The 56,333-nt window shown below is 70.9% G+C and carries 54 protein-coding genes, 1 tRNA gene and 1 pseudogene (1 of these 56 running past the window's edge); 24 read left to right on the top strand and 32 right to left on the bottom strand.

Going from position 1 to position 56,333, the window contains the following annotated elements:
- The 4 genes from DEJ12_RS08760 to DEJ12_RS08745 all read right to left on the bottom strand — a co-directional run.
- A protein-coding gene (locus tag DEJ12_RS08760; RefSeq protein WP_111022713.1) for an ABC transporter permease crosses the window boundary here: on the bottom strand, nt 1-774 show its 5' portion. 177 nt of this gene lie to the left of the window's left edge; 774 of the gene's 951 nt are visible here — the first part of the coding sequence; it begins with the start codon at nt 772-774; its stop codon lies off the left edge, out of view.
- Nucleotides 771-1,751 carry an ABC transporter permease gene (locus DEJ12_RS08755; protein ID WP_017886395.1) on the bottom strand — a complete coding sequence of 327 codons (981 nt, stop codon included), beginning with the start codon at nt 1,749-1,751 and terminating at the stop codon, nt 771-773. Before DEJ12_RS08755 ends, DEJ12_RS08760 begins: the two co-directional genes overlap by 4 nt.
- On the bottom strand, nt 1,748-3,490 hold the full coding sequence (locus tag DEJ12_RS08750; protein ID WP_258370612.1) for an ABC transporter substrate-binding protein: 1,743 nt from the start codon (nt 3,488-3,490) through the stop codon (nt 1,748-1,750). The genes DEJ12_RS08755 and DEJ12_RS08750 overlap by 4 nt, the downstream gene beginning before the upstream one ends.
- A gap of 275 nt (nt 3,491-3,765) precedes the next feature.
- Entirely contained in the window at nt 3,766-4,866 is a 1,101-nt protein-coding gene (locus DEJ12_RS08745; protein ID WP_111029702.1) for a LacI family DNA-binding transcriptional regulator, read from the bottom strand.
- 228 nt (nt 4,867-5,094) lie between these two features.
- On the opposite strand from DEJ12_RS08745, the gene DEJ12_RS17990 reads away from it, so the two are divergent.
- Nucleotides 5,095-5,244, top strand: a complete 150-nt coding sequence (locus DEJ12_RS17990) for a hypothetical protein (protein ID WP_155896754.1) — start codon at nt 5,095-5,097, stop codon at nt 5,242-5,244.
- Between the two features lie 79 nt (nt 5,245-5,323).
- On the opposite strand, the gene DEJ12_RS08740 is transcribed toward DEJ12_RS17990, so the two are convergent.
- Nucleotides 5,324-6,025 carry a GntR family transcriptional regulator gene (locus tag DEJ12_RS08740; RefSeq protein ID WP_239001395.1) on the bottom strand — a complete coding sequence of 234 codons (702 nt, stop codon included), beginning with the start codon at nt 6,023-6,025 and terminating at the stop codon, nt 5,324-5,326.
- A 95-nt stretch (nt 6,026-6,120) separates the two neighbouring features.
- Between DEJ12_RS08740 and DEJ12_RS08735 the strand changes: the two genes are divergently transcribed.
- Entirely contained in the window at nt 6,121-7,332 is a 1,212-nt protein-coding gene (locus DEJ12_RS08735) for an MFS transporter (RefSeq protein WP_111029701.1), read from the top strand.
- 57 nt (nt 7,333-7,389) lie between these two features.
- Here the strand turns inward: DEJ12_RS08735 and DEJ12_RS08730 are convergent, their stop codons facing one another.
- The 3 genes from DEJ12_RS08730 to DEJ12_RS08720 form a co-directional block, all read right to left on the bottom strand.
- On the bottom strand, nt 7,390-8,232 hold the full coding sequence (locus tag DEJ12_RS08730) for a formate/nitrite transporter family protein (RefSeq protein WP_111029700.1): 843 nt from the start codon (nt 8,230-8,232) through the stop codon (nt 7,390-7,392).
- Between the two features lie 111 nt (nt 8,233-8,343).
- Nucleotides 8,344-9,510 (bottom strand): Vms1/Ankzf1 family peptidyl-tRNA hydrolase, encoded by a 1,167-nt coding sequence (locus DEJ12_RS08725; RefSeq protein WP_111029699.1) that lies wholly within the window; start codon nt 9,508-9,510, stop codon nt 8,344-8,346.
- Nucleotides 9,491-9,832 (bottom strand): hypothetical protein, encoded by a 342-nt coding sequence (locus DEJ12_RS08720; protein ID WP_111029698.1) that lies wholly within the window; start codon nt 9,830-9,832, stop codon nt 9,491-9,493. The genes DEJ12_RS08725 and DEJ12_RS08720 overlap by 20 nt, the downstream gene beginning before the upstream one ends.
- A gap of 208 nt (nt 9,833-10,040) precedes the next feature.
- Between DEJ12_RS08720 and DEJ12_RS08715 the strand changes: the two genes are divergently transcribed.
- The 4 genes and pseudogenes from DEJ12_RS08715 (at nt 10,041) to DEJ12_RS08700 (ending at nt 16,499) form a co-directional block, all read left to right on the top strand.
- Nucleotides 10,041-11,399, top strand: coding sequence for an extracellular solute-binding protein (locus tag DEJ12_RS08715; protein WP_111029697.1), 1,359 nt, complete (start codon nt 10,041-10,043; stop codon nt 11,397-11,399).
- Nucleotides 11,396-12,346, top strand: a pseudogene (locus DEJ12_RS08710) (carbohydrate ABC transporter permease); the annotation flags it as partial. The gene DEJ12_RS08715 and the pseudogene DEJ12_RS08710, both read left to right, overlap by 4 nt.
- 167 nt (nt 12,347-12,513) lie before the next feature.
- A complete protein-coding gene (locus DEJ12_RS08705; RefSeq protein ID WP_027464914.1) occupies nt 12,514-13,449 on the top strand; it encodes a carbohydrate ABC transporter permease in 936 nt (311 codons plus the stop codon).
- Nucleotides 13,446-16,499, top strand: coding sequence for a glycoside hydrolase family 2 TIM barrel-domain containing protein (locus DEJ12_RS08700; RefSeq protein ID WP_111029695.1), 3,054 nt, complete (start codon nt 13,446-13,448; stop codon nt 16,497-16,499). Before DEJ12_RS08705 ends, DEJ12_RS08700 begins: the two co-directional genes overlap by 4 nt.
- Nucleotides 16,500-16,595: 96 nt before the next feature.
- Here the strand turns inward: DEJ12_RS08700 and DEJ12_RS08695 are convergent, their stop codons facing one another.
- Nucleotides 16,596-17,021: a DUF3151 domain-containing protein gene (locus tag DEJ12_RS08695; protein WP_111029694.1), complete on the bottom strand. Its 426-nt coding sequence runs from the start codon at nt 17,019-17,021 to the stop codon at nt 16,596-16,598.
- Nucleotides 17,022-17,295: 274 nt separating this feature from the next.
- On the opposite strand from DEJ12_RS08695, the gene DEJ12_RS08690 reads away from it, so the two are divergent.
- Complete coding sequence (locus tag DEJ12_RS08690; protein ID WP_111029693.1) at nt 17,296-18,927, top strand: ABC-F family ATP-binding cassette domain-containing protein; 1,632 nt, start codon at nt 17,296-17,298, stop codon at nt 18,925-18,927.
- Between the two features lie 41 nt (nt 18,928-18,968).
- On the opposite strand, the gene DEJ12_RS08685 is transcribed toward DEJ12_RS08690, so the two are convergent.
- From DEJ12_RS08685 to DEJ12_RS08670, 4 genes are all read right to left on the bottom strand, one after another.
- Nucleotides 18,969-19,664, bottom strand: coding sequence for an SDR family oxidoreductase (locus DEJ12_RS08685; RefSeq protein ID WP_111029692.1), 696 nt, complete (start codon nt 19,662-19,664; stop codon nt 18,969-18,971).
- Nucleotides 19,665-19,674: 10 nt separating this feature from the next.
- A complete protein-coding gene (locus tag DEJ12_RS08680; RefSeq protein ID WP_027464919.1) occupies nt 19,675-20,166 on the bottom strand; it encodes a VTT domain-containing protein in 492 nt (163 codons plus the stop codon).
- A gap of 61 nt (nt 20,167-20,227) precedes the next feature.
- Nucleotides 20,228-21,259 (bottom strand): YihY/virulence factor BrkB family protein, encoded by a 1,032-nt coding sequence (locus tag DEJ12_RS08675; protein WP_111029691.1) that lies wholly within the window; start codon nt 21,257-21,259, stop codon nt 20,228-20,230.
- A gap of 4 nt (nt 21,260-21,263) precedes the next feature.
- Nucleotides 21,264-21,779, bottom strand: coding sequence for a hypothetical protein (locus tag DEJ12_RS08670; RefSeq protein ID WP_110864933.1), 516 nt, complete (start codon nt 21,777-21,779; stop codon nt 21,264-21,266).
- A gap of 63 nt (nt 21,780-21,842) precedes the next feature.
- Between DEJ12_RS08670 and DEJ12_RS08665 the strand changes: the two genes are divergently transcribed.
- Nucleotides 21,843-22,583: an MBL fold metallo-hydrolase gene (locus tag DEJ12_RS08665; protein ID WP_111029690.1), complete on the top strand. Its 741-nt coding sequence runs from the start codon at nt 21,843-21,845 to the stop codon at nt 22,581-22,583.
- A gap of 170 nt (nt 22,584-22,753) precedes the next feature.
- Here the strand turns inward: DEJ12_RS08665 and DEJ12_RS08660 are convergent, their stop codons facing one another.
- From DEJ12_RS08660 to DEJ12_RS08630, 7 genes are all read right to left on the bottom strand, one after another.
- Nucleotides 22,754-23,797, bottom strand: coding sequence for a Gfo/Idh/MocA family protein (locus DEJ12_RS08660; protein ID WP_111029689.1), 1,044 nt, complete (start codon nt 23,795-23,797; stop codon nt 22,754-22,756).
- Nucleotides 23,798-23,870: 73 nt separating this feature from the next.
- Complete coding sequence (locus tag DEJ12_RS08655; protein ID WP_071404934.1) at nt 23,871-24,797, bottom strand: prenyltransferase; 927 nt, start codon at nt 24,795-24,797, stop codon at nt 23,871-23,873.
- Nucleotides 24,794-25,228 (bottom strand): lycopene cyclase domain-containing protein, encoded by a 435-nt coding sequence (locus DEJ12_RS08650; RefSeq protein WP_181433156.1) that lies wholly within the window; start codon nt 25,226-25,228, stop codon nt 24,794-24,796. The genes DEJ12_RS08655 and DEJ12_RS08650 overlap by 4 nt, the downstream gene beginning before the upstream one ends.
- Nucleotides 25,225-25,557, bottom strand: a complete 333-nt coding sequence (locus DEJ12_RS08645; protein ID WP_027464925.1) for a lycopene cyclase domain-containing protein — start codon at nt 25,555-25,557, stop codon at nt 25,225-25,227. The genes DEJ12_RS08650 and DEJ12_RS08645 overlap by 4 nt, the downstream gene beginning before the upstream one ends.
- Nucleotides 25,557-27,197, bottom strand: coding sequence for a phytoene desaturase family protein (gene crtI, locus DEJ12_RS08640; RefSeq protein WP_111029687.1), 1,641 nt, complete (start codon nt 27,195-27,197; stop codon nt 25,557-25,559). Before crtI ends, DEJ12_RS08645 begins: the two co-directional genes overlap by 1 nt.
- Nucleotides 27,194-28,132 (bottom strand): squalene/phytoene synthase family protein, encoded by a 939-nt coding sequence (locus tag DEJ12_RS08635; RefSeq protein ID WP_111029686.1) that lies wholly within the window; start codon nt 28,130-28,132, stop codon nt 27,194-27,196. Before DEJ12_RS08635 ends, crtI begins: the two co-directional genes overlap by 4 nt.
- Nucleotides 28,129-29,187, bottom strand: coding sequence for a polyprenyl synthetase family protein (locus DEJ12_RS08630; protein ID WP_071404931.1), 1,059 nt, complete (start codon nt 29,185-29,187; stop codon nt 28,129-28,131). The genes DEJ12_RS08635 and DEJ12_RS08630 overlap by 4 nt, the downstream gene beginning before the upstream one ends.
- A gap of 21 nt (nt 29,188-29,208) precedes the next feature.
- On the opposite strand from DEJ12_RS08630, the gene idi reads away from it, so the two are divergent.
- The 7 genes from idi to DEJ12_RS08595 all read left to right on the top strand — a co-directional run bounded on the left by idi (nt 29,209) and on the right by DEJ12_RS08595 (nt 37,558).
- Nucleotides 29,209-29,751 carry an isopentenyl-diphosphate Delta-isomerase gene (gene idi / locus DEJ12_RS08625; protein ID WP_110864939.1) on the top strand — a complete coding sequence of 181 codons (543 nt, stop codon included), beginning with the start codon at nt 29,209-29,211 and terminating at the stop codon, nt 29,749-29,751.
- Nucleotides 29,752-29,997: 246 nt separating this feature from the next.
- Entirely contained in the window at nt 29,998-31,047 is a 1,050-nt protein-coding gene (locus DEJ12_RS08620; protein WP_111029685.1) for a magnesium and cobalt transport protein CorA, read from the top strand.
- A gap of 116 nt (nt 31,048-31,163) precedes the next feature.
- Entirely contained in the window at nt 31,164-32,183 is a 1,020-nt protein-coding gene (locus DEJ12_RS08615) for a LacI family DNA-binding transcriptional regulator (protein WP_017886425.1), read from the top strand.
- A gap of 865 nt (nt 32,184-33,048) precedes the next feature.
- Nucleotides 33,049-34,572 (top strand): multiple monosaccharide ABC transporter ATP-binding protein, encoded by a 1,524-nt coding sequence (gene mmsA / locus DEJ12_RS08610; RefSeq protein WP_111029829.1) that lies wholly within the window; start codon nt 33,049-33,051, stop codon nt 34,570-34,572.
- Nucleotides 34,569-35,861, top strand: coding sequence for a sugar ABC transporter permease (locus DEJ12_RS08605; RefSeq protein ID WP_111029684.1), 1,293 nt, complete (start codon nt 34,569-34,571; stop codon nt 35,859-35,861). Before mmsA ends, DEJ12_RS08605 begins: the two co-directional genes overlap by 4 nt.
- A 61-nt stretch (nt 35,862-35,922) precedes the next feature.
- The gene (locus DEJ12_RS08600) at nt 35,923-37,029 is read left to right on the top strand and encodes a sugar-binding protein (protein ID WP_111029683.1); all 1,107 of its coding nucleotides are present in this window, start codon (nt 35,923-35,925) and stop codon (nt 37,027-37,029) included.
- Nucleotides 37,030-37,186: 157 nt separating this feature from the next.
- The gene (locus DEJ12_RS08595; protein ID WP_111029682.1) at nt 37,187-37,558 is read left to right on the top strand and encodes a hypothetical protein; all 372 of its coding nucleotides are present in this window, start codon (nt 37,187-37,189) and stop codon (nt 37,556-37,558) included.
- Nucleotides 37,559-37,775: 217 nt separating this feature from the next.
- Here DEJ12_RS08595 and DEJ12_RS08590 read toward each other — a convergent pair whose 3' ends face one another.
- From DEJ12_RS08590 to dcd, 4 genes are all read right to left on the bottom strand, one after another.
- Nucleotides 37,776-38,084, bottom strand: a complete 309-nt coding sequence (locus tag DEJ12_RS08590; protein ID WP_111029681.1) for a DUF86 domain-containing protein — start codon at nt 38,082-38,084, stop codon at nt 37,776-37,778.
- A 172-nt stretch (nt 38,085-38,256) separates the two neighbouring features.
- Complete coding sequence (locus DEJ12_RS08585; RefSeq protein ID WP_111029680.1) at nt 38,257-38,604, bottom strand: DUF86 domain-containing protein; 348 nt, start codon at nt 38,602-38,604, stop codon at nt 38,257-38,259.
- Nucleotides 38,601-39,116: a helix-turn-helix domain-containing protein gene (locus tag DEJ12_RS08580; RefSeq protein WP_111029679.1), complete on the bottom strand. Its 516-nt coding sequence runs from the start codon at nt 39,114-39,116 to the stop codon at nt 38,601-38,603. Before DEJ12_RS08580 ends, DEJ12_RS08585 begins: the two co-directional genes overlap by 4 nt.
- A 54-nt stretch (nt 39,117-39,170) precedes the next feature.
- Nucleotides 39,171-39,758, bottom strand: coding sequence for a dCTP deaminase (gene dcd / locus DEJ12_RS08575; RefSeq protein ID WP_027464935.1), 588 nt, complete (start codon nt 39,756-39,758; stop codon nt 39,171-39,173).
- Nucleotides 39,759-39,841: 83 nt separating this feature from the next.
- Here dcd and DEJ12_RS08570 point away from each other — a divergent pair, with 83 nt between their 5' ends.
- Both DEJ12_RS08570 and DEJ12_RS08565 read left to right on the top strand, forming a co-directional pair.
- Complete coding sequence (locus tag DEJ12_RS08570; RefSeq protein WP_181433157.1) at nt 39,842-40,933, top strand: GNAT family N-acetyltransferase; 1,092 nt, start codon at nt 39,842-39,844, stop codon at nt 40,931-40,933.
- A gap of 52 nt (nt 40,934-40,985) precedes the next feature.
- Complete coding sequence (locus DEJ12_RS08565) at nt 40,986-43,031, top strand: cytochrome c oxidase assembly protein (RefSeq protein ID WP_111029677.1); 2,046 nt, start codon at nt 40,986-40,988, stop codon at nt 43,029-43,031.
- 36 nt (nt 43,032-43,067) lie between these two features.
- Here the strand turns inward: DEJ12_RS08565 and DEJ12_RS08560 are convergent, their stop codons facing one another.
- Together DEJ12_RS08560 and DEJ12_RS08555 are read right to left on the bottom strand one after the other, a co-directional pair.
- Complete coding sequence (locus DEJ12_RS08560) at nt 43,068-43,364, bottom strand: hypothetical protein (protein ID WP_139196596.1); 297 nt, start codon at nt 43,362-43,364, stop codon at nt 43,068-43,070.
- A gap of 40 nt (nt 43,365-43,404) precedes the next feature.
- Nucleotides 43,405-44,508 (bottom strand): DUF6177 family protein, encoded by a 1,104-nt coding sequence (locus DEJ12_RS08555; protein WP_111029676.1) that lies wholly within the window; start codon nt 44,506-44,508, stop codon nt 43,405-43,407.
- A gap of 195 nt (nt 44,509-44,703) precedes the next feature.
- Here DEJ12_RS08555 and DEJ12_RS08550 point away from each other — a divergent pair.
- The 4 genes from DEJ12_RS08550 (at nt 44,704) to DEJ12_RS08535 (ending at nt 48,392) form a co-directional block, all read left to right on the top strand.
- A tRNA-Gly gene (locus tag DEJ12_RS08550) sits at nt 44,704-44,774 on the top strand.
- Nucleotides 44,775-44,796: 22 nt separating this feature from the next.
- Entirely contained in the window at nt 44,797-45,933 is a 1,137-nt protein-coding gene (locus tag DEJ12_RS08545; RefSeq protein WP_111029675.1) for an FAD-dependent oxidoreductase, read from the top strand.
- Nucleotides 45,934-46,129: 196 nt separating this feature from the next.
- On the top strand, nt 46,130-47,209 hold the full coding sequence (locus DEJ12_RS08540) for a glycerate kinase (RefSeq protein WP_111029674.1): 1,080 nt from the start codon (nt 46,130-46,132) through the stop codon (nt 47,207-47,209).
- A 136-nt stretch (nt 47,210-47,345) separates the two neighbouring features.
- On the top strand, nt 47,346-48,392 hold the full coding sequence (locus DEJ12_RS08535; protein WP_071404920.1) for an NAD(P)-dependent alcohol dehydrogenase: 1,047 nt from the start codon (nt 47,346-47,348) through the stop codon (nt 48,390-48,392).
- A 72-nt stretch (nt 48,393-48,464) separates the two neighbouring features.
- On the opposite strand, the gene DEJ12_RS08530 is transcribed toward DEJ12_RS08535, so the two are convergent.
- From DEJ12_RS08530 to DEJ12_RS08515, 4 genes are read right to left on the bottom strand one after another with little or no spacing between them, the layout of a single operon-like run.
- Nucleotides 48,465-49,901, bottom strand: coding sequence for a hypothetical protein (locus DEJ12_RS08530; protein ID WP_111029673.1), 1,437 nt, complete (start codon nt 49,899-49,901; stop codon nt 48,465-48,467).
- The gene (locus tag DEJ12_RS08525; protein WP_111029672.1) at nt 49,891-50,730 is read right to left on the bottom strand and encodes a TIGR03943 family putative permease subunit; all 840 of its coding nucleotides are present in this window, start codon (nt 50,728-50,730) and stop codon (nt 49,891-49,893) included. Before DEJ12_RS08525 ends, DEJ12_RS08530 begins: the two co-directional genes overlap by 11 nt.
- Nucleotides 50,717-51,730: a permease gene (locus DEJ12_RS08520; RefSeq protein WP_111029671.1), complete on the bottom strand. Its 1,014-nt coding sequence runs from the start codon at nt 51,728-51,730 to the stop codon at nt 50,717-50,719. The genes DEJ12_RS08525 and DEJ12_RS08520 overlap by 14 nt, the downstream gene beginning before the upstream one ends.
- A gap of 49 nt (nt 51,731-51,779) precedes the next feature.
- Nucleotides 51,780-52,358 carry a TetR/AcrR family transcriptional regulator gene (locus DEJ12_RS08515; protein ID WP_258370614.1) on the bottom strand — a complete coding sequence of 193 codons (579 nt, stop codon included), beginning with the start codon at nt 52,356-52,358 and terminating at the stop codon, nt 51,780-51,782.
- 106 nt (nt 52,359-52,464) lie between these two features.
- Here DEJ12_RS08515 and DEJ12_RS08510 point away from each other — a divergent pair, with 106 nt between their 5' ends.
- Nucleotides 52,465-52,779: a multidrug efflux SMR transporter gene (locus tag DEJ12_RS08510; RefSeq protein WP_027464946.1), complete on the top strand. Its 315-nt coding sequence runs from the start codon at nt 52,465-52,467 to the stop codon at nt 52,777-52,779.
- Nucleotide 52,780: 1 nt separating this feature from the next.
- Nucleotides 52,781-53,134, top strand: a complete 354-nt coding sequence (locus DEJ12_RS08505) for a multidrug efflux SMR transporter (protein ID WP_111029669.1) — start codon at nt 52,781-52,783, stop codon at nt 53,132-53,134.
- 209 nt (nt 53,135-53,343) lie between these two features.
- On the opposite strand, the gene DEJ12_RS08500 is transcribed toward DEJ12_RS08505, so the two are convergent.
- Nucleotides 53,344-54,483, bottom strand: coding sequence for a CE1758 family FMN-dependent luciferase-like monooxygenase (locus DEJ12_RS08500; RefSeq protein ID WP_111029668.1), 1,140 nt, complete (start codon nt 54,481-54,483; stop codon nt 53,344-53,346).
- 160 nt (nt 54,484-54,643) lie between these two features.
- A complete protein-coding gene (locus DEJ12_RS08495; RefSeq protein ID WP_181438327.1) occupies nt 54,644-55,537 on the bottom strand; it encodes a phosphatase PAP2 family protein in 894 nt (297 codons plus the stop codon).
- 241 nt (nt 55,538-55,778) lie between these two features.
- On the opposite strand from DEJ12_RS08495, the gene DEJ12_RS17985 reads away from it, so the two are divergent.
- Complete coding sequence (locus DEJ12_RS17985) at nt 55,779-56,225, top strand: DUF4383 domain-containing protein (protein WP_181433159.1); 447 nt, start codon at nt 55,779-55,781, stop codon at nt 56,223-56,225.
- Nucleotides 56,226-56,333 lie beyond the last annotated feature (108 nt).

The raw sequence follows: 56,333 nt of genomic DNA, 5'->3' as shown, positions 1-56,333 counted from the left end.
CAGGATCGTGCCCCAGCTGACGATCGACGAGTCGCCGAGTCCGAGGAACTCGAGGCCCGCCTCGGCGAGGATGGCGCTGGTGGCGGCCCCGAAGAAGCTGCCGACGATGAGGCTCGTCATGTTCGGCAGGATCTCGCGGAACACGATGCGGGTCGCGCCCTCACCGGAGAACTGGGCGGCGGTGACGAAGTCCCGACCGCGCAGCGACTGCGTCTGCGAGCGGAGCACGCGAGCGCCCCACGCCCAACCGGTCACGACGATGACCGCGATGATCACCGCGATGCCGCCGTTCTGCAGGTAGGCGGCGATGACGATCATCAGGGGCAGACCCGGGATGACGAGGAACAGGTTCACGATGAACCCGATGACCTCGGCGATCCAGCCGCGGACGTAGCCCCAGCTGAGGCCGATCGCGACGGCGACGAGCGTGGACAGGATGCCCGCGACCGCGCCGACCATGACCGAGATGCGGGCGCCGTAGATGATCTGGGACAGGACGTCCTCGCCGGCGGCGGTGGTGCCCATCCAGTGGTCGGGCGTCGCGTCGGCGGACCGGGCGAAGCCGTTCTGGCTGGCGCCGTACGGGGCCAGGAGCGGGGCGAAGATCGCGACGAACACGAAGACGCCGAGGATGATGATGCCGATCCGGGCCTTCTTGTTCGACCAGACGACGCCGAACTGGCGGGCGGCGGCGCGCCACTTGGACGGCGCCTGGGCTGCTTCTTCTTGCGTGCGGACTGCGACTGTGGCGTCCGGGGTGGTGGTGTTGGTCATCGACGCGTCCTCGGGTCCAGGACGCCGTACATGACGTCCACGATGAAGTTGGCGATGAGCACCGACACGGTGATCATCAGGAAGAGGGCCTGCATGAGCGGGTAGTCCTGCCCGATGACGGCGTTGAACAGCAGGTAGCCGATGCCCGGGTAGCCGAAGACCTGCTCGACCAGGACCGAACCGCCGACCACGCCACCGAGCGCCAGACCGAAGCCGGTCAGGTTCGGCAGGATCGCGTTGCGGGCCGCGTAGCGGATGGCGACGGTGCGTCCGCGGAGGCCGTTGGCCTCGGCGAAGGTCACGTAGTCGTCACCGAGGGTGTTGATCATCGCGTTGCGCATGCCGATGATCCAGCCGCCGAGGCTCGTCACCAGGATCGTGACCGCCGGCAGCACCGCGTGCTGCAGTGCGTCGCCGAAGAAGGCACCGTTCAGGCCCGGCGTCGTCGTGGCCGAGTAGGCGCCCGTGGTCGGGAACCAGTGCAGCACGTAACCGAGGAAGAACAGCAGCAGCAGGGCGGTCCAGAAGTACGGGAACGTCGACATGAAGCTGCCCGACAGGGTGGGCAGTGAGTCGAGCCAGGTGCCGCGCTTCCACGCCGCCGCGACGCCGATCAGGGTGCCGAGGACGAACGCCAGGATCGTGACGACCCCGACGAGGATCAGCGTGTAGGGCAGGGCCTTCGACACGAGGTCACCGACGGGCTGCGGGTAGAACGTGTAGCTCGTGCCGAAGTCGAGGGTGATGACCTGGTGCAGGTAGCTGACGTACTGGTCCCAGAGGTTGCCGGTCGGCACCCCGAGCTGGGCCTCGATCGCCTTCTTGGTGGCGTCGGTGACCGGACCGTTCTGGCTGAGCTTCGCGAGTGCGGCGTCGGCCGGGCTGCCGGGCATCAGGCGCGGGAGCACGAAGTTCAGCGTGACCGCGGCCCAGAGGGTCAGGACGAAGAGGACGAGTTTCTGGAGGATGTACTTCACTTCTGGTCCTCCTGCTGCGCGGCGTCCTGCTCCTGCAGGATCTGCTTGCCGGCAGCGCTGTCGCGCAGACGGAGCTTGGTGAAGATGAGCAGCGGTGCCGAGTCGTAGTTCTGCGGTGCCATGTAGGGGTCCTTCGCGCTCGGCCAGCCGACGAACTTGCCGGTGTTGAACAGGCCCCAGAGCCCGCCGTAGTACATGCCGATGACGGGGAGCTCGTCGTAGACGGTCTGCTGCAGCTGGTCGAGGATCTCCTGCTGCTTCGCGGTGTCCGTCGTCGCCTTGTACTCGTCGAGGAGCTTCTGGGTGTCGGCGTCCTTGTACCGCTCGTAGTTGTTGACCGTCGACTTGCCGACGGGCTGGTAGAACTCGCTGCTGAGCAGGGAGTTGAACGCCTGGTAGACGTCACCGTTGCCCATGCCGCCCATCGCCATGTCGAACGTGCCGTTGTTGATGTTCTGCTGGTACCCGGCGGGCTGCGGCGCCTGGATCGTCACCTTGATGCCGATGGCCGTCAGCTCGCGGCGGACCTCCTGCGCGGCGCGGAGCCAGTCGGAGTAGCCGTTCGCGGTCATGATCGTGATGGCGAGCTGCTTGCCGTCCTTGACGACCTTGCCACCCTGCACGGTGTAGCCGGACTTCTCGAGGCTGGCGAGCGCCGCCTTCGTGTCCTGCGTGATCATGCCCTTGTCGGGGATGTCCGGGTTGAGGTAGCGCTCCTGGTTCGGCAGGATCAGGCCGGTCTGGCCCGCCGCCGACAGGTTGCCCTCGGACGCGGTCTCGGCGATCGCGTCACGGTCCAGCGCGAGCGAGATGCCCCGGCGGACGTTGACGTCGTTGTACGGCGCCTTCGTGAGGTTCGGGATGAGGCCGATCACACCGCCGGCCGGGAACCACCACTCGTTCGTCTTCGACGCGGCGCCCCAGGTGCCCTTGACGTCGGAGATGAACGAGTACGCCCAGTCGTAGCCGCGGGTGACGGTGTCGAGCTGCGTGTTCGTCGCCGGCAGGATGAGGTGCTTGATGGCGATCTTGTCGGCCTGCCAGTACTTCGGGTTCTTGTTCATCGAGTACTGCTGGTCGGTGTAGTTGCCGAGGACGAACGGCCCGGTGCCGACCGGGTTCGGGTCGCGCCAGGTCGTCGGGTCCTTCACGCCGCCCCAGTGGTCCTCGCCGAGGATGTACGTCTGCCCGATGATCGTCAGGCTCGGGACGTCCTCGCTCTTGAGGTGGAAGACGACGTGGTCGCCGTCCTGCTCGATGCTCTTGATGTGCTGCCAGGCGCCCTTGACGTCCATGGCGGGGAACTTCTTGAGCAGGTCGAAGGTGAAGACGACGTCCTTCGCGCTGAACGGCGACCCGTCGGACCACTCGACACCCGAGCGGATCGTCATGTCGATCGTCTTCGCGTCGGGCTGGCTCCACGCGCTGGCGAGCCACGGGTTGCGCTTGCCGTCGAGGGGGTTCACCTCGATGAGGGGCTCGTACATCCACTTGGAGGCCGTGCGGGCGTTCGCGATGTACGGGTTGAAGTTGCGGTCGAACAGCGGGTTGCCGCGGTCCGCGTTGATGAGCATCGTGTCCTTGCCGATGGTGGGATCGGGTTCGGATCGGACCTGGATGCTGCAGCCGGTGGCCACGAGGGCCACTGCGGCGAGGCCGGCGATGGCCGCGACGAGGCGGCCTCGGCGGCGGGGGCCTGGGTCACGCGTGCCGCGCGTGCGCTGTGGGGGAAGCGTCATTGCTCGGTCGACCTCCATGTCGATTCGGTACGTACTCAATGTATGCGCTTACATCGTGGCGTGCAACTGCGGGTGTTGTTTCGCGGGGCGGCACGGTGCGAGGTGCGCCGACTGGTGCGAGGTTGCGGTCCTGAGGGAGGGCGGCGCACGGTGCGAGGTGCGCCGACTGGTGCGAGGTTGCCCGCTCTGTGCACTGCTACGGACTCGCACGGGACGCGGAAGGTCGCAGGGGATGCGGAAGGCCGCACGGTGCGGCCTCGCGATGGCACGCACGCCTACAGCGCGGGCGGGCAGCTCTCGCGCAGCAGCACCTCGACGGGCAGGCGCACGGCGCGCGGCGGCCCCTCGCGACGTTCGAGCCGATCGACGATCGCCAGGACGGCAGCACGACCGAGCGCCCCCATCGGCTGGTGCACCGTCGTCAGGCGCGGCGACGAGAATCGGCCGGCGTCGATGCCGTCGAACCCGGTCACGACGAGGTCCTCGGGCACGCGGAGCCCCCGGGCAGCGGCGGCGTCGAGCACCCCGAGCGCGGACTGGTCGTTCGAGCAGACCACGGCGCGCGGGACGTCGTCTTCCAGCAGCGACACCGCGAGCTCCCGCGCCCGGGCCCGCCCGAAGTCGCCGTGCACGGTGCGCACCGCCGAGGCCGGCACCCCGTGGTCGGCCAGCGCCGCGCGGAACCCCGCCGAGCGCTCCATGTCGTCGGGCGAGTCGATCGGCCCCGCCACGTACGCGAGGGACCGGATCCCCAGGCGCCCGATCACGTGCGACGCCAGGGTCCGCATGCCCGCGGCGTTGTCCACGCTCACCGAGTCGAACCCGTGCGAGCGCCGGTCGTCGGCGAGCACCACGACGGGGATGCGGCGGGCGACGTGCTCGAGCAGGTCGTCGGGCACCGTCTGCGCCAGCACGGCGAGCCCGTCGACCCGGCCGGCGACGTCGTTCACGATGACGTCGCGCGACGAGCCCCGCCCGGCGGCGACCATGAGCGCGAGCCCCCGCTGCCAGGCCTCGGTCTCGGCACCGCGCAGGACCTCGTCGAAGTACAGGTTGGACGAGAACGGCTGCGTCACGTGGCGCCGGTCGTCGACCACGCGGACGCCGCCGTCGGTGACCAGGTCCGGCCGCTCGTCGGGCACCACGTCGAACCCGGGCAACAGCAGTCCGACGACGCCGGTGCGCTTGCCGGCGAGGGCCCGGGCGTTGCCGGACGGGACGTACCCGAGGCTCCGGATCGCCGCCTGCACGCGGTCCCTGGTGCCCTCGCGGACGGCGTCGGGCGTGCGGAGCACGCGCGAGACGGTGGCGATGGAGACGCCGGCCGCAGACGCGACGTCGTAGACCGTGGGAGGTGCGGTGCGCTGGTCGGCCAACCCGTGCCTCCCCTTCGACGTCCGCTGGTGCCGCGCCTCGCGCTGTGCGGCCGGACCATCCTAGGCATGCCGTGTGCCGGGAGTTCTCCACACGGTGCCGGAAACGCTTGCGGGACAGCGGGGGTCGCGCGACACTGTTCCGACCTCAGTACGTCCCGTGAGGAAGCGCACCAGCGGGCCGCGTGCCCGCACCGATCAGGTTGCCCACACACAGGGGAAGGACACGACATGTCACAGTCGACACGTTCCGGGAGCAAGCTCGCACTCCGCGCGAGCCACGACGAGGCCGAGGTGCGCGACGCGCTGCTCGAACGCACGGATTCGATCCGCACGTTCGACGACCTCGACGCACCGCAGGAGACGACGGACCTGCGCTAGCGGCTCGCGCCCGGCCTCCCCCCGGACACGGCCAGGAGGCCCGGGTAGGCGCCCGCAGACCGCTCACGTCCGCGGGCACTCAGCGCTCGGTCGCGCCCACGATCGTCATGCCTGCCCCGCGCAGGCGTCGGCGCTCCTGCGCGATCCAGCTGAGGAGCCGGTCGTTCGTGCCGGCGACGTGGGCGGCGACGAGGTCCGCTGCGCGGTCCGCGTCGCCGTCGCGCACGGCGTCGATGATGGCGCTGTGCTCGTCCCAGGCGGCGTCGCGCGCCTCGGGCGTGCGGACCTCGATCCAGCGTGTGCGCTCGAGTCGCGTCAGGGCGTCGGCGATGGCGTCGGTGACGAACCGGTTGCCACCGAGCGCGGCGAGGTCGAGGTGGAACGTCGACCCCATGCGGATGCCGGCCTGCTGGTCGGGGGTGGGCTGGAGCGCGTCGAGGTGCCCGCGGACCTCGGCCAGCTGTTCGGGGGTGGCACGCTGGACGGCCAACCGGACGGCAGCGGGCTCGAGGATGCCGCGGAGTTCGGCGAGCGAGGCGATCTCGTCGAGGTCGATCGGGGTGACCGTCCACGAGCGGCCCTCGTGCAGGATGAGTCCCTCGCGCTCGAGCCGCGACAGTGCGGCGCGGACCGGTGTGCGCGAGGCGTGGAACCGTGCCTCGAGCCCGCGCTCCGAGATGCGCTCCCCCGGTGCGATGTCGAGGGTCAGGATGGCTGCGCGCAGGTTGTCGTAGAGCTGGGCCGTCTGCGACACGGGCGCGGCGTCGGTCGTGTCGGTCACGGCGGACAAGCCTAGCGGCGTGACGGCGGGAATGGTATACCGTTCTGGTATACCAATCCGTTCCGCGATGGAACGACGACGAACGGCCGAGACGCATGCCCACGACCGACGCCCCGCAGCGATCCACCACGACGCCGCCGGTCTCCGCCCGCGCCTGGACGATGCTCGCCCTCGGGGTCGCGGCCCAGGCGGCGGGGACGCTCGTCGTGTCCGCGCCGGCGCTCCTCATCCCCCACCTGCTCAGCCGCGGCACGTCCCTGCCGGCCGCCGGGCTGCTCGCCGCCGCCCCGACCTTCGGCATGGTGCTGACGCTCATCGCCTGGGGCGCGATCACCGACCGGTTCGGCGAGCGCGTCGTCATCGCCGGCGGACTCGTGCTCACCACGCTGGCCGTGGTGGGCGCCTGGCTCGCTGCGGGCGACCCGGTGCTGCTCGGGTTGGCGTTCCTGGCCGGTGGGATGACGAGTGCCTCGACGAACGCCGCGAGCGGTCGGGTCGTGGTGGGGTGGTTCCCGAAGGAGCGCCGGGGTCTCGCGATGGGCATCCGGCAGATGTCGCAGCCGCTCGGCGTGACACTCGCGGCAGTCACGGTGCCGCAGCTCGCCGAGGGCTCCGGGATCCGCGCGGCCCTGGTCCTGCCGATCGTGCTGTGCGCGGTGCTCGCCGTCTGCTGCGCGATCGGGATCACCGACCCGCCACGCCCTGCCCGGACCACGGTGGCGACGACGGCGACCGCGAACCCCTACCGCTCGAGCGGCTTCCTGTGGCGGGTGCACGCGGTGTCGGTCCTGCTCGTGGTGCCGCAGTTCACCCTGTCGACGTACGGGCTCGTCTGGCTCGTCGGCCTCGGCTGGTCGACACCGGCGGCCGGGCTGCTCGTCGGCGCCGCGCAGTTCGTCGGGGCGATCGGCCGGATCCTGGTCGGTGGCTGGAGCGACCGTGCCGGATCGCGCGTCGGCCCCCTGCGCATCGTCGCGGTGAGCGCCGCGGTGGTGATGGCGGTGCTCGCGGTCGTCGACGCGACGCACCTGACCGGGGCCGCGGTGTTCCTGGTGCTCGCGACGAGCGTGACGGTCGCCGACAACGGGCTGGCGTACACGTCGGTCGCCGAGGCGGCGGGGCCGTTCTGGTCCGGCCGGGCGCTCGGGGCGCAGAACACCGGGCAGTTCATCGCGGCGAGCGCCGTCGGTCCGGGCATCGGGGCGCTGGTCGGTGCGCTCGGGTTCGCGGCGTCGTTCGGCATCGTGGCGGTGCTCCCGCTGCTCGCGGTCCCGCTGGTGCCCCGACGCGACCGTTCGCACGACTGACCGTCCGCACGACTGACTGCGAACGGCCCCGTCGGTCCGCTCCGCCCGTCGCGCCCGTCACCCCTGTTCGTGGTCCGCACGCTCGGGGTCGTCCTGGGATTCCCGTCGGCGGTCCTGCATGAGCTCCTTCGTCCGGAGCAGGCGCAGCGCCGTCACGAGCACCAGCCCACCGAGGACGTTGAACAGCAGCGTGTACCCGAACCAGCCGAGCCACTGCCCGTAGCTGATGTCCGCGCCCGACTGGATCGCCCCGAAGACGAGCAGCGAGTCGAGGATCGAGTGGAAGAGCTGCAGCCCGGCGAGCAGGAAGCCTCCGGCGACGGCGGCGACGAGCTTCGCGGGGTCCGAGTCGGTGCCCTGCTGCATCCGCGTCATCAGGGTGATGGTGCTGCCACCCAGGACCGCCAGCACGATGCTCTGCAGTCCGAACGGTGCGTCGACGTAGTGGTGCGCCGACTCCGAGAGCGTGGCGTGCCACTGCGGGAACGCCTGGACGACGAGCCACATGAACACCCATCCCCCGGCCAGGTTCGCCACGAGGGTGCCGCCCCACAGTCGCACGAGCTGCAGCACGGTCCCCTCGCGGGCGACCACGGCCGCGACCGGCATCAGGAAGTTCTCGGTGAACAGTTCGCTGTGCGCCAGGTGCAGCGCGATGAAGCCGATGCCGAAGGCCAGCCCGGCGAGCAGGTGGCTGTCGGTCTCGGTGAGCACCGCCAGGTACGCCATCACCCCGAGACCGACCTCGAGGCCGCCGAAGAACCCCGTGACGAGGACAGCCCGGGTCGTCCGTTGCAGCCGCTCCGCGCCCTCCTCGATGGTCGCGTCGAAGGACTCCGCGAGTTCGTCCTCCACGGGTGCGTCGCTGGTGCCGAGCTCACGTCGGCGGTCGTCGGTCATGGCCGGGACGCTATACGCGGCGCTCGTGGCGGCCCGCAGGATCGCACCGTGACGGACGGGAGGCCCGGTACCAGCCGGCACCGGGCCTCCCGTCCGTCGTCCGGTCACCGCTCAGGCGGCCGGTACCGCCGGTCCCACCGGCCACCGCAGCAACGCCGCGGCGGGCGCGCCGTTCGGGAGCGACGCGGCGTTCACGAGCAGCAGCTCCGCGTCGGTGAGGGCGACCGCCCGGACGATCGCGCACACGGCCGGGACCGGTCCGATGACCGGTGCACCCGCCGCCTGCTCGGGTGCCGTGGCTATCCACGGCACCGCTCCCAGCGCGAGCAGGGTGCGGTCGCCGATCGCGGCGGCGTCGATCGCGACGACCGAGGCCTGCGCCTGCTGCAGCGCCTCGACGACGGAACCGAGGCCGGTGACCGTCTGGTTGTCCCCGCGGCCGACGTGGGTGCGGAGCAGGTCCTCGAAGTCGTGCCGGCGGGTCGCGATGACCCGGGCGAGCGCGATGTCGACGTGCTCGACGAGCGCGGTCTCCGACGCATCCGAAGCCCGGGTGTCGACCGGGACCTCGGAGACGACGGCGCGCGCCTCGGTGGACAACTGGTCGAGCAGGAGCCCCCGTGCGCGGATGTCCCCCGCGACCACGATGAGCTTCGGCTGCAGCCGCCGGAAGGCCTCGTCGACGGACGTGGCGACCTCGTTCTGGTTGTCGCGCCAGATCTCCTCGGTGTGGTGCTGCCACCGCAGGTGCGACCAGCCGCCGCCCTGGAACTTGTGGAGCGTGTCGGTGCGGCCCTGCACGCGCTGCTCGTCGCGACGGTCCGGCACGTCGGCGTGGCCCAGACGGTAGGCGCGGTAGCCACCGCCCTCGCGGCCGACCTCGACGATCAGGAACGGCAGGTCGAGCGGCCGGTGCGCCAGGAGCGGCAGCAGGTCGGGCACGGGGTCGTGGCCGATCGACGTCGGGGCGTGCATCGCCCCGGGCAGGACCTCGCTGAGCACGAGTTCGCCGTCGTGCACGAGCACGTACCGGCTGACGGGTGCCGGCACCCCCGGTGTCTCCTCGAGTTCGGCCATCACCGTGTCGATGACCTCGGCGCCCGCCCCGGCCGACCGCAGCACGTCCTCGGCCTTCCGGCGCTGCAGGGCGGCGAGGTGCTGCGGGTCCTCACGGTCACCGGACGCGTCGACGTAGGCCCACGTCCACGTGCCCCCGCGCTTCAGGCGTTCGGCGATGCCGGACTGCAGGTGCGGCGCGTCATTCTGCGTCAGAGCCATCGGTGCTGCCCTCCCCGGTCTCGGTGCGGTACACGGTCGCATCGGCTCCGTCGCCGTCGCCGGTGGGCAGGGGGTCGGCACGGTCGGCGTCGTCCTCGGGGAGCACGTCGGTGGTGTCGTCCTGCAGCTCGCCCTCGAGCTCGCCGTCGTAGCCCGACGCGGCGAGGGTCTCCGGGCTGTCGGTGTCGTCGGGGACCGGCTCGGACTGCCGGAACTCCTCGACGTGGGCGTTGCTGCCGTGCCCCTGGACGATGCTCTGCGCCTCGTGCGCGAGCTGCTCGTCGAGTTCGGGGCGATGGGTGGTGTTCCCGCGTTCGGTCATCGCTTGTCCTCCCGGTCGTGCCACCGGCGGCCTTCGCCGTCCGGGGCGTCGGTGTCTGCTCTGTGACCCCACCGTCCGCGCCCGGGCCTGGGGCCGTTCCAAGGTGCGCAGGGAACGCGCAGTGTCGGTACGGTCACGAAACCACAACGGCGTTCGGTTCTGTGATTGGGTGTCGACAACCCCGATCAACGACGAACGGAGTGCGGCAATGGCGCCACGACCACGACCCATCACGAGACGACACCTGTTGGGCTTCGGCCTCGGCACCGCGGCGGCGGGACTCCTCGCCGGCTGTGCGGTCCCGGGCTCGACCAACGTCAACAAGGCGGCCCTCGTGCCCGCCGCGGCCTCGGGTGAGACCGTCCAGCTCACCTACTGGGCCTGGCTCAAGGACCTGCAGAAGGTCTGCGACGTCTGGAACAGGACACATCCGGACATCCAGGTGTCGGCGAACTGGATCCCCGGCGGCAACAGCGGCGGGTACCAGAAGATGTACTCCGCGCTCGCGGCCGGCGGCGGCCCGGACATCGGGCAGGTCGAGCTCCGACAGATCCCCGAGTTCATGCTCGCGAACGGCCTGGTCGACCTGGCCCGGTACGGCGCGAAGGACTTCGAGTCGAAGTACGACGAGGCTGCGTGGGCGCAGGTGTCGTTCGTCGACGGCATCTACGGCATCCCGCAGGACACCGGCCCGATGGGGTTCTACTACCAGACCGCGATCCTCGAGCAGGCCGGCGGCGAACCCCCGACGACCTGGGACGAGTGGCGTGACCTGGCCGACAAGGTCCGGAGCACCGGGAAGCAGAACTACCTCGAGGTGTTCCCGGTCGCCGACGCGTCGCCGTTCGCCGCGTACGCACAGCAGGCCGGCGCGCGCTGGTTCAAGGTCGACGGCGACGAGTGGGTCGTCGACATGACCGACGACAAGACCCTGATGGTCGCGGACTTCTTCGACGGGGTCATCGACGACGAGCTCGTCGACACGAGTGCCGGTGCGTACTCCCCCGGGTGGTACGCCGCGGCCGCGAGCGGCAAGATCGCCGCGGTCACGAGCGCGAGCTGGGGTGACGCCCTGATCGAGTCGGTGCAGGGCGGCGAGGGCAAGTGGAAGGTCGCCCCGATGCAGAAGTGGGGCGCCGACGGCTTCGGCTCGAGCGCCATCGGCGGTTCGACGGCCGCGGTGCTGGCGAACGCGAAGCACCCGAAGGAGGCGCTCGAGTTCATCACGTGGATGACCACCTCGAAGGAGGGCATCGACGCGATGATCAAGCACTGCGGCATCGGCTGGTCGCCCGCGGTCGACTACATCGGGGCGCAGCGCGAGAAGCCGTCGAAGTGGTTCTCCGGCCAGAACTACAACGAGGACGTCTTCGTGCCGGCCTCGAAGGAGCAGAACATCGACTGGTCGTGGTCCCCGGTGACCCAGTCGGCCTTCACCAGCCTGCAGAACCAGTTCCGCCGCAAGCTCACCTCGGGCCTGAAGCTCAGTGACGCCGTGGAGCTCGCACAGCGGGAGATCGTCCAGTCCTTCAAGGACAAGGGCCTCAGCGTCAGGACGGCACGATGACCCAGCAGACCACCACCAGGCAGTCCACCGGCCGACCGGCCGGCGGCACGCCCGCGTTCCGCACGAGCACGAAGGCCACGAGCGCACAGAAGCGTGCCCCGTGGATCCTGCTCGCCCCGTTCCTGGCCCTGTTCCTGCTGACGTTCGTCATCCCGATCATCAGCGCCCTGTTCCAGTCGTTCACCACCGTCGACCGTGAGGGCCTGTTCGGTGAGGACGGTGTGGTCGGCCGGTTCGCCGGGTTCGACAACTACGCGATCGCCCTGCAGGACAGCGGGTTCGTCGCCTCGATCGGCCGCATGCTGCTGTTCGGCATCGTCCAGGTCCCGGTGATGATCATCGCCTGCACGATCCTCGCGCTGCTGCTCGAGTCGGCGAGCGCCCGCTGGCCGGGCCTCTTCCGGGCGATCTACTTCATGCCCTACGGCGTCCCGGGCGTCATCGCCACGATCCTGTGGTCGTTCCTGTACGTGCCCGGTCTGTCGCCGATCGTGTCGCTGCTGCAGTCGATGGGGCTGCAGCCGGACTTCCTCGGCGCCAACAGCGTGCTGTGGTCGATCGCGAACATCGTCACGTGGACGTACACCGGCTACAACATGCTCATCATCGTGGCGCAGCTGAAGTCCATCCCCGGCGAGGTCTACGAGGCCGCCAAGGTCGACGGCGCGAACGCGTTCCAGGTCGCGTGGCGGATCCAGATCCCGCTCATCGCGCCGGCCCTGGTGCTCACGACGGTGTTCTCGATCATCGGCACCCTGCAGCTCTTCGCGGAGCCGCAGATCCTGTCGACGGTCGCCCCGGCGATCGACACCGAGTACACGCCGAACTACGCCGCCTACACGAACGCGTTCGCGTTCAACGAGTACGGCGTCGCGAGTGCGCAGGCGGTCATCATCGCGCTGGCCGCGTTCATCCTGTCGTTCACGTTCCTCGCGCTGACGAACCGACCACCCAAGGACGAACGCGACCGCCGCAAGCGCGCACGGCGCGACGGCCGGGAGGCCCGCACCGCGCTCCAGACGCGCGCTGCGGCGGGCAGCAACGGTACTTCCCAAGCCGCACCGGGCCTCCAGGCCAGGTCCGGTCTGCAGAACGGAACGAAGGGGGCCGACGCATGACCAGCGAAGCCATCGAAGCGCCGGCCACGGCGAAGACCGCCGTCCCCGTGGACACCACGTCGATCTCGGCGCACCAGCGACGGAAGCTCGACCGGTCGCCGCGCTCGCAGATCGTCGTCACGGGGATCCTCGTCGTCGTCGCGCTGTACTTCATCGTCCCGCTGTACTGGGTCGTCATCGCCGCGACGAAGACCACGGGCGCGCTGTTCTCGACCAACGGGTTCTGGTTCGGCGGCGAGTTCGCGCTCTGGAGCAACCTGCAGCAGGTGTTCACCTACGACGGCGGCATCTTCGTCCGGTGGATCGCGAACAGCATCCTGTACTCCGGCGTCGGTGCGGTCCTGGCGACCTACTTCGCCGCGGCCGGCGGGTACGCGCTGGCGAAGTACGACTTCCGGGGGCGCCAGTTCGTGTTCGGCACGATCCTCGGCGGCGTGCTCGTGCCGGGGACCGCGACGGCACTGCCGCTGTTCCTGCTGTTCTCGTCGATGGGACTGACGGACACGTACTGGAGCGTGCTCATCCCGAGCCTGGTGTCGCCGTTCGGGCTGTTCCTGTGCCGGGTGTACGCCGCCGCGTCGGTGGACACCACCCTGCTCGAACAGGCACGCATCGACGGTGCCGGTGAACTGCGGATCTTCCACACCGTGGTGCTCCGGCAGATGACCCCGGCGCTCGTCACCGTGTTCCTGTTCCAGGTGGTCGGGATCTGGAACAACTTCTTCCTGCCGCTCATCATGCTGGCAGACCAGAAGCTGTACCCGATAACACTGGGTCTGAACAACTGGCGCTCGCAGGTCGACCGCCTGCCGGAGTTCTACCAGCTCACCACCGGCGGGGTGCTCGTCTCGGTCATCCCGCTCGTCATCGCCATCATCGTCCTCCAGCGCTTCTGGCGTGGAGGCCTCACGGAAGGATCGGTCAAGGGTTGACCCACTCCGCACTCTCGTCCACCGCACCCGGCTCCGACTCGCGGCTGGCACCCCGTGCCTGGCTGCACACCGACGCCCCGTCCCTGTCGCTGAACGGGGACTGGCGGTTCCGGTGGTCGCCCGTCGCCTCGGTCTCCGAGGACTTCGCGACCGAGGGTGGGGAGGACGACGACCCGGCCTGGGGCGAGCTCCCGGTGCCGTCGCACTGGGTGCTGCACGGGCACGGCGCTCCGAGCTACACCAACCTGCAGTACCCGTTCCCGATCGACCCGCCGCACCCGCCGGAGGAGAACCCGACCGGTGACCACCGCCGCACCTTCGAGCTGCCGTCGTCGTTCGACGGCGCCGGCCGGGTGCTGCTGCGGTTCGACGGGGTCGAGTCGCACTTCCGGGTGTGGCTGAACGGGACGCTCGTGGGGTGGTCGACGGGCTCGCGCCTGGCGACCGAGTTCGACGTCACCGAACTGGTGCGCCCGGGGGCGAACGAGCTCGCGGTCCGGGTGCACCAGTGGTCGGCGGCGTCCTACCTGGAGGACCAGGACCAGTGGTGGCTGCCCGGCATCTTCCGCGACGTCACCCTGCTCGCCCGGCCCACGGCGCCGATCGACGACGTGTTCGTCCAAGCCGGTTGGCGGGCGACGCTCGGCACGGCCGCCTCGGCGGGCACCGCGGCGTCGGGACGGCCGGAGACGGGGACCGGCACGATCACGTTCCCGACGCTCGACGCGGTGTTCCCGGTGCGGTTCGCGGTGCCCGACCTGGGCGTCGACGTGACCTGGGCCACGGCGGACGACGTCGCGCCGATCGAGGTCGAGGGTGTCGAGCCGTGGAGTGCCGAGCTGCCGAAGCTGTACGACGCGACGCTGTCGACCGGTTCCGCTGCGGGCGGCTCGGGCGGTGGCGCCGGTGGCGCCGGTGGCGAGACCGTCTCACTCCGGCTCGGGTTCCGCACCGTGTCGATCGTCGGCGACCGGTTCCTGGTGAACGGTGAGCGTGTGGTGTTCCACGGCGTGAACCGGCACGAGACCCACCCCGTGCGCGGCCGGGTGTTCGACGAGGAGCACGCCCGCGCCGACATGGCGCTGATGAAGCGGAACAACGTCAACGCCATCCGCACCTCGCACTACCCGCCGCACCCCCGCGTGCTCGACCTGGCCGACGAGCTCGGGTTCTGGGTGATCCTGGAGTGCGACCTGGAGACCCACGGGTTCCTGTTCACCGACTGGGTCGGCAACCCCTCCGACGACCCGGCGTGGGCCGAGGCCTACCTCGACCGCATCGCCCGCACCGTCGAGCGCGACAAGAACCACGCGTCGATCGTGATGTGGTCGCTCGGCAACGAGTCGGGCACCGGCCGGAACCTCGCGGCGATGTCGCAGTGGGTGCACGACCGCGACGCCGAGCGCCCCGTGCACTACGAGGGCGACTACACGGGCGAGTACACCGACGTCTACTCGCGGATGTACCCGACGCTGCAGGAGACCGAGTCGATCGGCGGCGGCACCCCGACGCCCCTGCTCGGCTGCGGCCCGGCCGAGGCCGCACGGCAGCGGTCGAAGCCCTTCATCCACTGCGAGTACGTGCACGCGATGGGCAACGGCCCCGGGCAGATCGCCGAGTACGAGGCCCTGGTCGACCGGTACCCGCGGCTGCACGGCGGGTTCGTGTGGGAGTGGCGGGACCACGGCCTGCTCGCGAAGACGCCCGCCGGCGAGGACTACTACGCGTACGGCGGGGACTTCGGCGAGGTCGTGCACGACGGCAACTTCGTGATGGACGGCCTGGTGCTGCCCGACGACACCCCGACACCGGGGCTCGCCGAGTTCGCGGCCGTCGTGGCCCCGATCCGCCTGGCGGTCTCGGACACCACGGTGCTGGTCGAGAACCGGTACCACTCGGCATCGACCGCCGGGCTCCGGCTGTGCTGGACCCTGTCGCGGAACGGCGTCGTCGAGGCCTCGGGGCGCCTGTCCACGGGCATCGTCGCCGCCCGTGAGTCGGCGACGGTCCCGGTGCCCTCCGAGGTGCTCGACGCGGCCACGTCCGAACTCGCACCCGGCGACGAGCTCTGGTTCGACCTGACCGTGGAACTGGCGGGGCCGACCGCGTGGGCGGACACCGGCCACGTCGTCGCCCGCACCCAGCGGCTCGTCGCGGCGCGCGCGGCGGATGCACCACGGGCCTCCCGGCAGGGGTGGGATGGCGACCGACTCGGTGACGGCACCTTCAGCGCCCGCGGTGACCTGGTGTCGTGGAAGGGGCACGAGGTCGCCGGGCCCCGTCTGGAGCTGTGGCGTGCACCGACGGACAACGACAGCCTGGCGTCACAGGGCGGCTACGAGACCGCGGACCCGGTGCTCACACACGGTGTCGGCGACCCGACCGCTCCCCCGTCGGCGACGCGCTGGCGCGACCGAGGGCTGGACCGGCTGACGCACCGGCTGGTGTCGGTGTCGCGGACCGACTCCGGTCTGGAGCAGCGCGTCCGCGTGGCGGCGGCGAACAGTGGGTGGGGCCTCGAGGTCACGCACCGCTGGACCCTGACGTCCGACGGACTCGTGCTGCAGACCGACGCCGTGCCGTTCGGCGCCTGGGACGTCACGTGGCCGCGGATCGGGGTGCGGTTCGACCTGCCGGCGTCGCTGGCGGATGGGGACGCGACCTGGTTCGGGACCGGACCGCTGGAGTCGTACGCCGATTCCTCGCACGCTGCCCGTGTCGGCCGGTTCACCGCGCCGGTGCGCTCGCTCGGGGTGGAGTACTCGCGGCCGCAGGAGACCGGGCACCGGCCCTCGCTGCGTTCGTTGTCGGTTGGGCCGTTCACCGTGACGACGGTCGGGTCGCACCGTGCGGGGTTCACCCTGTCGCCGTGGACCGCGCAGCAGATCGACCGCGCCGAGCACCCGTACGAGCTGCCGACGTCCGACCACCTGTACCTGTACCTCGACGCCGCGCAGCACGGGCTCGGCAGCCGGGCGTGCGGGCTCGACGTGCTGCCGGAGCACCAGCTCTGGCCGCAGGCGTTCAGTTGGAGCGTGCTGCTGGGCTAGTCGGGGTCGGCTCTCTCGCAAAACACCGGTGTTCGCACGTTGCACACCCGCATCCCGCGGCGTGCAGTGCGAACACCGGTGTTTTGCGTGCGGGAGCTACGCGCCGGCGGACAGGGCGCGCAGGGCCTCGGGGTCGCTCGCGTTCAGGAAGTCGGTCAGGCGCTCGGCCTCACCCGGCTCGTCGATCGCCTCGGCGGCACGGCGCAGGGCGAACAGCGCCCGCAGCACGCCACGGTTGGGCTCGTGCGACCACGGCACCGGACCGACACCGCGCCAGCCGGCCTTGCGCAGGGCATCGAGCCCACGGTGGTACCCGACACGGGCGTACGCGTAGGACTCGAGGGTCGCGCCACGCGCCCACGCCTCGTCGGCGAGCAGCGCCCACGCCAGGCTCGACGACGGGTAGGACACCACCACGCTGGCGACGGGGGCCTCCGCCTCGATCGCGGCGGTCACCTCCGGCTCGGCGGGCAGCAGGGTCTCGGGGTTCGACGACGGGGTCGGCAACAGGTTCTCCGGCATGCCCCCAGCCTGTCATCCCTTGCGGGTGCCCGTGTCACGGGATTACCGTGGAGGTCACCTCGTCGTCATCGCGGGGCTGCCGGGGCGGGAGACCGACCGGCGGAACGGATGGCGGACACGGGGGTCCCCCGACGGAAGCAGACGGATTGCTGTCGATCACCGGTACCGCTCAGCCCACGCGCTGACACCGTGATCGCGCGCCCCGTCCGGCGCTCCACCGCACCGCGGTGGCCTCGGTGTCGTGCGCCCAGCATCGACACCGGGAGACACCCCCATGCCCACCAGTCCGTCCGTCGTCCTGCACGACGTCACCTTCGCCTGGCCCGACGGCACCGTCGCGCTCGACCACCTCACCGCCGCCTTCGGACGTGGCCGGACCGGCCTGGTCGGGAGGAACGGGGCCGGTAAGTCCACGCTGGTCCGGCTCGCGACCGGCCGGCTCCACCCCACGTCGGGCAGCATCGCGACGTCGGGTCCCGTCGACCACCTGCCGCAACGCCTCTCCCCACCGGCACGGCCTGATCGCCGCTGGCGCGTCGATCAGGAACCGGCGGCGTGGGCCCATGCCAGCGCGGACGACACCGTCGCCGACCTGCTCGGCGTCCGGCCCACACTCACCGCGCTCCGGGCCGTCCTGGCCGGCGACGCCACGGCCGCACAGCTCGAGGCAGTCGGCGACGACTGGGACCTGGAGGAACGGGCCGCCGCGGTGCTCGACCGGGTCGGGCTCGACGGCACCGACCTCGACCGGCCGGTGTCGACGCTGTCCGGCGGGCAGTCGGTGCTCGTCGCCGTCGCCGGAGTTCGGTTGCGCGCGCGGCCGATCGTGTTCCTGGACGAGCCGACGAACAACCTGGACCGCCGGGCCCGCGGGCTGCTCCTCGACCTGGTCGACGACTGGCGCGGCACCCTGGTGCTCGTCAGCCACGACCGGGAACTCCTGGAGCACGTCGACGAGACCGTGGAGCTCCGCGCCGGGGCGATGACGGTGTTCGGTGGGACGTTCAGCGCGTTCGAGGAGCACCTGGCCGTGCAGCAGGCGGCCGTCGAGCGCGAAGTCCGGGTCGCCGACCAGCGGCACCGCACCGAGAAGCGACAGCGCATCGAGGCGGAGACGAAGATCGCCCGACGGGCGAAGGCCGGTGAGAAAGCGGGCCGCTCGATGCCGAAGATCCTGGCGAACGAGCAGCGGAAGAAGGCGCAGGAGACCGCCGGCCGGCTCCGCGTCGGGTACGCGGACGACGAAGCCGCCGCACTCGCCACCAAGCGCGAGGCCGAGCTCCGCCTGCGCGACGACGAGTCGATCCACGTCACCCTGCCCGACCCGGACGTGCCGGCATCGCGTCGGATCGCCACCGTGACCGTCCGCGGCCGGGACGTCATCGTGCAGGGGCCGGAACGGATCGCCGTCACCGGGGACAACGGCGTCGGCAAGTCCACCCTGCTCGAGCAGCTCGTCGGCGACCCCGCGGCCCGGGAGCACCCGCTGCCCGAGACCACGGCCGTCGCCCACGTCGACCGGATCGCGTACCTGCCGCAGCGGAAGGACAGCCTGGACGACACCGCCACGGTGCTCGACAACGTGCGCCGGGACGCCCCGCACGTGCCCGTCGCCGAGGTCCGCAACCGGCTGGCGAAGTTCCTGGTGCGCGGGGACACCGTCGACCGCCCGGCCGGGGACCTGTCCGGCGGGGAGCGGTTCCGGGTGGCGCTGGCGGCCCTGGTGCTCGCCGACCCGCCGCCGCAGCTGCTCGTGCTCGACGAGCCGACGAACGACCTCGACCTGACGAGCGTCGACCAGCTCGTCGACGCGCTGCGGGCCTACCGGGGAGCACTCGTCGTGGTGAGCCACGACGAGACGTTCCTGGAACGGCTCGAGCTCGACGACCGGATCGAGCTGCGGTAGTCGGTAGCCGGCGCCGTCAGCGCGTCAGTGCCGTCCGAACATCAGCGCCGTCGGGTCGGCCGGATCGCGAGGGACTCGACGGTGCCGCGCTCGGGCAGGTCGACGACGGTGCGGACCGCGGCGGCCACGTCTTCGGGTGCCAGGTAGTAGTCGGTGTCGTAGGACTCCCCGAGCTTCGCCACGAGCTGCCGCTGCATGTCCGAGTCGGTCCGGCCCGGGTGCACGCTCGACACCCGCACGCCGTTCGCCCGCTCCTCTTCGCGCAGGGCGTCGGCGAAGGCCCGCAGCGCGAACTTCGACGCCGCGTACACGCCACCGCCGGGGCCCGAGTGGAACCCGGAGCCGCTGTTGATCGGTACGACGATGCCCCGGGCTGCCCGCAGTGCCGGCAGCGCCAGCCGGGTGAGCTCGGCGACCGCGAACACGTTCGTCGCGAAGACCTGCTCCCACACCGCGCGCGGGGTGTCGGCGACGGCGGTGCCCTGCTCGACACCGGCCGAGTGCACGAGGACGTCGAGCCGATCGGGCAGCGCCGGGACCTCGCCCGCGCCCAGGTCACCCACGAACGGCGCCGCGCTCGGCAGCTCCTGGACGAGGGCGTCCACGGCGTCGGCGGACCGACCGCCCACGAGCACGTGGTGGGTTCGGCCGAGGTCGGCAGCGATCGCGCGGCCGATGCCGCGGGTGGCTCCGGTCACCAGGGCGACCGGACGGTTCTGGAGCTGGTCTGTCGTCACGGAGGCCAGCCTACGGAAGCCGGGCCGGGCCTCCTGTGCGGTCGCGACGACGACGCAGGACCGTCAGCGCGACGCCGGCGACGACCACCAGGCCCACGAGCGCCGCGATGCCCCACGGCGAACCGGCGAGCGCCGCGACGACCGCCCAGAACACGGCGAGCCCGACCGTCGCGTACAGGAACGCCCATGCCACGCACCCCGGCACCATCGCGATCGTGTACCGCCACCAGGCGACCCGTGCCAGCCCCGCTGCGGCGTTCATCACCGTCTGCAGGCCGACCACGACGAAGCTCACCGTCACGACGGGCAACCCCCAGCGATCCAGCAGCGCCGACCCGCGGCGGACCGCCGGTGACCGCAGCCAGCCGCCCCACCGCGATCGGGACGCCCCCGTCACCGCGAGCCGCGCGACCCAGTACGTGGCCTGCGCACGGCAGAACACGATCACGAAGAGCGCGAGGACGAGCCACCGGAACGGAAGCCCCTCGAGGAAGGACGGCACGCTCGCACCGTAGCGCCCCGACCCGGAGAGCGCCCGTCAGCGGTGGTCGGACGAGCCGCGGTCAGTCGTTGTCGACGCCTTGGCGGATGCGGATGCCCTCGAGCACGTCCTGCGCCCGCTTCTCGTCCTGCTTCTCGATCTGGCGGGTGTCGCGCTCGGGGAGCTGGATGTCCTCCTCCGCGCGGATGCCGGCCTGCAGCTCGCGACCACGCTCGATCTCGGCGTCGAACTCGGCACCGAAGAGCAGGGCGTTGTTCGTGATCCAGATCCACAGCAGGAACACGATGACCCCACCCAGGGAGCCGTACGTGGCGTTGTAGTTCGAGAAGTTCCCGACGTAGAACCCGAAGCCGACGCTGGCGATGATCCAGATGAGGAGCGCCAGGATCGAGCCACCGCTGACCCAGGTGAACTTCGGCTGCTTGACGTTCGGCGACCAGTAGTAGAGCACCGCGACGACGATGATCGCGATGACGAGCAGGATCGGCCACTGCACGATCGACAGGACGGTGACGGCCACGTCGCCAAGACCGATGACGTCGCCGAAGCTGCGGGCGAGCGGCGCGCTCACCAGGACCAGCAGACCGACCACGAGCAGGACGATGGTGGTGACGGTCACGCCGAGCATGGTCGGGCGGAGCTTCCAGATCGGGCGGCCCTCGCGGACGTTGTAGATCCGGTTCATGGCACGGCCGAACGCGCCGACGTAGCCGGAGGCCGACCAGAGGGCGCCGAGCAGACCGACGATGAACGTCACCGGCGCAGCGGGCGAGCGGACCAGGCCGTTCACCGGCTCCTTCAGCAGGCTCGCGACGTCACCGCCGCCGACGTTGCGGATCACCTGGAGCAGGGTCTCGATGGTCTTCGCCGGGTCCGACACCAGGCCCAGAATCGACACGACCGCCAGCAGCCCGGGGAACAGCGCGAGCACGGAGTAGTACGTCAGGCTCGCCGCCAGGTCGGTGCACTGGTCGCTCGTGAACTCGCGCAGCGTCTTCTTCAGCGTGTAGAGGAGCGTCGGCTTCTTGAGGTCGGTGGGGTTGTCGGGCTTCCGGGCGTCGTCCGGATCCGGCTTGTGCTCTTCGTGCGCCATGTGACTACCCTCTCGCCTTCACGGCCTGCTTCGACCGCTTGACCGCCTGCTTGCGGTTCTTGTTCGCCCGTCGCTGCACCGCCGCGATGCCGACCTGCTGCTTCACGCGGGCGCGGTGCGCCGGGTCCTGCTCCAGGGCTTCCTCCGCCGCCTTGGCCCGCGCCTTCCGGCCCTTGCGACCTGCCTGCGCCTGCTCCTTCGCCGAGGGGGCGTCGCCACGCGCGCCGAACGGCAGCAACGCGGTGAAGGCCGAGTTCGCCGGCGGCTGGGCCAGGTGCCCGGCGGGGCGGTTCCGCAGCGCGATGCCGAGGACGATCGCCGCGACACCGGTCAGCCCGGTGATGCCCATCGCCACCAGGGGCGTGGGGTCGCGGTGCCACCGCTGCTTCGTCTTGGCGACCGCGAGCCGCGTCCGGGCGGGCAGGTCCGCGCGTCGCTTCAGCTCCGTCACGGTGTCCGTGATGCCCTCGCGGGTGCGCACGTTGGCGAGTTCGAGCTCGGGCAGACTGTCCTTGGCCATTCCCCATTTCGTACACGTCCCACCCGGGATCGTGCCCAGCAGGCCGCGTCTACCGTGCCGCACATGCTCTTCCGGGACGCCGCCGAGGGGATCCACCGCCTCGAGATCGCACACACCAACACGTACCTCGTCGAGACCGGCGATCGGTTGCTCGTCGTCGACGCGGGGTTGCCCGCCGCGTGGCCGCACCTGCAGCTCGCCGTGCACGACCTGGGCTACACGCCCGACCAGGTCGAGGGGCTCCTGCTCACGCACGGGCACTTCGACCACGTCGGCACCGCCGCGCGGATGCACCGCGACTGGGGCACGCCCGTGTTCGTCCACCCGGGCGATCGGCACCTCGCCGCGCACCCGTACTCGTACCGACCGCAGACGAACCGCTTCGGGTTCGTGGCGCTCCACCCGGGTGGTCTGCGCCCCCTGGGCCGGATGCTGCTGGCCGGTGCGGTCACGGTCGACGGCATCGCGGACACCGAGCCGCTGGAGAGCCGCGCCGACGTGCCGGGCAACCCGTGGATCATCGAGACCCCGGGGCACACCGACGGCCACGTGGCGCTGCACTTCGCCGACCGCGACGCCGTCATCGCCGGGGACGCGCTCGTCACCTTCGACCCGTACACGGGCGGGATCGGACCGCGGATCGTCGCACCCGCGGCGACCTCCGACGTCGACACGGCTGTCGCGTCGCTCGACCGGTTCGCGGACACCGAGGCGAAGCACGTGCTGCCCGGCCACGGGCCGGGCTGGTCGCTCGGCGTGCGGCGGGCCGTCGCGCAGGCGCGGCGGGTGGCCGGCGCCGCCTGACGCGCGAGCGACAGATCAGGCGGACCGCACCGGGTCTGGTTCGCGAAAGCGACAGTATGCCGCGAACGTTCCGCAACCCACTGTCGCTTTGACGCGGTGGACGCGACCAGGGCCGGCCTGGAGGCGCGGTGCGGGCCCGCCCCGCGCCTCCAGGCCGTGGGTGGGTGCGGTCAGGACGGGACGACGACGTCCTCGGGCAGGCCGGACGCCGCGGAGCGGCCGGCGGCCTCCATCAGCGCGAGGCTCCGGAGGTTGTCGCGACCGCTCGTCTCCGGAGCGGGGCCGCCCTGCACCGAGCGGGCGAACGCCTGCAGCCCGCCCTGGCGGTCGGTGTGCGCGAGCACGGGGAGCTCGACCGGCTCGGCGACGTCGTCCTGCGTGCGGCGGACGGTGACCCGGTCGCCGTCGACCGCGTTCGGCTCACCGTCGCGGCTCGTGAACCAGAGCTCGCCGTCCTCGCCCTCGATGCTCCACTCCCCGGCCCAGGCGGTGCGCGGGCCGCGGCTCAGCCAGCTGCCGCGGTAGTTGACGACCGTGCCGCCGTCGAGCTCGATGATCATCGAGGCGATCGCTTCGTCCTGGTACTTGCTGTACGCGGGGTAGCTGGCCTTGGCGAAGACCCGGACGGCCTCCTGCCCGGTGATCATCCGGAGCAGGTCGAAGTGGTGGATCGCCATGTCGTTGATCATCGCGTGCGGGAACCGGTAGTGCGGGTACGTCTCGGCGGGCTGGTCGTTGTCCCACTGCCGGAAGTCGACGTTGATCGCGGAGACCTCGCCGACGACGTCCGCCTCGAGCATCTCCTGCACGACCCGCGGTGCCGGGTACCAGCGGTAGTTCTGGCTGACCTGCAGCACCAGACCGAGCTCCTCGGCGCGACGGACCGCGGTGACGGCCTCGTCGGTGGTGTTGGCGAACGGCTTCTCGACCAGGACGTGCTTGCCGGCGTCGAGGGCCTCGAGCGCGAGCGGCACGTGCGTCACGGCCGGGGCGGTGATGACGACGGCGTCGGCCTCCACCGCGGCGAGCGCCTCGGTCAGGGACCCGAACGCCGCGGAGGCCGGGAGCCCGAGGTCGGTCCGCACGGCCTCGAGCGTCGGTGCCGACGGGTCGACGATCCCGACCACCTGCACTTCCGACACCTCTGGGATGGCGGTGCGGGCCCAGTTGCCGCCCCACCCTCCGAGACCGACGTGGATGATCCGGACGCTCATGCGCGCACTCCTTCGTGACTGCCGTCGTGACTGGTGACGCACCACGGACGCCGCGGTGCGTGCGTCCAGTCTGTCAGTGCGTGAAGGCGTACGCGATGAGTGCCATCGTGACGATGAAGCCCGCCAGGTAGTTGATCCAGAGGAAGCGCTTCCACCCGGCGTTCGCGGCCTCGGCGCCCTGGTCGGTGATGTTCCACCACGGCAGCACGTTGAGCGCGTACGGGATGACCACGATCGCGGCGATCGGCCCGGGGAACGCCGAGAACAGCAGCGCGACGCCGGCGACCAGGTAGGCGACGAAGGCCAGGCGGACGGTGGCCCGTGCGCCGATCACGGTCGCGACGGAGCCGATGCCGCCGGCGCGGTCGGCCAGGACGTCCTGCACGGCACCGAACGCGTGCGAGGCCACGCCCCACAGGAAGAACGCGATGCACACGGCGACGAGCTCGCCGGTCCAGTGCGGGCCCGCCAGGGCGAGGCCGTAGATCGCCGGCGAGACGAAGTGGGTGCTCGACGTCAGCGAGTCGAGGAACGGCTTCTCCTTGAACCGCAGCCCCGGTGCCGAGTACGCGATGACCGCGAACACGCTGATCGCCAGGACGAGCCACGACCACGGCCCGTTGCCGCTGACCGCGCCGAGCACCACGAGCGCGACGAGGAAGGGGACGTTCGTGACGACGACGGCCCACAGCGTCGTTCGGTGGACGCTCTTGTCGAGCAGGGCGCCCTCGACGCCGCCCTTGCGCGGGTTGCGCAGGTCGGACTCGTAGTCGAAGACGTCGTTGATGCCGTACATCGCCAGGTTGTAGGGCACCAGGAAGTACACGACACCGACCAGGAACGCGACGAGCGAGAACCCGCCGCCGCCCTCGACGCCGACCCCGCTGCCGAGCAGGTACGCGGCGCCGAACGGGTAGGCGGTGTTCACCCAGCTGATCGGGCGCGACGACACGAACAGGGCACGCAGGGTCGACGGCCTGGAGGCGGTGCTGGCGTTCACTTCATGTCCTCTGCTGGTGCTGTGGTCGGGCCGAGCACGGGGCGCGCGCCCGTCCGGTCGCGTGCGCCGGTCCGGTCGCGTGCGCCCGTCCGGTCGAACAGGACCCACAGGCTGGGCAGCAGCACGATGGCGGACATCGCGTAGGCGAGGTCCTCGACCGGGATCGCACCGATCTTCGCACCGCTGATGAGCGAGGGGTCGTAGGCGACGATCCGCAGCGTGACGATGACGTTGTCGAACACCATTGTCATCACCAGCAACGCGACGCCGGCGATCACGGACGTGAGCACCGCAACCCGGCGCCCGACCGCGGGCCGTCGACCCGCCGCACGGGCCCGGCGGGCGGCGACGACGCCGGCGACCACGGCCACGACGGCCGTGACGCCGAAGAACGGCAGGGCCAGGAGCGCGTACGCCCCGGTGCCGTTCACGCGCGCCGCCGATCGGTCGCCCGCTGCACCAGGGGCCGGACGAAGCCGACCAGGTCCATCGTCGAGTAGCAGAGCAGCAGCAGGAAGAAGAGTTCCTCGAGCGGGACCTCGGGCGCCAGGAGCACCCCGGTGAGCAGGTTCTGCGGCCCGATGAAGAAGATGCCGGCAGCGACACCGGCGACGTCCCACACCATGAAGAACGCGACGCCGACGACCATCACGGCCGCCGCCCGCCACGGTGCCCGCCAGAAGAACAGCCGGAAGCGGGCGTCCAGCACGGTCATGCCGACCAGGGACACCACCAGGCCGGCGAGGTAGACCCCGGGCATCAGACGGTCTCGGTCCGGTCCCGCGGGGCCCCGAGGGGCGTCGGCAGCGGCTCGGTGCTCCGGTCGCCGTGGATGCGCTTGAGCAGGACCTCGGCGCTGATCAGGCACATCGGCAGACCGATGCCCGGGATCGTCGAGGCACCGACGTAGTACAGCCCCTCGACCTTCTTCGACGCGTTCTTCTCGCGGAAGAACGCGCTCTGCTTCAGGGTGTGCGCCGGGCCGAGCATCGAGCCGTTCCAGGCGTTCAGGTCGTCGGCGAAGTCGCGCGGTCCGATCGTCCGTCGGACCCGGATGCGGTCGCGCAGGTCCGGCACCCCGGCGCGCTCGGCCAGCACGTCGATGGCACGGTCGGCGATCTGCTCGACCTGGTAGTCACCGGCACCGTCGATGCCGCCCTTGCCGATCGACAGGTCGGCGGGCAGCGGCACCAGGATGAACAGGTTGCTGGTACCGGGCGGGGAGACGCTCGGGTCGGTCTCGGACGGGGCGCAGACGTAGATCGAGGCGGGGTCCGGCACGTGCCGGTCGTCGCCGAAGATCGCGCCGAAGTTCGCCTTCCAGTCTGCGGTGAACATCAGGGTGTGGTGCAGCAGGCCCGGCGTCGGACCGTCGATGCCGAGGTACACGAGCACCGCGCTCGGGCCCGGGTCGCGCTTCTTCCAGTGGTCGGCACCGTGGGTGCGGTGCTCACGCTCGAGCAGCTGCATCTCGGTGTGCTGCATGTCGGCAGCGCTGACCACGAGGTCGGCGGGGGCCGTGTGCTGCACGCCGTCGCGGTCGCGGTGGACGACCCCGGTGGCGACGCCGTCCTCGACGACGATCCGCTCGACCTTCGCACCGGCGATGATCTTCGCGCCCTCGGCCCGGGCGACCCGCTCGACGGCGGAGATCACCTCGGTGATGCCGCCCTTCGGGTAGAGCACGCCGTCGGCCAGGTCGAGGTGGCTCATCAGGTGGTACATGCTCGGTGCCGCGTACGGACTCGTGCCGAGGAACACCGCCGGGTAGCCGAGGATCTGCCACAGGCGACGGTCGCGCACCGCGGTCTCGGCGAAGGTGGAGAGCGGCTCGAGCAGCAGGCGCGCGAGCTTGGGCAGACGACGCAGGACATCGGGTGCGGCGAGCTTCGTGAGGTCCTGGAAGCTCGTGTAGAGGAACCGGCGCACGGCCATCGTGTAGGTGTCCTCGGCCGACGCGAGGTACTTCCGCATCCGCTCGCCGGCACCGGGCTCGATGGACTCGAACAGCGCGATGTTGGCCTCGGCGTCGGCGCGCAGGTCGATCGGCTCGTCGTGGCCCTCGCTGTAGACGCGGTAGCCGGGGTCGAGCTTCACCAGGTCGAGTTCGGCCTCGGCCGACGTTCCCAGCAGCTGGAAGAAGTGGTCGAAGACCTCGGGCATGAGGTACCACGACGGCCCGGTGTCGAACCGGAACCCGTCCTGCTCCCACGAGCCGGCACGGCCACCGAGCTGCGTGCGCTGCTCGAGCACCGTCACCGAGAAGCCGTCGCGTGCGAGCAGCGCGGCGGCCGCCAGGCCGCTGATGCCGCCGCCGATGACGACGGCGCGGCGAGCGGGCACCTTGCGCCGGGTGGTGGTGGCGACCGTCGTCGGTCGGGAGGCGCGGGGCGGGGTCATGAGGAGCCTCCCGGCCGGTGGGTGGTGACGCGCGACCGGAGCGGTGCGCGTCCGGCGAGGACCTGCGCCGCGAGGCGCACCTTCACCGGGTTGGGGACGCGCACGCGCGTCGTGACGAGACGGCTCGCCGGGGTGCGCGCGAGTCGGTCGTTGAGTTCCTGGAACAGCGCGTGGGCGAGTCCGACGGCGTTGCGGGCGTCGGCCGGCAGCAGCCGGATCGTGCGTGCTGCGTGGTCGAGGTCGGCCTGCACGTCGGCGACCAGGCGGTTCTTCGTGGCCTCGTCGAACGACCGGATGTCGACGCCCGGGAAGTACGAGCGACCGAGCACCTCGAAGTCCGCGTGCAGGTCACGCAGGAAGTTCACCTTCTGGAACGCGGCGCCGAGCGCACGTGCCCCGGCGACGAGTTCGGCCTGGTCGAACGTCGGACGACCGGCGCGGTACACGAACGCGCGCAGGCACATCAGGCCGACGACCTCGGCGGAGCCGTACACGTACGCGGCGAACGAGGCGTCGTCGTGCTCGGTGCGGTCGAGGTCCATGCGCATCGAGGCGAAGAACGGGGCAGTGAGCTCGGCGCCGAAGCCGGTGGCGCGGGCGGTGCGGGCGAACGCGTGGACGACCGGGTTCACCGAGAAGCCGAGCGCGATGGCCCGTTCGGTGTCGGCCTCGAGCTCGTCGAGCACCGTGCGGGCGAGCTCGCGGTCGAGCCCGGCCTCGGTCGCGGGGCCGTCGACGACCTCGTCCGCGACGCGGACCAACGCGTAGACGTTCCGGATGTGCTCGCGCGTGTCGCGGGCGAGCATGCGGCTCGCCAAGCCGAACGACGTCGAGTACCGGTCGATGACGACCCCCGACGCGGCCTCGGCCGTGGCGTCGTAGAGCTGGAGGCGAGCCGGACGGGATCCGGTCGCCGTGGTGGTGCTGTGGGTCACCGGGCGCGCTCCACGAGTTCGGTCACGAGGGCCTCCAGGCGGTCGGCGAGGTCGTACGGCAGCCGGGCGAGCTCGGCCCGGGCGAGTGCGGTGTGGTCGGCGACACGTGCTTCCGCGGCGCCGCGCGCACCGCAGGAGACCAGGGTCGCACGGACCTCGTCCGCGCGGGCCTCGGTCAGGTCCGGGTCGCCGAGGTACGGCTCGAGGTCGGGCCAGCAGTCGGTGGTCGCCGCGTACGCGATCAGCATGGTGCGCTTGCCCTCGCGCAGGTCGCCGAGCACGGTCTTGCCGGTCATGGTCTCGTCGCCGAAGACCCCGAGCAGGTCGTCGACGATCTGGTACGCGATCCCGATCTCGCGGCCGAAGGCCCCGAGGGCGGTGACGATCTCCTCGTCGGCGCCGGCCAGGACGGCACCGGACTGCAGCGGGGCCTCGAACGAGTACACGCTCGTCTTCGCCCGCTCCATGGCCAGGACTTCGTCCACCGTCGGCATCACGCCGAGTGCCAGGTCGACGTCGGTCATCTCGCCGGCGGCGCTGGCGAACACGGCCTCGTCGAGCAGTTCGAGCAGCCGCTCGCGGCGGGTGCCGTCGACGCCAGCGGCCTCGATGAAGCGGGGCGCACCGGCGAGGGCCAGGTCACCGGCGATCACGGCGGCACTCATCCCCCGGTGCTCGGCCGTCGGCAGCGGCAGGCCGCCCGTCGTCCCGTTGTCGCGGAAGGACCCGGCGACGTTCGGCTGCCCGCGGCGCGACCAGTCGCGGTCGATGACGTCGTCGTGCACCACGAGTGCGGTGTGCAGGAGTTCGTAGGCCGCCGCGACGTTGGCGGCTGCGTGCACGTCGGTGCCGCCCATGCCGGCGTACGCGGTCATGACCATGCGGGGCCGGAAGCGCTTGCCGCCCATGCTCGCCTTGCGGAGCACGCGCCACAGTTCTTCGGACGGTCGGCCGTAGCGCTCGGCGCGTGCCGACGACACGGCGAAGAAGCGCTCGAGGCAGTCGTCGACGAGCGCGAGGTCGATGTGCGGCACGGTGGTCGCTTCCTCGCTCATTGGCCTAACCTATCGACTCAGATGAACGCTTTCCCTGAATCCGTGGTGCTCCTGGCCGACGACCGTACCCCGATCGGCACGGCGGACAAGTTCACGGTCCACACTGCCCACACGCCCCTGCACCTGGCCTTCTCGTGCCACGTCCGGAACACCGACGGCGACGTCCTGGTGACCCGACGAGCGCTGTCGAAGAAGACCTGGCCGGGGGTGTGGACGAACACCTTCTGCGGCCATCCCGGTCCGGACGAGTCCTTCGAGGACGCCATCGGCCGTCGGGCCTCCCGCGAGCTCGGCATCACCGTGCGCGACGTCGAGGTCGTGCTGCCGGAGTTCCGGTACCGCGCGGTCGACGCCTCGGGCATCGTCGAGAACGAGGTCTGCCCCGTCTTCCGTGCCGTGACCGACGACACTCCGGCTCCCGCGGACGACGAGGTCGCCGAGTGGGCATGGGTGTCCGAGGACTCTCTCAGACAGGCCGTCGCCGGCGCGCCGTTCGCCTGGAGCCCGTGGCTCGGGTGGCAGCTCGCCGAGCTCGAGACCGCCGGGCTGCACGTCACGCGCTGACGCTCCTGCGCCTGCCGCGACGGGTTGTCCGACCCGTGCCGCAGGCGTACGCTCGACCGTCGGCAGCGCTCTGGGCGCCGCCACGACGAGACGAGAAGGGCAGGTGAGGCGCGATGTCGGGTGACCATCCTCGATCGGGCCGGCCGCCCCTGTCGGTCGTCGCGCCCGCTCGCTGACCCTGCCCCGCCCCGGATCGCCTCCGGGGCGCCATCGCGCCCGCCTGCTCCCCACCGAAGGAGCACGCACATGGCACTGATCGACAACGCGATCTACGTCCGGGGACGCCGCGTGGAGTCTCCGTCGACCCTGTCGCGCCCGGCTCGTGGCGACCTGACGTGGATCGGGCTGCTCCGGCCCGACCCGCACGAGCTCGAGGCCGTAGCCGACGAGTTCGACCTGCACGAGAACGCCGTCGAGGACGCCCGCAAGGGACACCAGCGCGCCAAGCTCGAGCGCTACGGCGACACCCTGTTCCTGGTGCTCCGGCCGGCCTGGTTTGACCCGTCCGAGGGCACCGTCGAGTTCGGCGAGGTGCACCTGTTCGTCGGCGACCACTTCGTCGTGAGTGTCCGGCACGCCGCCCGACCCGACCTGGCGGTGCTGCGGGCACAGGTCGAGGCAGACCCGGAGTTCCTGGCGAAGGGGTCCGAGGCCGTGACCGCGGCCGTGCTCGACGAGGTCGTCGACGGCTACGGCCCCGTCGTCCAGGTCCTGCAGGAGCAGATCGACGCCATCGAGGACCAGCTGTTCGCCGGGCAGGTCGACCCGGGGGTGTCGAAGCGCATCTACCAGCTGCTCAGCGAGGTCCTCGCGTTCCAGCGGGCCACCACTCCGGTGCCGGCGATGGTCACGGGGCTGCTCCGCGGTGCGGACAAGTACGGCGTGGACGACGACGTGCAGCACCGACTCCGCAACGTGCACGACCACGCACTCCGCGTCACGGAGCGCGTCGACTCGTTCCGCGCCCTGCTCGAGAACGCCCTGACCCTGCACGCCACCCTGGTGTCGCAGGAGCAGAACGAGGCGATGCGCCGGATGACCAGCGCGAGCCTGGCCCAGGGTGAGGAGAGCCGGCAACTCGCCCGGGCAGCACACCGCCAGGGCGAGGAGGTCAAGAAGATCTCGTCGTGGGCGGCGATCCTGTTCGCACCCGGCCTGATCGCCGGTGTCTACGGGATGAACTTCGACCACATGCCCGAGCTGCACTGGCACTACGGCTACCCGGTCGCGATCCTCGGCATGCTCCTGCTGATGGGCGTGCTCTGGGCGATCTTCCGCAAGCGCAACTGGCTCTGAGCCGACGGCGGATCGGCGCACAGGTGGCGTCGATCCGCCGGACGTGCATAATGATCTGGCCTGGATGTGAACGTGCACATCGATGTGCCACGACACCCGGGCGGAAACGAGCAGCAATGGCGTCATCGCGGACACAGCAACCGCGTTCGCCCAGCATCCGTGACGTCGCACGGATCGCGGGCGTCTCGCACCAGACCGTCTCGCGGGTGCTGAACAACTCGGACGCGATCCGGGCCGAGACACGCGACAAGGTCCTGGCGGCCATGGAGCAGCTGCAGTACCGGCCGAACCGGGCCGCACGCGCCCTGGTCACGAGCCGGACCCACACGATCGGCGTCCTGACGGCCCGCCGCGCCCACTACGGTCCGGCCGTGGCACTGCAGGCGATCGAGGACGCCGCGATGCTCCGTGGCTACTCGGTCACGACGGCGAACATCGCCGAGGCGACCGATGCCGCCGTGCGGGAAGGACTCGGGCACCTGCTCGACCTCGACGTCGAGGGCATCGTCGTCATCGCGCCCCAGCAGCGGGTCTTCGACCTGATCGCGGAGCTCGGCATCCGCACCCCCTACGTCACCATGCGCGCCAGCGTCGGCGAGGACCCGACGGCCCTGTGGGTGGACCAGATGGAGGGCGCACGACTCGCGACCGCGCACCTGCTCGACCTGGGTCACGAGTACGTGCGGCACATCGCCGGACCGCAGGACTGGATCGAGGCCGACGCCCGCATGCAGGGGTTCCTGCGCGAGATGTCCGACCGCGACATGGCCGTCGCGCCACCGATCCTGGGCGACTGGACCGCCGACTTCGGCTACCACGCCGGCCGCGAGCTGCTGCGGTGGCGGGACTGCACCGCGATCTTCTGCTCGAACGACCAGATGGCGCTCGGCGTCATGCACGCAGCGCGCTCGTACGGGCTCGACGTCCCGGGTGACCTGTCCGTGGTCGGCTACGACGACATCCCCGAGGCGAAGCACTTCTGGCCACCGCTCACCACGGTGCAGGTCGACTTCGCCGAGCTCGGGCGGCGCTGCGTGGACCTGCTGCTGCCGAGTGAGGGCGAACTGCTCCGCCCCATCGACATCGTCCCGCAGCTGGTCGTGCGCGCCTCCACGAGCGCGCCCCGCACGCGCTGACGCACCTCGGGCCGCGCCACGCCCCGAGTACCTGCGACGAACTTCTGCCCAGGGACGCCCGGAGACACCCGGTACGCCCGGAACGACCCGGTACGCCCGGAACCACCCGGCCGCCCCGGAGTACCTGCCACAAACGGGCATACCTGCCACGAACTTCCGACCAGGTACGCCCGAAGACACCAGGTACGCCCGGAATGACTGGGTACACCCGAAACGTCTCGGTACACCCGAAACCAACCGGCCACCCAGGAGTACCTGCCACAAACGGGCGTACCTGCCACGAACTTCCGACCAGGTACGCCCGAAACGACCCGGTACGCCCGGAACCACCCGGCCACCCAGGAGTACCTGCCACAAACGGGCGTACCTGCCACGAACTTCCGACCAGGGACGCCCGGAAGCGCCAGGCAGGCCCGCTCCGACGAGGCGAGCGCGGCTCCGGACGCGACCACGAAGCGGACCGGAGGCCCGTGGCCGGCCCGCCACGAGCCTCCCGGCCGCGCATGCGGATTCGCGCAACGAAACGCCCGTTCCCGAGCCCCCTGGCCCCAACCCGGGGGACGTTCCCTCCGGATCACGCACGCCGTTACGAAAACGCGACCAATCCGAATTGACAGCCGCACCGAGGCTGTGCGTAAATTGCCTCCGTCCAGCCGATGTGACCGTTCACATGAGCGTCACACCGAGCCGGATCCGGACGCGACAACGAAGTCCACACAGGCCCCCTGTGCTTTCGCTGCCGCAGCAGAACCACCCGAACACACTGCCGCACCGAAGCGGCAGAAGGAGATGCACTGTGGCGTCAACCCCGATCGACACCGGCCTCGAGACCCGGTCGATCACCGCACCCGAGACGATCCTCGAGATGCGCTCGATCACCAAGGAGTTCCCTGGTGTGAAGGCGCTGGCCGACGTCTCCCTCAGCGTCCGCGCCGGCGAGATCCACGCGATCTGCGGCGAGAACGGCGCCGGCAAGTCGACCCTGATGAAGGTCCTGTCGGGCGTCTACCCGTACGGCACCTACAGCGGCGAGATCGTCTACGAGGGCGAGGAAGTCCGCTTCTCGAACATCAAGCAGTCCGAGCAGGCCGGCATCGTCATCATCCACCAGGAGCTGGCGCTCGTCCCGGAGCTCTCGATCACCGAGAACCTGTTCCTGGGCAACGAGCCGAGCCGCGGTGGCGTCATCAACTGGACCGCCGCACAGCTCCGTGCGCAGGACCTGCTCGCCCGCGTCGGCCTGGCCGACGACCCGGACACGCAGATCAAGAACATCGGTGTCGGCAAGCAGCAGCTCGTCGAGATCGCGAAGGCCCTACACAAGGACGTCAAGCTCCTGATCCTCGACGAGCCGACCGCCGCGCTCAACGAGAACGACTCGCAGCACCTGCTCGACCTGATCGTCGGGCTGAAGGCCAAGGGCATCGCGAGCATCATCATCAGCCACAAGCTCAACGAGATCGAGCAGATCGCGGACGAGATCACGATCATCCGCGACGGCAAGGCCATCGAGACGCTCAACGTCAAGGCGGACGGCGTCAACGAGGACCGCATCATCCGCGGCATGGTGGGCCGCTCGCTCGAGTCGCGCTTCCCGGACCGCACCCCGAAGATCGGCGAGACCTTCTTCGAGGTCCGCAACTGGACGGTGCAGCACCCGATCGACCCGTCGCGTCTGGTCTGCAAGGCATCGAACTTCCACGTCCGCAAGGGCGAGATCGTCGGCTTCGCCGGCCTGATGGGCGCCGGACGCACCGAGCTGGCGATGAGCCTGTTCGGTCGCTCCTACGGCACCTGGCTCGACGGCCAGATCATCAAGGACGGCCGCGAGATCAAGGTCACGAACGTCCAGCAGGCGATCGAGAACGGCATCGGCTACGTCTCCGAGGACCGCAAGGCGCTCGGCCTGAACCTGCTCGACACCGTGAAGCGCTCGACGGTCGCCGCCGACCTGAAGAAGATCTCGAAGGCCGGTGTCGTCGACTCGCTCGAGGAGTACTCGGTCGCCGAGAAGTACCGCAAGATGCTCCGCACCAAGGTGCCGAGCGTCGAGGACAACGTCGGCAAGCTCTCTGGTGGCAACCAGCAGAAGGTCGTCCTGTCCAAGTGGATGTTCACCGACCCGGACATCCTGATCCTCGACGAGCCCACCCGCGGCATCGACGTGGGTGCCAAGTTCGAGATCTACGGGATCATCCAGCAGCTCGCCGCCGAGGGGAAGGGCATCATCCTCATCTCGTCCGAGCTCCCCGAACTCCTCGGTCTCTCCGACCGGATCTACACCATCTTCGAGGGCCAGATCACCGCTGACCTCCCGGCCGACCAGGCCGATCCCGAATCGCTCATGCGCAGCATGACCTCCGCGCGGAAGGGCGCCACCGCCTCATGAACAACCTGAAACTGCTCTTCGGCAAGGGCAACAGCATCGGCCAGTACGGCATGATCATCGCCCTCATCGTGCTGCTGATCTTCTTCTCGATCACGACGAACGGGCTCATCCTCGAGCCGACCAACGTCATCAACCTGTTCCTGCAGTACTCCTACATCCTGATCCTGGCGCTCGGCATGGTCATGGTCATCATCGCGGGGCACATCGACCTTTCGGTCGGTTCGGTCGCAGCGGTCGTCGGCATCGTCGTGGCGCAGTCCATGGCCGTGTGGGACTTCCCGGTGTGGGCAGCGATCCTCCTTGGCCTGGCCTGCGGTGCCGCGATCGGTGCCTGGCAGGGCTTCTGGGTGGCGTTCGTGAAGGTCCCGGCCTTCATCGTGACGCTGGCCGGTCAGCTCATCTTCCGCGGTGTGAACCAGATCATCGGCAACTCGACGTCCGTTCCGGTCCCGAACGACTACATCCCGATCGGCGCCGGCTTCCTCGGCGACTTCGGCCCCGACTTCGGCTTCAGCAACGGCACCCTGCTCATCGGTCTAGCCACGATCCTCGCGCTCATCATCATCGAGGCCCGTGGCCGTGGCCGCCGCAAGAAGATGCAAGCCGAGGTCCCGCCGCTGTGGGTCTCGGTCGTCCGCACCGGTATCCTGGTGGCCGTCACGCTCGTCGCCACGTACCTGTTCGGCGCCGGCCCGGTCGGCACCTCGGTCCCGGTCGTCGCGATCATCCTCGGTGTCCTGACCATCGTCTACGGCTTCGTCACGAAGAACACGATCTTCGGTCGCCAGGTCTACGCCGTCGGTGGCAACGCCAACGCCGCGGTCCTGTCGGGTGTCTCCGCGAAGAAGGTCAACTTCTTCGTCATGATGAACATGTCGGTCCTCGCCGCGATCGCCGGCATGGTCTTCGTCGCCTACTCCGGCGCCTCTGGCCCCGCGGACGGCACCGGTTGGGAGCTCGACGCTATCGCCGCCGTCTTCGTCGGTGGTGCAGCGGTCGCCGGTGGTGTCGGCACGATCTCCGGATCGATCATCGGTGGTCTCGTGATGGCGCTGCTGTCGAACGGCCTGCAGCTGATGGGCCTCGAGTCCAACAAGGTGCAGATCATCCGCGGTCTGGTCCTGCTCGTCGCGGTCGCCTTCGACGTGTACTCGAAGTCGCAGGGTCGCCCGTCCCTCATCGGGGGCATGATGCGGCAGTTCCAGCGGAAGGACACCGAGCAGAACACGGTGTCCGCCCAGCAGCCGCGGTCCATCGAGGACCAGCCCGACAAGATCACCCTCCCCTAGTCCCAACTCCCCACACCGGGGCCCCGGCCCCACACCTCCTCAACGAAGAGAAAGCAATCACATGCGCAAGAAGATCGTCGCCGGCCTCAGCCTGGCGCTCATCGCGGGCCTCGCCCTCAGCGGTTGCTCGGCACGCGGCTCGTCCGACGACGCCGGCAGCACCAGCACCATCAAGAAGGGCGACCTCATCGGCGTCGCCCTGCCCGCCAAGACCTCGCAGAACTGGGTCCTCGCCGGTGCGGCGTTCAAGAAGTCGATCGAGGAAGCCGGATTCAAAGCCGACATCCAGTACGCGAAGGCAGACGGCCCCGTCCCGGACCAGCAGGGTCAGATCGCGACCATGATCACCAAGGGCGCCAAGGCCGTCATCATCGGCGCGGCCGATGGTTCGCAGCTGACCGCGCAGGTCAAGTCGGCCAAGGCTTCTGGTGCTGTCGTCATCGCCTGGGACCGCAACATCCTGAACACGAAGAACGTCGACTACTACGTGGCGTTCAACAACTTCAAGGTCGGTCAGCTCCAGGCCGAGGCGCTACTCAAGGGCCTCGAGGAGAAGAAGGGCGACAAGCCGTACAACGTCGAGCTCTTCGCCGGTTCGCCGGACGACGCCAACGCCACCGTGTTCTTCAACGGTGCGATGGACGTCCTCCAGCCGAAGATCGACGACGGCACCATCAAGGTCGTCTCCGGTCAGACCACGTTCCAGAAGGTCGTCACGCAGGGCTGGCTCGCACAGAAGGCCCAGTCGCGCATGACCGACCTGCTCGCGCAGTACTACACGGGTGACACCGAGCTCGACGGCGTCCTGTCGCCGAACGACACCCTCGCCCGTGCGATCCTCACCGCGACCAAGGCCGCCGGCAAGGACAACCCCGTCGTGACCGGGCAGGACTCGGAGACCGCGTCGATCCCGCTCATCATGCAGGGCACGCAGTACTCGACGATCTTCAAGGACACCACGAAGGAAGCCCAGGCTGCCGTCGACCTCGTCTCCACCCTGTCGAAGGGCGACAAGCCCGAGACCAAGATGGACAAGACGAACAACTACAACGGTGTGAAGACGGTCCCCGCGATCGAGCTCGCACCGGTCCTCGTCACGAAGGACAACGCGGTCGAGGCCTACAAGGGCAACGACACCCTCGAGGACCTGGCAAAAGCAGGTCAGTAGCTCCTAACCGAGAGCAAGCCCACCTCGATCGAGGTGGGCTTGCTCTCGTTGAGGGGGGGTACGCGATCGGTCGGCCGAATCGTGGACTGCGCAGCGGCTCGTACCGGTCTACTTTTGCCCCAGATGAGTTCTCATCGAAAGATCAAAGGGGATCGACATGAAGTTGATGATTAAACTCGCGGCCGTTGCCGTAGCGACGGGGGCCATCCTGACGGTGGGTGCCATCCCGGCGCAAGCCGTCGGGACGAGTGCGCAGACGTGCCCTGGCGGCTCTGCGGTCGGGCACTCGTCCACGAACGGCGGCGCAGACACGAACGCCGTGAACTGCCGGGGGGCACTCCGGGTCGAAGTTCGGCAGTTCTACACGGTGACCGGGGGGAAGACGTACCCCACGGCTTGGAAGCGCAGCAGCAACTACGTGTTGACCGTGAAGCAAGCCAATCCTGGTTACCCGGTCTTCAAGTCCGAGCACCGTTGGGTGCCGAGCGTGACCGGAGCGGGCGGCGCGCCGGGCATCTTCGGCCTCTGATGCGGAACTGAGGCTGGATCACGGTGGCCCTCGCCCTTCTGGCGGGGGTCGCCGCATGTCCCGGGACGGCGCGGGAGGTTGTGCCCTGGCGCGAGAACCCGAGGAAGCGCAGCAAGGAACGAGAACGGCCGTCTGCTGGAGGGGCAGGAGCGGCCGTCGGGACTGCTGACGGTCGGACGGGAGGCGCGTGGCGGGCCCGCCACGCGCCTCCCGTCCCTCAGTCGCCCCGGTGGGCGCGGTACGCGCTTAGCCGCTCGACGGCCGCTCGCAACCGCGGGACGTCGGTGCGTGCCGTCTCGACCAGGACGGCGTCCGACACCGCCGCGCCTCCGACGGTCACCTGGTCGCCGATGTGGGCGAGCCGCGCCCAGAGGATGTCCGGCTCCGTCGCCGTCACCGCGGCGGGCAGGGAACCCACCGCGGCACCGATCTCGACCAGCCGCATCCGGACGGCGTCAACGAGCATGGCATCGGGTGCCGAGTCCTCGTGCACGTACCGGTCGATCGCAGCGCAGGAGTGCAGCACTCGTCGAGACAGCGGTCCGTGTCGGGCGTCACGGCGACACGGCTCCGGCGGACCGTTCGGGCCCGACGTCCGACGCGTCCGAGACCGTCACGTCGACGCCGAGCAGTCGTTCGACGTCGTCCTGGATCCGCATCAGGGTGAAGTGGCCGCGCCCGGTCCGCGCCCGCGTCCGTCAGGGGTGGGCCGCGCGCAACCGGCGCGCGGCGTCGGCGAGGTGCGGGACGTCGGTGCGGGCGGTGCCGAACACCAGCGCACGCGTCGTGTCGAAGTACCGCCGGGTCAGCCGCTCCCCCAGGTCGGACACGCGCGACCACGGGATGCCGGGCTCGCTCGCGGTGACCCCGGCGGGGAGCACCCGGACCGCCTCACCGATCTCGACCAGGCGCATCCGGACCGCGTCGTGCACAAGGTCCTCGGGCACCCGCTCGTCGTCGATGTAGCGCCGGATCGCCTCGCACGCCCGGATGACGTCGTCGAGGCGGTCGGCCACGGCACGGCGGATGCCGGGCTGCGCACTCACAGCGGCACCGCGGTCCGGACGACCCCGGGGCGCATGCCCGCGGCGTCGACGACGTCGACGCGGACTCCGAGCAACCGTTCGGCGGCGTCCTGGATGCGCATCAGTGCGAAGATGCCGAGCCCCGCGTCGACGTCGACCATCAGGTCGACGTCACTGTCCGGGCCGTCCTCACCCCGCGCGACGCTGCCGAAGATCCGGGGGTTCCGCCCGCCGAACCGCTGCACGATCTCGAGGAGGTCCTGCCGGGCCGCGACCACGCGCTCGAGGAGCGGCGGGGGCTCCTCGACCGGCTGCAGGTCGATCGTCGTCGTGAAGCCCGCCGCACGGAGCATCCGCTGCAGGGCCGCGAGGGACGGTTCGCGCCGACCGTTCTCGTACGTGCTGATGACGCTCTGCGTGACGCCGGCGCGCTGGGCGAGCTGGACCTGGGTCAGTTCGGCGCGTTCACGGGCATCGCGGATGAGCACCGCGGCCGACAGCGGCGGGGCGGACCGTGGGGGAACAGCGGACATGCTGCAACGATACACAGCATCCAACATTTCGTCCGCCGCCGGAGCGGCATACGCTCAGCGCGGGTCGGAGACGTCCGCCCGGTGGAAGTTCTGCGCCGAGCGGGACGCGGTCGGGCCACGCTGGCCCTGGTAGCGGGACTGGTACTCGGCGGAACCGTAGGGCTTCTCAGCCGGGCTCGACAGCTGGAAGAAGCACAGCTGTCCGATCTTCATCCCCGGCCACAGCTTGATGGGCAGCGTCGCGACGTTCGACAGCTCGAGCGTCACGTGCCCGGAGAACCCGGGGTCGATGAAGCCCGCGGTCGAGTGGGTCAGGAGGCCGAGGCGACCGAGCGAGCTCTTGCCCTCGAGCCGAGCGGCGATGTCGTCGGGCAGCGTCACGACCTCGAACGTGGAGCCGAGGACGAACTCGCCCGGGTGCAGCACGAACGCCTCGTCCGGGTCGGTCTCGACCAGGCGGGTCAGGTCGGGCTGGTCCACCGCGGGGTCGATGTGCGGGTACTTGTGGTTGTCGAACAGCCGGAAGAACTTGTCGAGCCGGACGTCGATGCTCGACGGCTGGACGAGCGAGGCGTCGTACGGGTCGAGGCCGATCCGGCCTTCGGCGAGCTGGGCGGTGATGTCGCGGTCGGAGAGCAGCACGGACGAAGCCTAGCGGCAGCGCGCGTCGCGCCGGTATGCTGCCAGGCTGCCCACCACCCGGGCGGGCGGCGTTCGGAGCAGTGATGACCACGTACACCGTCGACGAGATCACGGTGCCCGCCGCCATGGACGACGACCCGGCGACCGTCGCGACCTTCGCCGAGTGGCTCGCGGTGTCCGACGGCGCCGAAGCCGCCGTGCACGGGCTGCACGAGTTGGCCTGGACGCCGGAGGAGTACCTGCCGCTGTGCCGAGAGCCGGGTGCCCCGAGCCGGCTCGTCGTCGCCCGCGACGACCGCGGCACCGTGGTCGGTGCGGGCTCGTACGACACGAAGCAGGAGCCCGGCACCACCAACTGCTGGCTGTCGGTCGGCGTCGTCCCCGAGCACCAGCGCCGCGGTGTCGGGACGCTGCTCGCCGACCACCTGGAGTCGATGGCCCGCGCCGACGGCCGCACGCAGTGGAAGACGTACGCCGTCTCACGGCAGGTCGGGCCCGCGTCCGGTCCCGGGTACGTGCAGGCCCCGACGGGGTTCGGCGCCGTCCCGGAGGACGAGGCCGGGGTACGGTTCCTGACCGCCCGCGGCTGGCACTTCGGCCAGGTGAACCGGATCAGCCGGCTCCCGCTGCCCGCCGACGCATCCGTGGTGCGCGGACTGCACGAGCGGGCGTCTGCTGCCGCCGGGTCGGAGTACCGCGTGCACGCCTGGACCGGTCGGACGCCGGAGCAGTGGCTCGACGGCATCGCCCTGCTCGAGACCCGGATGAGCACCGACGCGCCCGCCGGGGACATGGAGGAGCCCGAGGACGTCTGGACCGCCGAACGACTCCGGGAGCACGAGGACGAGCTCGCCCGGGCACCGCGCACCCTGCTCACCGTGGCCGTCGAGCACCTGCCGACCACCAGCCTGGCCGGTTTCACGCAGCTGTCCGTGCCGGACGACCCCGCACGGCCGGCACAGCAGTGGGACACCCTGGTGCTCCGCGAGCACCGCGGCCACCGGCTCGGCTGGCTGCTCAAGGTCGTCGGGATCCAGGAGCTCGAGCGGCGGTTCCCGGGGCGTCCCTCGGTCATCACGTTCAACGCGGAGGAGAACCGCCACATGCTCGACGTGAACGAGGCAGTGGGGTTCGTCGGCGTCGGCTGCGAGGGCATCTGGGAACGGCGGGTCTGAGCGCGCATCCGAGGGGCCGCCGTCCAGCCGACACGCCTACGATTGGACGGTCATGACCGTCACGTCACCCGAAACCCAGCCCACGGGGTCAGCGCCGGACGCCGCCCCCACCACCGGGCGCTCGTCCACCGTCGCGACGGTCCTCGTCATCGCGATCCCGCTGGCCGTCGCGTGCTCGATCCTCGGGCTGACGATCACCGGTGCCTTCAGCGCGAGCCAGCAGCTGGTGTCCGCCGGCGAGGTCGTCGAGTACGGCCTGCCGATCGCCCGCGTCGTGCACGACACGATGGCGGCGCTGACCATCGGGCTCCTCATCGTCGCCGCCTTCGCGCTGCCCGCGCAGAAGAAGGACCACGGCGCCCTGTCCAGCGTGCAGCACCGTGCGACCCGGTGGGCCGCGGCGACCGGCGCCGTCTGGTTCCTGGCCGCCGCGGTGAGCATCGTCCTGACCGGCGCGAACACCCTCGGTGTCCCGCTCACCAGCCCGGTGTTCGCCCGCAACTTCATGCTCTTCGCGTTCCAGGTCGAGATCGGCCAGGCGCTCGTGGTGTCGGCAGCCGCGATCCTCGTCGCCACGGTGGTGGCCGCCTTCGCCACCCGGGTGACGACCCTGGCGTTCGCCACCGTGATCGGCCTGTTCGCCCTGCTCCCCCTGGCCCTGTCCGGTCACGCCGCCGGGTCGCTCGAGCACGCGAACGCGGTGAACTCGCTCGCGATCCACCTGGTCGGGGTGTGCGTGTGGGCCGGTGGCCTGGTCGCCGTGGTCCTGCTCCGCACCCGCACCAAGGGCGCGACCGGACGCGTGATCGCCCGGTACTCGACGCTCGCCGGCTGGTCGTTCGGGGCCGTGGCGTTCTCCGGCATCGTCAACGCGTCGCTGCGTCTGACCGGCCCGCTCGACCTGTTCACGACCACGTACGGCTGGCTCATCACCGTCAAGGCGCTCATCCTCGTGCTGCTCGGCGTCGCGGGGATCGTGCAGCGCCGGAAGCTCGTGCCCGGGCTCCTCCGCGCGCCGCTCGACCGCCGCCTGTTCACCCGGTTCGCGCTGGCCGAGATCGTGTTCATGGCCGTGGCCATCGGCGTCTCGGTCGCCGTGTCCCGCTCGCAGCCGCCGATCCCGCAGACCCCGGCGACGGGCGAGGACACCCGCTCCGGCCTGATCGGGTTCCCGTTCCCGCCGGCACAGACCACGCAGACCTACCTGACCCAGTGGCACATCGACTGGGTGTGGCTCGGCCTGGCCGTCGTCGGGGCCGTCTGGTACCTGCTGGCGGTGCGCAAGCTCCGGAAGCGCGGCGACGCCTGGCCCGTCGGGCGCACCATCGCCTGGCTGATCGGCTGCGCCCTGTTCATCTGGACCACGTCGGCCGGCCCCGCCGTGTACGGCATGATCCACTTCTCGTCGCACATGCTCCAGCACATGCTGCTGATGATGTTCGTCCCGCTGCCGCTCGTGCTCGGTGGCCCGGTGCTGCTCGCGCTCCGCACCCTGCCGGTCCGGAACGACGGCTCACGCGGCGCCCGCGAGTGGCTCATGCTCTTCGTGCACTCCCGCTGGATGCAGTTCCTCGGCAAGCCCGCCGTCGCGGGGATCATCTTCGCCGGGTCCCTCGTGGTGTTCTACTTCACGCCGGCGTACCAGGCCGCGATGCAGTCGCACGAGTGGCACGTCGCGATGATCATCCACTTCGTCCTGAGCGGCTACCTGTTCTTCTGGGTCTTCGTCGGCGTCGATCCGGGCCCCCAGCGCCCGCCGTACCCGATGCTCATCATCACCCTGCTGGCCACCCTGGCGTTCCACGCGTTCTTCGGCGTCGCGGTCATGACGTCGCAGTCGGTGTTCGCGATCGACTGGTTCCACGCGCTGGGCCAGACGAACGACGCCGCACTGCTCGACGACCAGCACACCGGCGGCGGCATCGCCTGGGGCGCTTCGGAGCTCCCGATGGTGTTCGTGGCCCTGCTCGTCGTCCGGAATTGGATGCGCTCGGACAAGCGCGACGCGAAGCGCCTCGACCGCAAGGCCGACCGCGACGGTGACGCCGACCTCAAGGCGTACAACGAGCGCCTGGCGGCGATGAGCAAGCGGGACTGACCCGCAGCACCGGTCACACGGCGGGCGTTGCCCCGGTCAGTCCCCGTGGACGATGCAGACCGCGTCCAGGTCCATCGCGGCCTCGAGCGCGGCCGAGATCCCCGATTCCCCGTCGGGTCCGGCGGGGGTCACGGTGTCGACCCACCACAGCGGTGTCGCCAGGGTCGGGGCGTCCGGCAGGATCCGCTCGACCTCGTCGAAGGAGTCCACCCGGCGCACGCCGAGCACGGTGATCACCGGGTGGGTGGCGTCACGGCAGACCTGCATCATCGGGCCGTCGTCGAGCGCCCGGACACCCCAGGTCTCGTCGTGCAGCAGGAGCGCCTCCGCCACCTCGCGCGTCTCCACCGGCTGGCGGCAGAGGATGGTGACGTCACGCGGCACCCTGACCGCCCACCATCCGGTCGTCGCGGACGTGGCCGTCGAGCGTGCCCTCGTCGTGCGCGGGGTCGAGCGGTGCGCCACCGACCAGCTGCAGGAAGCGGTCCTCGTCGATGCGGTCGAGGAACGACTCGAGCGCTTCCCAGCCGTCCTCGAAGCGGACGATCATGCCGCCGTCGTCAGCGGCGTCGGCATCCGGGCGGGCGGCCGAGCCGGCTGCGAAGGTCGCGGTCGTGGTGCGCGGTGGCGGCCAGACGCCGTCGCGGTCCAGGAAGCCGGCGGCCTCGGGCCCCACGACGACGGCGAGCGGCGACGGTTCGCCGTGCGAGACGGCCCGCACCAGGTGGTCCGCGTCGCCGCGGCGCTGCATGACGACGCCGAACACGGGGACGACCTGGTCGGCGACCCGCTGCACGGCGTCGAACATCCGGTTCGCCAGGCCCGGGTCGGTGTTCTCCTCGGGCACGGTGAGCACGGCGGACATCGTCTCGACGACGACCCCGCCGACCAGGTGCGCGGTCATCGTCGCGGAGAACCCCTCGCCGACGGCGTACGAGGTCGAGATGCCGGGTGCCTCGTGCTTCGCGTACTGCGTGACGACCCAGCGGTCCCACGGCACGGTGAGCGGTTCGGCGGTGCCCCACCGGGTCGGGCAGGTGCCGACGGTGTGGCACAGCGCCTCGATCGCGGAGCCCATGTCGACCGCACGGCCGGGGTGGTGGCGGAGGGTCAGGTCGATGCTGATCTGTCGCACCGAGTCGGCCGAGACGGGGTGCTCGGGCGACGGGGTGCCCACGAGTTCGGGGCCGCGGTGCACGAAGTCCTCGATGTCGGAGGCGGCGACGCCGGTCCGGCCGTCACGCAGCGTGCCGTCGAAGTCGGACACCGCCCACGCGGCGCCGTACGCGCCGAGCGCGTGCCGGAGCGCCGGGGTGATCGCCGCGGCCCGGCCGGTGCGGAGCACGACCGTCCGTCCGGCGTCCGCCGACCGACGGAGCAGCGAGGCGAGCGCGTCCGTCAGCCACACGACGGGCGAGGCGGACTCGACCACGATCGCCGAGCCGACCACGTCGTCGATGAGGGGATGCCTGACCATCCGGGTCCTCCTCGGTTCGGGGCTGGAACTCCCTGGACGGTACACACGGGGGCGACACCTGTCCGTCAGGCGCCCACCCTCACAGCGGAGACTCGGGAGGCGCGACACGCGCCGGCGAGACGGCGTACGGTGCGCGGTCGGCTGGCTTCCAGGCGAGAATCCGCTAGGCTTGCCGAGTCCCGTTCTGCGGGGCGCGCGAGTGTAGTTCAATGGTAGAACTCCAGCTTCCCAAGCTGGTAGCGCGGGTTCGATTCCCGTCACTCGCTCTGTCGGACGTACGCTCGCCGCATGTCCTCCTCCTCCGGTTCCCCCGAACACGCCGCACCCGTGGTCGTCATCGGTGCCGGGGTCGTCGGCGCCGCGACCGCGTACGCCCTCACCGCCCGCGGCGAGCGCGTCCTGCTCGTGGAACAGCACGCTCGCGGCCACCACCTCGGTTCCTCGCACGGTGCGACCCGGATCTTCCGGCAGGGCTACGCCGACCCCGAGTACGTCGCGCTGACCACGCGGGCACTGGCGCTGTGGGAAGCGCTCGAGGCCGCTGCCGGGGAAGAGCTCATCGTCCGCACGGGTGCCGTCGACCACGGCCGGCCCGAGGTCGTCGACGCGATCGCCGCGGCCCTCGCCGACGCGGACATCCCCCACGAGTCGCTCACACCGGAGCAGGCGGCAGCACGTTGGCCCGGCATCGCGTTCGAGGGGAACGTGCTGACCCACGCGTCGGCCGGACGCATCCGCTCCGACCGGACGATCGAGGTGTTCCTCACGCTGGCCGAAGCGACCGGTCTCGCCGACCTGCGGTTCGACACCCGGGTCACCGGGCTCGAGGACCACGGTGACGACGTCACCGTGACGCTGTCCGACGGCAGCGCGGTCCGCACCGCGTCCGTGGTGGCCGCGGTGGGCTCGTGGGCCCCCACGCTGGTCGGCGAGCTGCTCGCCGGACGCGGGGCGGGCCTCCCGGCCATCCGCGTCACCCAGGAACAGCCGGCCCACTTCCCCAGCCACCTGCCGGACGCGGCCTGGCCGAGCTTCGTGCACTGGGCCGACGGCGACGACGTGTACGGGCTGCTGACGCCGGGCGAGGGCGTCAAGGTCGGCTTCCACGGCACCGGGCCGGTCGTCGACCCGGACCACCGGGACTTCGTGCCCGTGCCGGCCGAGGCCGAGCGACTGCAGGCGTACGTCGCGCGGTACGTGCCGGGGGTCGACGCGACGAAGCCGACGTTCATCAGCTGCCTGTACGACAACTCCCCCGACGAGGACTTCGTCATCGATCGGGTCGGACCGCTGACCGTGGCGACGGGGTTCTCCGGGCACGGCTTCAAGTTCGCGCCGCTGGTCGGCGAGATGCTCGCGGACCTCGCCATGGGCGGCGTGCCGCACCCGCGCTTCGCCCTGCCGGAGGCGGTGCCCGCGTCCTGACGCGTCGGGGCGCGGTCGTTCGCGAGACGCCGTCGTGTTCGTTCGACGCCGTCATGTCGTCGAGACGCCGCCGAATCCGGAGGCGTCTCGCGGACGGCGCGGCGTCCTGCGCACACACCGGCGTCTCACACACGCGCACACGCCGTCGTCTTCTGCGCACGCCGTCGTCTGGCGACCGGCCGCTACGGTGGGAACCGTGCGCATCATCGTGGCTCCGGACTCGTTCAAGGGCACCGCGACGGCGGCGTCGATCGCTGCGGCGGTCCGCGACGGCTGGCTGACCGAACGCCCCGACGACGACGTGGTGCTCGTCCCGATGGCCGACGGCGGCGAGGGCACGCTCGACGCCTTCGAGACCGCCGTCCCCGGAGCCGTCCGGGTCCCCGTCACCGTCACCGGGCCGGCCGGCACGCCGGTCGACACCCACTGGCTGCGGTTGCCCGACGGCCGCGCGGTGGTGGAGCTCGCCGCGACGAGCGGCCTCCCCCTGCTCGACGCACCGATGCCGGACACCGCGACGAGCCGCGGGTTCGGCGAGGCGATCGCCGCCGCGCTCGACACCGGTGCCACGGGGCTCGTGCTCGGCATCGGGGGCAGCGCGTCCACCGACGGCGGGCGTCCGGTGCTCGAGGCGCTCGGACTCGACAGCGACGGAGCCGGCACCGACGGCCTCCGGGCACTCCCCCCGCTCGGCGTCACCGTGCTCACCGACGTGACCTCTCCGCTGCTCGGTCCGACCGGTGCCGCCGCGGTCTTCGGCCCGCAGAAGGGCATCACGCCCGACCGTGTGGGGTCCTTCGACGACCGGCTCGCCACCTGGGCCGCGCGGTTCCCCGACGTCGACCCGGACACCCCGGGCGCCGGAGCCGCCGGCGGTGTCGGGTTCGGCCTGCTGGTGTGGGGCGCCACGCTCGCCGGTGGGGCCGCGGCCGTCGCCGAGGTCCTCGGGCTGCCGGCGCTGCTCGAGGGGTCCGACGTGAACGGGGCCGGTGGAGCGAACGGGGCCGACGTCGTGATCAGCGGCGAAGGGCGCTTCGACGGGCAGAGCGCAGTCGGCAAGGTGCCCTCGGTGGTCCGCGACCTGACCGCGGCGCACGCTCCCGGAGCCCGCTCGATGCTCGTCGCCGGCGCGATCGAGGCCCCGCTCGACGACTACGCGGCCGCCGCGTCGCTCACCGTGCTCGCGACGCAGACCACCGGCGAGCCCGACGACGCCCTCGCCGACCCGCTGCGCTTCGCCACGATCGCCGGGCAGCGGTTGGCCCGGCTCGCCTGAGCGAGCAGAACGCCGCGACGCGCCCGTGCGCGGGCACAGGGGTGTCCTGGTTGTACCTCCCACCCGGCCGCGGCTGCGCGCACACTGGTTCCGGGCCGGAACCGGCCCGCAACGCACCACCCCCACGAGGAGATCATTGCGCACCGTCAACGCGTACGCGGCACCGTCAGCGACCGAGCCGCTCGTCAAGACCACCATCACCCGTCGGGACGTCGGCCCGGACGACGTCGCGATCGACATCGCCTACGCCGGCATCTGCCACTCGGACATCCACACCGTCCGCGGTGAGTGGGGCCCCATCCAGTACCCGCAGGTCGTCGGCCACGAGATCGTCGGCCACGTGACCGAGGTCGGCGAGAACGTCACCAAGCACAAGGTCGGCGACCGCGTCGGCGTCGGCTGCATGGTGAACTCGTGCGGCGAGTGCGAGAACTGCGTCGCCGGCCAGGAGCAGTACTGCCTCAAGGGCAACATCGGCACCTACGCCAGCGTCGACCCGGCCGACGGCTCGATCACCCAGGGCGGCTACTCGCAGGCCGTCGTGGTGAACGAGGACTTCGTCCTCCGTGTCCCCGAGTCGCTCGACATCGAGAAGGTCGCGCCGCTGCTCTGCGCCGGCATCACCACCTACTCGCCGCTGCACCACTGGAACGCCGGTCCCGGCACCAAGGTCGCCGTCGTCGGCATGGGCGGTCTCGGCCACATGGCCGTCAAGATCGCCGTCGCGCTCGGCGCCGAGGTCACCGTCCTGTCGCAGACCACCTCGAAGCAGGAGGACTCGCTCCGCTACGGCGCGAAGGCCCACTACGCGACGAAGGACCCGGAGACGTTCGAGAAGCTCGCGAACTCCTTCGAGCTGATCATCAACACCGTCTCGGCGAAGATCCCGATGGGCGCCTACCTCGGCCTGCTCAAGGTCGACGGCACGCTCGTCAACGTGGGCGCTCCGTCCGAACCGCTCGAGGTGCCGGCCTTCGCGCTCATCCCGCGTCGGCTCAGCTGGGCTGGCTCCGCCATCGGCGGCATCCAGGAGACCCAGGAGATGCTCGACTTCTGCGCCGAGCACGGGATCCTCCCGGAGACCGAGCTCATCAGCGCCGACCAGATCAACGAGGCCTACGAGCGCGTGCTGTCCTCGGACGTCCGCTACCGCTTCGTGATCGACGCGGCCACGCTGGCGTAGTCGCCACCACCTGAACGACTGGAGGCCCGGTACCAGCTGGTACCGGGCCTCCAGTCTGTCGTCTCGGTGCCGTCAGCCGACCTCGTCACCGGACGGCAGCGCGCCGCACCAGTCGACGGAGCCCGCGTCGATGCTCGCCTCGAGCGCGCCGGAGGCCGCGTCGACGATGCTCACGAGCTCGCCGGTCGCCGACTTCGTCGCGACCGCGACGAACTGGCTGTTCGGGGACGGGCAGACCGCGGTGACGCTCGCGTCGTCGGGGATCGTCACCGGCAGCCGGGAGGCCCGTCCCCCGTCCACGCGCACGATCCGTGCCGCGATGGTGCCGTCGGACCGCACGTCCCCCAGCACCCGCAGGTACGTGTCGTCGGACAGCTGGGCGATGCGGCCGAGGACGGCCGCATCGGTGCTGGCGGCGGGCGCCTGCAGCGCCGACTTCGACCCGTCGGTCAGGTCCAACCGCTCGATCCCGGTGCCCGTCTCGACGACGGCGGTGGTGCCGGTGCCGACGAAGCCGTGCAGGTAGGTGGCGCTGCCGAGCCGGACCGGGTCGGCACGCCCGCTCATGTCGACGAGCACCAGGTCGTCGCTGCCCGTCCGGACCAGTGCGCTCTCGGTGCGCGGCACGTAGGCCCACTGCCCGACCGTCATCGGCACGGCGCCCGTCTTCGGCTTGCCGTTCGCCGCGATCGCCGTGGGCATGTGGGTGCCCGTCATGTCGACCACGTACAGGCCGGTGTTCCGGGACTGCCCGGTCGAGGTGTCGGCGTACTCGAACCCGAACGAGGCCCCGTCGTCGGCGACGTGGAGCGCCGTGACGCGGCCCTCGGCGGTCGGCAGGGTGAGGTGTTCGACGGGGGCGTCGGCGTCCTGCACACCACCGCTCAGCGCCACGATGTCCACGGACGAGCTGGCGTCCGTGCCGCTCACGACCACCAGGGAGCGGCCGAGCCGGGCGTACTCGGAGATCGCGGTGCCCTCGTAGACCGTGGTGGCGCCGCCCGCATCGAGGGAGCGTCGGACGATGCGGTCCTTCGCCCCGGCCTGCCCCGGCACGAGTGCGAGCACGTCGGTGCTGCCCGTGCGGATCGCCGCCGTCAGGTCGGACGTGGCGCGCTGCCCGGGTGCCCGCACGCTCGCGACCGTCACGGTGTACTCGCGGTCGTACGCCAGGGGTCCGGCGAACTCGACGGCGATGGTGTTGCCGCTCGAGGTCACGGTGTGCGCCGCAGCCGGGCTGATCCGGACGTCGGCGGCGGCGACCTTCTGCAGCGCCTGGTTCGCCGTCAGGATCACCCGCTGGGCCGGACGGGTGACGAGACCGGTCGCGTCGTAGGACACGTCGCGGAGCCGCGGGCCCTGCTGCGAGCCGACGACCGCGGCGAGCGCGGCGACCACGGCGAGGACCACCACGACGGCGACGTACCGGCGGTGGAAGCGGTGTGCGACGGGGCGGCGCTCGCGGCGCTGGTCACCGTGGTGCTGGTCTCTGCGGCGCTCAGAACTCATACGGGTCCTCGGGCTGCGCGATGTCGGTGATCTTCGCGGCCTTGACGACGATGCGGGCGTCGGCGGACTGGTCCGGGTTGGCGGCCAGGGCTCCGCGGACGGTGACCCACTGCCCCTCGTCGGGGACGGTCCCGGCACCGGCGCCGTCGCCGTCGCCGGTCACGACACCGAGGCCGACCGGTTGCGCGTCCACGGCGCAGCAGCTGATCACGAAGCGGGTGAGGGTGAAGGACCCGTCGTCGCCGGGCACCACGAAGCCGGTCAGTTCGACCTGCTTGCCGACCAGGGCCGTGGTGTCCGTGGTCTGCCGGATCAGCGCGGCCCAGTCCTTGACGCCGTACTCCGAGGTGTCGACGCCCTCGCTGCCGAGCAGCTGCACCGCGGACTCCGAGCCGGTGGCGTTGGACAGGGTCGCGGAGTCCACGCTCCGCTGCTGGGCGGTGCGGGCGGACAGCGTCGTCGGCGGCAGGACGAGCATCGCGACGGTGACGCCGATCGTGACGACGGCGGCGGCTCCGCCGAGGGCGAGGCGGACGGCGCGACGGCGGCCTCGGCCAGGCTCGTGGGCGTCGGCGTCGGCGTCGGCGTCGTGCTCGTCGACGTCGTCGCCGTGCGTGTGGCCGTACCCGCGGGCGGTGGCCACCAGTCCGGCGATCGACGCGGGCACCCCGACGGCGGCGAGCACGACCGTGAACACCGAGTAGCGCGGGTTGATGTACAGGTCGAGGTGCCCGACCAGCGCGAGCCACAGCGTGCAGAGCGCCGCGGCCAGCACCGACCCGAGACCCAGGTACGCGGCCGCGTTGCTGCGTGCATCAGACGAGGACATTCATCACCAACCCGACGGCTCCGGCGAACAGGACGCACACGACGGACAGCAGCACCAGGAAGCGGACCCGGAACGTCGTGCGCAGCAGGGCGATCATCTTGACGTCGATGATCGGCCCGATGATCAGGAAGGCCGTGATCGACCCGGGCAGGAACGTCGACGCGAAGGACAGCGCGAAGAAGGCGTCGACGTTCGAGCAGAGCGACACCGTCATCGCCAGCAGCATCATCGCCGCGACGGACAGCACCGGGTTCGAGCCGACGGCCACCAGGGTCGAGCGGGGCACCGCGACCTGGATCGCCGCGGCGAGGCCGGCACCGACGAACAGCGCCGGCATCATCGTCGCCGTCTCGCCGCCGAACTGCGCGGCGCTCTGCCGCCAGCGGTGCAGGCCGCGAGGCGTTCCGACGGCCGCACGGCACCGGGCCTCGAAGGCGGGGAGCAGCAGGTCGGCCGGACGGCGGTGCGCGGCGACGATCCAGCCGACGAGGTTCGCGATGACGAACCCGCCGACGATGCGCACCGGCAGGATCCACCCGGACCAGCCGAACGCCTGCGCGGTGCTGATGATGACGAGCGGGTTGAGGATCGGGGCCGCGACGAGGAACGTGACGGCCTCGGCCGGCGTGAACCCACGCATCATCAGGCCGCGGGCGAGGGGCACGTTGCCGCACTCGCACACCGGGAAGAGCATGCCGATCAGGGAGATCACGGCGCGACGGCCGAAGGCGTTCTGCGGCAGGACCTTCTCGAGCGCGCCGACCGGCACCCAGACCTCGACGACGATCGACAGCACGATGCCGAGCACCACGAACGGCAGGGACTCGACGACGACGCTGATCGCCAGTGTGAGGAAGTCCTGCACGACGTCCGGCAGCCCGGTCGACCCGATGCTCGGGGAGAACAGCCGGATGCCCAGCAGGACGACGACGGCGAGCAGCACCAGGCCGGGGCCGGTGAGGCTCCGGGTGCGCTGCGGCGGCCGCGTGGTCGTCGTCACCGGGACAGGATAGGTGACGCGTTCTGCCCGGGGCTGCGCACGGGGCGGCTCAACCCGCGGTGACGCCGTCCAGGTGCCGGTCGAGCACGTCGATCGACCAGTCGCCGGACTCCCCCGGAGCCAGTCGGACGACCTGCATCGCGAGCCCGTCCAGGAGCGCGTGGAGCCGGCAGGCCTCGTACTCCCGGTCGTCCGCCGGTACCCCGAGCAGCCCGAGGACTTCCTCGCACCACGTCCGCATCGCCGCGACGGTCCGGTCGAGCGTCGGCCGGAGCCCGACGTCGGTGAGCGCGGCGTTGCCGAGTGCCAGGTAGACCTCGAGCTCGACGACCCGCTCCTCGTCGAGGGGCAGCAGCTCGAGCACGATCCGGCGTGCGCGCCGGGCGGGCGTGAGGTCGTCGGGGATGGCGTCGATGCGCTCGCGGATCCGGTCGAACACGAGCGTGATGGTGTGCTCGCGGACGCTCGCCTGGGTCGGGAACGTGTAGCGGACCGTGCTCGGCGGCAGTCCGGCCTCGGTGGCGACGTTCCGCACGCTCAACGCTCCGAGCCCGTCGCGCACGAGGACCCGGCACGCCGCCTCGGACACGGTGCGGCGCCGTTCGTCGACGTCCATGCTCCTGGCCACGACGCCATACTCGCACAGTCGTACGAACTCGTGCTACCGTCGAGGTCGTTGTCGCACAGTCGTACGACAACGAGAACGAACGACTCCCGCAGGAAAGGACATCGTCATGGCATGGGCAATCCTCGTGCTCAGCGGCGTGCTCGAGGCCGTCTGGGCCACCGCCCTCAGCGCCTCGAACGGCTTCAAGAAGGTCGTCCCCACGATCGTGTTCGTCGCCGGGATGGCCCTGAGCATGGTCGGGCTGGCGTTCGCGATGAAGAGCATCCCCGTCGGCACCGCCTACGCCGTCTGGGTCGGCATCGGGGCGTCCCTGACCGTGGTCGTCGCGATCCTCCGTCGACAGGAGGCCGCGTCCTTCGCCCGCCTCGCCCTGGTCTTCGGCCTGGTGGCGTGCGTCATCGGCCTGAAGGTGGTGAGCTGACGTGGCCTGGATCGTCCTGTTCGTCAGCGCCGCACTCGAGACCGTCTGGGCGACCGCCCTCGGCGAGAGCGACGGCTTCACCGAGCTCCGCCCGACGGTCGTGTTCGCCGTCACGATCGTGATCAGCCTGGTCGCCTTCGGCTACGTCCTCAAGCACATCCCGATCAGCACGGCGTACGCGGTGTGGACCGGGACCGGCGCCGCCCTCACCGTGCTCTGGGGCATGGCCACCGGTGCGGAGCCCGTCACCGTCCTGCGCCTGCTGTTCATCGCCGGCATCGTCGGGTGCGTCGTCGGCCTCAAGCTCGTGCCGGCCCGCCCCGTCGCGGAGCCCGCCGCCGACCTCACGCGCTGAGCGACAGCTCACGCACCAGCGATCCTGTGAGGTGTCGCTGACCCTGTGAGGCGAGTGCGGTCCGAGCACGCGCGCCGAGACGGACGGGAGGCCCGGTGCCAGCTGGCACCGGGCCTCCCGTCCGATCTGGGGTCGCGCCCACCGCATGGTGAGCAGCAATGGTCGGGTCACCTCGCGGGACCCGACCGTTCCTGCTCACGAAGCGCGCCTCAGACGGACGCGCCCGTCCACTCATCCTCGGCGGCGACGTGGTCGCTGCCGACCGTGCCGGCCGCCATCGCGGCAGCGGCGCGTGCCGCGTGCGACGGCGGGTCCGACGGCACGTCGGCGGGGCGACCCTCGTCGTTGAGCTTGCGCAGTTCCGGCACGATGTCCGTGGCCAGGATGTCGATCTGCTCGAGCACCGTCTTGAGCGGCAGGCCGGCGTGGTCGATGAGGAACAGCTGGCGCTGGTAGTGGCCGACGTGGTCCTTCATCGCGGCGTACCGGTCGATGACCTGCTGCGGCGAACCGACGGTGAGCGGGGTCTGGGCGGTGAAGTCCTCCATCGAGGGGCCGTGGCCGTAGACCGGGGCGTTGTCGAAGTAGGGCCGGAACTCGTTGATCGCGTCCTGCGAGTTCTTCCGCGCGAAGAACTGCCCACCGAGCCCGACGATCGCCTGGTCGGCGCGGCCGTGCCCGTAGTGCTCGAAGCGCTGGCGGTACAGGCCGACCATCTGCTCGGTGTGCTGGATCGGCCAGAAGATGTTGTTGTGGAAGAAGCCGTCACCGTAGTAGGCGGCCTGCTCGGCGATCTCCGGCGTGCGGATCGAGCCGTGCCAGACGAACGGCGGGACACCGTCGAGCGGACGCGGGGTCGAGGTGAAGCCCTGCAGCGGCGTGCGGAACTTGCCCTGCCAGTTGACGACGTCGTTCTCCCAGAGCTGGCGGACGAGCGCGTAGTTCTCGATCACCAGGTTGACGCCCTGGCGGATGTCCTGCCCGAACCACGGGTAGACGGGGCCGGTGTTGCCGCGGCCCATCATCAGGTCCATGCGGCCGTCGGACACGACCTGGAGCATCGCGTACTCCTCGGCGATGCGCACCGGGTCGTTCGTGGTGATCAGGGTCGTCGACGTGGACAGGGTGATGTCCTTCGTCTTCGCCGCCAGGTAGGCGAGCAGCGTGGTCGGCGACGAGGCCACGAACGGCGGGTTGTGGTGCTCACCGGTCGCGAAGACGTCGAGCCCGGCCTGGTCGGCGTGCTCGGCGATCGTCAGGATGTCGCGGACGCGCCGGGTGTCGTCCGGCGTGGTGCCGGTCGTGGGGTCGGTCGTGACGTCACTGACCGTGAAGATGCCGAACTGCATGATGCGCCGCCTTTCGCGATATCGATGCGTTTGCATCGACTTGCTGGGTACAACGTAGCGCACGGCGTGGCATTCCCGCCAGGCTCGCGCCCGTCGGGCGGGCGGCCTGGACGCCCGGCTCGACTCCCCGGGTCAGCGGGCGGTCGGCAGCGTGGCCGGGTCAGGGGGCGAGCGTGGCCGGGTCGGTGCGCGCGGCGTGGTGCATCCCGTCGAGGAACCACACGACGGTCACGACCGCCAGGACGCTCGCGCTGGACGCCAACCGCCCCGCCACCAGGATCGCGGCGTGGTCGTACGCGCCGTCACCGGTCAGGCCGACCACGAGCGCCGCGACACCGATCGCCAGCGTGAGCCCGGTCGCGACGAGGAGCACGACACTCACCACCCGCCGCGGCCCCCGCCGACCGTCACGGTCGCCCCGGAGCCCGCGGTCGACCCGGGGTCCGACCGCGCGGACGATCCCGAGCCAGAACATCGCGATCGCGCAGGCGCCGATGATGTCGCTGACCCGGTGCCAGCCGTAGACCACGGTCTGGTTCGCCACGAAGACCGCGTACCCGACGCCGACGATGGTCACCAGCGGGCGGAACCGACGAGGCGTGACCATCAGGACCGCGAACAGCGCCGCCAGTGCGATCGTCGCGTGCCCGGACGGGAACGAGTTCGGCGTCGTCGACTGAGCGATCTCAGGGCGCACGGCGATACGCTTGACGAGCGTCGAGGTGGCCGCCGACGCGAGCACCACGACCCCCGCGCCGAGTCCCACCGAGAGCCGCCGTCTGGCGAACGCCACGGCGACGATCACGACGACGAGCAACAGGATCACCGGCACCGAGATGACGTTGAGCGCAGTGTCCGAGCTGAACAGGTCGGACTCCCGGACCCCGCCGAGCGCGGCGTCCTCCGCTTTCTGACCGACCGGGGTCAGCACCGCGACCCCGTAGACGAGAGGCACGATCACGAACCCCAGAGCCGCCAGCGCAGCCCACCGCCCCCGCCGCGAGACCCACGGTCCGCGCGACTCGGATGCACTGCGCTCGGGTGTCAAGGTCACCGGGCTGGTCCTCCTGGGAGTGGTCGTCGTCGGGCTCGTCGCACGACTGGCGGCGGCGCTGCGATTGGGTCGGTCGGGGTCCGACACGATACCGTTGGAGCACCGGCCGGAGGCTGGGAACCGCACCCCCGTCGGCCGTGCACTGCGCGCTGACACGAGGGGATCCGTGATCCCCGCCGGGCCGTCGCACCACGCGGGACCGACGCACGTCGCGTCGGCAGTGTACGAGGAGGAAACCGAAGTGGCCATCAAGGAACCGGGCATCATCGCCTCGCCGAACCGGGGTCTCGCACTCACGGCCGGCGGCGTCCTCGCACTCTGGGGCGTCCTGGGCTTCTTCTTCGCCGCCGACGGCGACCCGGGCTTCTTCAACCGCCAGGGCGGCATGCTGTGGAACGCGTTCGGCGTGAACCCGGCGCTCTGCCTGGTGTGGGTGCTGCTCGCCGCGGTGCTGCTCATCACCGGCCTCGGCAACACCGTCGGATCGCGCAACGGCAACCTGCTCGTCGGCGTCCTGCTCGTCCTCTTCGCGGTGTACGGCTTCGTCTTCGTCGACACCTCGGCCAACGTCTTCGCGCTGAACACCACGGACAACGTGTTCCACGCCATCGTCGGTGTGCTCCTGCTGCTCACCGCGATCGGTGCCGACAAGGAGAACCTCCGCGCACTGCGTGCGGCGCGCGCCTGACGCACCCGCTCGACTGCACTCCCGACGCCCGTCTGCCGCTCCGGCAGGCGGGCGTCGTCGTGTGCGGGGGGAGTTTCGGCGGGGTGGTCCGGCGGCGGTGGTCCGGCG

This window comes from Curtobacterium sp. MCLR17_059 (genome assembly GCF_003234665.1).
Classification (GTDB): Bacteria; Actinomycetota; Actinomycetes; order Actinomycetales; family Microbacteriaceae; genus Curtobacterium; species Curtobacterium flaccumfaciens.
The sequence above is the reverse complement of the archived record's forward strand: the minus strand, read 5'-3'. Positions and strand labels throughout refer to the sequence as shown.

Excerpts from the sequence above, each read along its gene's own strand:
- DEJ12_RS08750 (WP_258370612.1), bottom strand. The coding sequence starts at position 3,490 with ATGACGCTTCCCCCACAGCGCACGCGCGGCACGCGTGACCCAGGCCCC.
- DEJ12_RS17990 (WP_155896754.1), top strand. The coding sequence starts at position 5,095 with ATGTCACAGTCGACACGTTCCGGGAGCAAGCTCGCACTCCGCGCGAGC.
- DEJ12_RS08735 (WP_111029701.1), top strand. The coding sequence starts at position 6,121 with ATGCCCACGACCGACGCCCCGCAGCGATCCACCACGACGCCGCCGGTC.
- DEJ12_RS08730 (WP_111029700.1), bottom strand. The coding sequence starts at position 8,232 with ATGACCGACGACCGCCGACGTGAGCTCGGCACCAGCGACGCACCCGTG.
- DEJ12_RS08725 (WP_111029699.1), bottom strand. The coding sequence starts at position 9,510 with ATGGCTCTGACGCAGAATGACGCGCCGCACCTGCAGTCCGGCATCGCC.
- DEJ12_RS08720 (WP_111029698.1), bottom strand. The coding sequence starts at position 9,832 with ATGACCGAACGCGGGAACACCACCCATCGCCCCGAACTCGACGAGCAG.
- DEJ12_RS08715 (WP_111029697.1), top strand. The coding sequence starts at position 10,041 with ATGGCGCCACGACCACGACCCATCACGAGACGACACCTGTTGGGCTTC.
- DEJ12_RS08705 (WP_027464914.1), top strand. The coding sequence starts at position 12,514 with ATGACCAGCGAAGCCATCGAAGCGCCGGCCACGGCGAAGACCGCCGTC.
- DEJ12_RS08695 (WP_111029694.1), bottom strand. The coding sequence starts at position 17,021 with ATGCCGGAGAACCTGTTGCCGACCCCGTCGTCGAACCCCGAGACCCTG.
- DEJ12_RS08690 (WP_111029693.1), top strand. The coding sequence starts at position 17,296 with ATGCCCACCAGTCCGTCCGTCGTCCTGCACGACGTCACCTTCGCCTGG.
- DEJ12_RS08675 (WP_111029691.1), bottom strand. The coding sequence starts at position 21,259 with ATGGCGCACGAAGAGCACAAGCCGGATCCGGACGACGCCCGGAAGCCC.
- DEJ12_RS08670 (WP_110864933.1), bottom strand. The coding sequence starts at position 21,779 with ATGGCCAAGGACAGTCTGCCCGAGCTCGAACTCGCCAACGTGCGCACC.
- DEJ12_RS08665 (WP_111029690.1), top strand. The coding sequence starts at position 21,843 with ATGCTCTTCCGGGACGCCGCCGAGGGGATCCACCGCCTCGAGATCGCA.
- DEJ12_RS08660 (WP_111029689.1), bottom strand. The coding sequence starts at position 23,797 with ATGAGCGTCCGGATCATCCACGTCGGTCTCGGAGGGTGGGGCGGCAAC.
- DEJ12_RS08645 (WP_027464925.1), bottom strand. The coding sequence starts at position 25,557 with ATGCCCGGGGTCTACCTCGCCGGCCTGGTGGTGTCCCTGGTCGGCATG.
- crtI (WP_111029687.1), bottom strand. The coding sequence starts at position 27,197 with ATGACCCCGCCCCGCGCCTCCCGACCGACGACGGTCGCCACCACCACC.
- DEJ12_RS08630 (WP_071404931.1), bottom strand. The coding sequence starts at position 29,187 with ATGAGCGAGGAAGCGACCACCGTGCCGCACATCGACCTCGCGCTCGTC.
- idi (WP_110864939.1), top strand. The coding sequence starts at position 29,209 with ATGAACGCTTTCCCTGAATCCGTGGTGCTCCTGGCCGACGACCGTACC.
- DEJ12_RS08620 (WP_111029685.1), top strand. The coding sequence starts at position 29,998 with ATGGCACTGATCGACAACGCGATCTACGTCCGGGGACGCCGCGTGGAG.
- DEJ12_RS08615 (WP_017886425.1), top strand. The coding sequence starts at position 31,164 with ATGGCGTCATCGCGGACACAGCAACCGCGTTCGCCCAGCATCCGTGAC.
- mmsA (WP_111029829.1), top strand. The coding sequence starts at position 33,049 with ATGCGCTCGATCACCAAGGAGTTCCCTGGTGTGAAGGCGCTGGCCGAC.
- DEJ12_RS08605 (WP_111029684.1), top strand. The coding sequence starts at position 34,569 with ATGAACAACCTGAAACTGCTCTTCGGCAAGGGCAACAGCATCGGCCAG.
- DEJ12_RS08600 (WP_111029683.1), top strand. The coding sequence starts at position 35,923 with ATGCGCAAGAAGATCGTCGCCGGCCTCAGCCTGGCGCTCATCGCGGGC.
- DEJ12_RS08595 (WP_111029682.1), top strand. The coding sequence starts at position 37,187 with ATGAAGTTGATGATTAAACTCGCGGCCGTTGCCGTAGCGACGGGGGCC.
- DEJ12_RS08580 (WP_111029679.1), bottom strand. The coding sequence starts at position 39,116 with ATGTCCGCTGTTCCCCCACGGTCCGCCCCGCCGCTGTCGGCCGCGGTG.
- DEJ12_RS08570 (WP_181433157.1), top strand. The coding sequence starts at position 39,842 with ATGACCACGTACACCGTCGACGAGATCACGGTGCCCGCCGCCATGGAC.
- DEJ12_RS08565 (WP_111029677.1), top strand. The coding sequence starts at position 40,986 with ATGACCGTCACGTCACCCGAAACCCAGCCCACGGGGTCAGCGCCGGAC.
- DEJ12_RS08555 (WP_111029676.1), bottom strand. The coding sequence starts at position 44,508 with ATGGTCAGGCATCCCCTCATCGACGACGTGGTCGGCTCGGCGATCGTG.
- DEJ12_RS08545 (WP_111029675.1), top strand. The coding sequence starts at position 44,797 with ATGTCCTCCTCCTCCGGTTCCCCCGAACACGCCGCACCCGTGGTCGTC.
- DEJ12_RS08530 (WP_111029673.1), bottom strand. The coding sequence starts at position 49,901 with ATGAGTTCTGAGCGCCGCAGAGACCAGCACCACGGTGACCAGCGCCGC.
- DEJ12_RS08525 (WP_111029672.1), bottom strand. The coding sequence starts at position 50,730 with ATGTCCTCGTCTGATGCACGCAGCAACGCGGCCGCGTACCTGGGTCTC.
- DEJ12_RS08510 (WP_027464946.1), top strand. The coding sequence starts at position 52,465 with ATGGCATGGGCAATCCTCGTGCTCAGCGGCGTGCTCGAGGCCGTCTGG.
- DEJ12_RS08500 (WP_111029668.1), bottom strand. The coding sequence starts at position 54,483 with ATGCAGTTCGGCATCTTCACGGTCAGTGACGTCACGACCGACCCCACG.